The sequence below is a fragment of the Streptomyces sp. NPDC107546 genome (assembly GCF_055639175.1).
In genome coordinates this window covers 1-55,634 of the sequence record NZ_JBVKBA010000028.1, presented here as the reverse complement: position 1 = coordinate 55,634, position 55,634 = coordinate 1, and the positions used below count along the sequence as shown (strand labels likewise).

The 55,634-nt window shown below is 70.2% G+C and carries 52 protein-coding genes, 1 pseudogene and 1 riboswitch (1 of these 54 running past the window's edge); of the genes and pseudogenes, 30 read left to right on the top strand and 23 right to left on the bottom strand.

The annotated features are described in order from the left end of the window. Together lon and ACZ7L1_RS30630 are read right to left on the bottom strand one after the other, a co-directional pair. Positions 1-86, bottom strand: the 5' portion of a protein-coding gene (lon, locus tag ACZ7L1_RS30635) for an endopeptidase La (RefSeq protein WP_471441656.1). 2,332 nt of this gene lie to the left of the window's left edge; 86 of the gene's 2,418 nt are visible here — the first part of the coding sequence; its start codon is at positions 84-86; the stop codon falls past the left edge of the window. Between the two features lie 303 nt (positions 87-389). Then, the gene (locus ACZ7L1_RS30630; RefSeq protein ID WP_471441654.1) at positions 390-1,169 is read right to left on the bottom strand and encodes a rhomboid-like protein; all 780 of its coding nucleotides are present in this window, start codon (positions 1,167-1,169) and stop codon (positions 390-392) included. Positions 1,170-1,403: 234 nt separating this feature from the next. On the opposite strand from ACZ7L1_RS30630, the gene ACZ7L1_RS30625 reads away from it, so the two are divergent. From ACZ7L1_RS30625 to ACZ7L1_RS30610, 4 genes are all read left to right on the top strand, one after another. Next, entirely contained in the window at positions 1,404-2,090 is a 687-nt protein-coding gene (locus tag ACZ7L1_RS30625) for a spermine/spermidine synthase domain-containing protein (protein WP_471441652.1), read from the top strand. Positions 2,091-2,202: 112 nt separating this feature from the next. Then, complete coding sequence (locus tag ACZ7L1_RS30620; protein WP_103839275.1) at positions 2,203-2,940, top strand: response regulator transcription factor; 738 nt, start codon at positions 2,203-2,205, stop codon at positions 2,938-2,940. Then, complete coding sequence (locus ACZ7L1_RS30615; protein WP_471441650.1) at positions 2,937-4,046, top strand: HAMP domain-containing sensor histidine kinase; 1,110 nt, start codon at positions 2,937-2,939, stop codon at positions 4,044-4,046. The genes ACZ7L1_RS30620 and ACZ7L1_RS30615 overlap by 4 nt, the downstream gene beginning before the upstream one ends. Positions 4,047-4,328: 282 nt before the next feature. Next, a complete protein-coding gene (locus tag ACZ7L1_RS30610) occupies positions 4,329-8,162 on the top strand; it encodes a multifunctional oxoglutarate decarboxylase/oxoglutarate dehydrogenase thiamine pyrophosphate-binding subunit/dihydrolipoyllysine-residue succinyltransferase subunit (protein WP_471441709.1) in 3,834 nt (1,277 codons plus the stop codon). Between the two features lie 77 nt (positions 8,163-8,239). On the opposite strand, the gene ACZ7L1_RS30605 is transcribed toward ACZ7L1_RS30610, so the two are convergent. Next, a complete protein-coding gene (locus ACZ7L1_RS30605; protein ID WP_471441648.1) occupies positions 8,240-8,506 on the bottom strand; it encodes a hypothetical protein in 267 nt (88 codons plus the stop codon). Positions 8,507-8,622: 116 nt separating this feature from the next. Between ACZ7L1_RS30605 and ACZ7L1_RS30600 the strand changes: the two genes are divergently transcribed. The 4 genes from ACZ7L1_RS30600 (at position 8,623) to ACZ7L1_RS30585 (ending at position 14,611) form a co-directional block, all read left to right on the top strand. Next, positions 8,623-12,195 (top strand): NACHT domain-containing protein, encoded by a 3,573-nt coding sequence (locus tag ACZ7L1_RS30600; protein ID WP_471441646.1) that lies wholly within the window; start codon positions 8,623-8,625, stop codon positions 12,193-12,195. 47 nt (positions 12,196-12,242) lie between these two features. After that, on the top strand, positions 12,243-12,419 hold the full coding sequence (locus ACZ7L1_RS30595; RefSeq protein WP_471441644.1) for a DUF6104 family protein: 177 nt from the start codon (positions 12,243-12,245) through the stop codon (positions 12,417-12,419). Between the two features lie 217 nt (positions 12,420-12,636). Further along, positions 12,637-13,569 carry a DUF4097 family beta strand repeat-containing protein gene (locus ACZ7L1_RS30590; RefSeq protein WP_471441642.1) on the top strand — a complete coding sequence of 311 codons (933 nt, stop codon included), beginning with the start codon at positions 12,637-12,639 and terminating at the stop codon, positions 13,567-13,569. A gap of 1 nt (position 13,570) precedes the next feature. Next, complete coding sequence (locus ACZ7L1_RS30585; RefSeq protein ID WP_471441640.1) at positions 13,571-14,611, top strand: PadR family transcriptional regulator; 1,041 nt, start codon at positions 13,571-13,573, stop codon at positions 14,609-14,611. A gap of 44 nt (positions 14,612-14,655) precedes the next feature. Here the strand turns inward: ACZ7L1_RS30585 and ACZ7L1_RS30580 are convergent, their stop codons facing one another. From ACZ7L1_RS30580 to ACZ7L1_RS30565, 4 genes are all read right to left on the bottom strand, one after another. After that, positions 14,656-15,222 carry a Clp protease N-terminal domain-containing protein gene (locus tag ACZ7L1_RS30580; RefSeq protein ID WP_471441638.1) on the bottom strand — a complete coding sequence of 189 codons (567 nt, stop codon included), beginning with the start codon at positions 15,220-15,222 and terminating at the stop codon, positions 14,656-14,658. Continuing rightward, positions 15,222-15,431, bottom strand: coding sequence for an RNA polymerase sigma factor sigma-70 region 4 domain-containing protein (locus ACZ7L1_RS30575; protein ID WP_361450088.1), 210 nt, complete (start codon positions 15,429-15,431; stop codon positions 15,222-15,224). Before ACZ7L1_RS30575 ends, ACZ7L1_RS30580 begins: the two co-directional genes overlap by 1 nt. A 152-nt stretch (positions 15,432-15,583) precedes the next feature. Beyond that, entirely contained in the window at positions 15,584-16,549 is a 966-nt protein-coding gene (locus ACZ7L1_RS30570) for a zinc-binding dehydrogenase (RefSeq protein ID WP_471441636.1), read from the bottom strand. 350 nt (positions 16,550-16,899) lie between these two features. After that, positions 16,900-18,123, bottom strand: coding sequence for an NAD(P)-dependent malic enzyme (locus ACZ7L1_RS30565; protein WP_471441634.1), 1,224 nt, complete (start codon positions 18,121-18,123; stop codon positions 16,900-16,902). Positions 18,124-18,661: 538 nt separating this feature from the next. On the opposite strand from ACZ7L1_RS30565, the gene ACZ7L1_RS30560 reads away from it, so the two are divergent. The 3 genes from ACZ7L1_RS30560 to ACZ7L1_RS30550 are packed head-to-tail and all read left to right on the top strand — an operon-like array spanning position 18,662 to position 21,401. Next, on the top strand, positions 18,662-19,621 hold the full coding sequence (locus ACZ7L1_RS30560) for an ABC transporter substrate-binding protein (protein ID WP_471441632.1): 960 nt from the start codon (positions 18,662-18,664) through the stop codon (positions 19,619-19,621). 32 nt (positions 19,622-19,653) lie between these two features. Continuing rightward, positions 19,654-20,592: an amino acid ABC transporter permease gene (locus ACZ7L1_RS30555; protein WP_471441630.1), complete on the top strand. Its 939-nt coding sequence runs from the start codon at positions 19,654-19,656 to the stop codon at positions 20,590-20,592. Positions 20,593-20,648: 56 nt separating this feature from the next. Next, positions 20,649-21,401, top strand: a complete 753-nt coding sequence (locus tag ACZ7L1_RS30550; protein ID WP_471441707.1) for an amino acid ABC transporter ATP-binding protein — start codon at positions 20,649-20,651, stop codon at positions 21,399-21,401. Between the two features lie 63 nt (positions 21,402-21,464). On the opposite strand, the gene ACZ7L1_RS30545 is transcribed toward ACZ7L1_RS30550, so the two are convergent. Next, positions 21,465-21,914, bottom strand: coding sequence for a hypothetical protein (locus tag ACZ7L1_RS30545; protein WP_471441628.1), 450 nt, complete (start codon positions 21,912-21,914; stop codon positions 21,465-21,467). A gap of 148 nt (positions 21,915-22,062) precedes the next feature. Beyond that, complete coding sequence (locus ACZ7L1_RS30540; RefSeq protein ID WP_471441626.1) at positions 22,063-22,833, bottom strand: class I SAM-dependent methyltransferase; 771 nt, start codon at positions 22,831-22,833, stop codon at positions 22,063-22,065. Positions 22,834-22,934: 101 nt separating this feature from the next. Here ACZ7L1_RS30540 and ACZ7L1_RS30535 point away from each other — a divergent pair, with 101 nt between their 5' ends. Then, the gene (locus ACZ7L1_RS30535; RefSeq protein ID WP_471441624.1) at positions 22,935-23,564 is read left to right on the top strand and encodes a CGNR zinc finger domain-containing protein; all 630 of its coding nucleotides are present in this window, start codon (positions 22,935-22,937) and stop codon (positions 23,562-23,564) included. Here ACZ7L1_RS30535 and sodX read toward each other — a convergent pair. After that, a complete protein-coding gene (sodX, locus tag ACZ7L1_RS30530; RefSeq protein WP_471441705.1) occupies positions 23,468-23,902 on the bottom strand; it encodes a nickel-type superoxide dismutase maturation protease in 435 nt (144 codons plus the stop codon). The two genes, ACZ7L1_RS30535 and sodX, sit on opposite strands and share 97 nt — an antisense overlap. A 146-nt stretch (positions 23,903-24,048) precedes the next feature. Here sodX and sodN point away from each other — a divergent pair, with 146 nt between their 5' ends. The 4 genes and pseudogenes from sodN to ACZ7L1_RS30510 form a co-directional block, all read left to right on the top strand. Then, positions 24,049-24,444 (top strand): superoxide dismutase, Ni, encoded by a 396-nt coding sequence (gene sodN, locus ACZ7L1_RS30525; RefSeq protein WP_103839348.1) that lies wholly within the window; start codon positions 24,049-24,051, stop codon positions 24,442-24,444. A gap of 335 nt (positions 24,445-24,779) precedes the next feature. Next, complete coding sequence (locus ACZ7L1_RS30520; protein WP_403614298.1) at positions 24,780-25,211, top strand: helix-turn-helix transcriptional regulator; 432 nt, start codon at positions 24,780-24,782, stop codon at positions 25,209-25,211. Between the two features lie 9 nt (positions 25,212-25,220). After that, the gene (locus ACZ7L1_RS30515) at positions 25,221-25,640 is read left to right on the top strand and encodes a VOC family protein (protein WP_471441622.1); all 420 of its coding nucleotides are present in this window, start codon (positions 25,221-25,223) and stop codon (positions 25,638-25,640) included. Continuing rightward, a pseudogene (locus tag ACZ7L1_RS30510) lies at positions 25,637-26,023 on the top strand (VOC family protein); the annotation flags it as partial. The gene ACZ7L1_RS30515 and the pseudogene ACZ7L1_RS30510, both read left to right, overlap by 4 nt. Before the next feature lie 57 nt (positions 26,024-26,080). On the opposite strand, the gene ACZ7L1_RS30505 reads toward ACZ7L1_RS30510, so the two are convergent. The 4 genes from ACZ7L1_RS30505 to ACZ7L1_RS30490 form a co-directional block, all read right to left on the bottom strand. Next, positions 26,081-26,281 (bottom strand): hypothetical protein, encoded by a 201-nt coding sequence (locus tag ACZ7L1_RS30505; protein WP_471441620.1) that lies wholly within the window; start codon positions 26,279-26,281, stop codon positions 26,081-26,083. Positions 26,282-26,347: 66 nt separating this feature from the next. Then, positions 26,348-26,965: a GNAT family N-acetyltransferase gene (locus ACZ7L1_RS30500; protein ID WP_471441619.1), complete on the bottom strand. Its 618-nt coding sequence runs from the start codon at positions 26,963-26,965 to the stop codon at positions 26,348-26,350. 208 nt (positions 26,966-27,173) lie between these two features. Continuing rightward, positions 27,174-28,286: a family 2 encapsulin nanocompartment cargo protein polyprenyl transferase gene (locus ACZ7L1_RS30495; RefSeq protein WP_471441703.1), complete on the bottom strand. Its 1,113-nt coding sequence runs from the start codon at positions 28,284-28,286 to the stop codon at positions 27,174-27,176. 166 nt (positions 28,287-28,452) lie between these two features. Next, a complete protein-coding gene (locus tag ACZ7L1_RS30490) occupies positions 28,453-29,859 on the bottom strand; it encodes a family 2B encapsulin nanocompartment shell protein (RefSeq protein WP_471441618.1) in 1,407 nt (468 codons plus the stop codon). Positions 29,860-30,029: 170 nt separating this feature from the next. Between ACZ7L1_RS30490 and ACZ7L1_RS30485 the strand changes: the two genes are divergently transcribed. Continuing rightward, complete coding sequence (locus ACZ7L1_RS30485) at positions 30,030-30,959, top strand: 1-aminocyclopropane-1-carboxylate deaminase/D-cysteine desulfhydrase (protein ID WP_471441617.1); 930 nt, start codon at positions 30,030-30,032, stop codon at positions 30,957-30,959. Positions 30,960-30,986: 27 nt separating this feature from the next. On the opposite strand, the gene ACZ7L1_RS30480 is transcribed toward ACZ7L1_RS30485, so the two are convergent. Further along, positions 30,987-32,582: a Na+/H+ antiporter gene (locus ACZ7L1_RS30480; protein WP_471441616.1), complete on the bottom strand. Its 1,596-nt coding sequence runs from the start codon at positions 32,580-32,582 to the stop codon at positions 30,987-30,989. Positions 32,583-32,644: 62 nt separating this feature from the next. On the opposite strand from ACZ7L1_RS30480, the gene ACZ7L1_RS30475 reads away from it, so the two are divergent. The 3 genes from ACZ7L1_RS30475 to ACZ7L1_RS30465 all read left to right on the top strand — a co-directional run bounded on the left by ACZ7L1_RS30475 (position 32,645) and on the right by ACZ7L1_RS30465 (position 34,690). After that, on the top strand, positions 32,645-32,905 hold the full coding sequence (locus tag ACZ7L1_RS30475) for a UBP-type zinc finger domain-containing protein (protein ID WP_471441615.1): 261 nt from the start codon (positions 32,645-32,647) through the stop codon (positions 32,903-32,905). Positions 32,906-33,179: 274 nt separating this feature from the next. Then, positions 33,180-33,593 carry an ATP-binding protein gene (locus ACZ7L1_RS30470; RefSeq protein ID WP_103839295.1) on the top strand — a complete coding sequence of 138 codons (414 nt, stop codon included), beginning with the start codon at positions 33,180-33,182 and terminating at the stop codon, positions 33,591-33,593. Then, entirely contained in the window at positions 33,590-34,690 is a 1,101-nt protein-coding gene (locus ACZ7L1_RS30465) for an RNA polymerase sigma factor SigF (RefSeq protein ID WP_471441613.1), read from the top strand. The genes ACZ7L1_RS30470 and ACZ7L1_RS30465 overlap by 4 nt, the downstream gene beginning before the upstream one ends. A gap of 301 nt (positions 34,691-34,991) precedes the next feature. Here ACZ7L1_RS30465 and ACZ7L1_RS30460 read toward each other — a convergent pair whose 3' ends face one another. Then, positions 34,992-35,444 carry a hypothetical protein gene (locus ACZ7L1_RS30460; protein WP_471441611.1) on the bottom strand — a complete coding sequence of 151 codons (453 nt, stop codon included), beginning with the start codon at positions 35,442-35,444 and terminating at the stop codon, positions 34,992-34,994. A 137-nt stretch (positions 35,445-35,581) separates the two neighbouring features. Between ACZ7L1_RS30460 and ACZ7L1_RS30455 the strand changes: the two genes are divergently transcribed. Together ACZ7L1_RS30455 and ACZ7L1_RS30450 are read left to right on the top strand one after the other, a co-directional pair. Then, a complete protein-coding gene (locus ACZ7L1_RS30455; protein ID WP_471441609.1) occupies positions 35,582-36,550 on the top strand; it encodes a diacylglycerol/lipid kinase family protein in 969 nt (322 codons plus the stop codon). 321 nt (positions 36,551-36,871) lie between these two features. Next, positions 36,872-37,129 (top strand): WhiB family transcriptional regulator, encoded by a 258-nt coding sequence (locus tag ACZ7L1_RS30450; protein ID WP_003992873.1) that lies wholly within the window; start codon positions 36,872-36,874, stop codon positions 37,127-37,129. A gap of 211 nt (positions 37,130-37,340) precedes the next feature. Here the strand turns inward: ACZ7L1_RS30450 and ACZ7L1_RS30445 are convergent, their stop codons facing one another. After that, a complete protein-coding gene (locus ACZ7L1_RS30445; protein ID WP_471441701.1) occupies positions 37,341-38,807 on the bottom strand; it encodes a sensor histidine kinase in 1,467 nt (488 codons plus the stop codon). 423 nt (positions 38,808-39,230) lie between these two features. Then, complete coding sequence (locus ACZ7L1_RS30440; protein ID WP_471441699.1) at positions 39,231-39,929, bottom strand: TetR/AcrR family transcriptional regulator; 699 nt, start codon at positions 39,927-39,929, stop codon at positions 39,231-39,233. Positions 39,930-40,107: 178 nt separating this feature from the next. Between ACZ7L1_RS30440 and ACZ7L1_RS30435 the strand changes: the two genes are divergently transcribed. Further along, positions 40,108-40,860 (top strand): SDR family oxidoreductase, encoded by a 753-nt coding sequence (locus ACZ7L1_RS30435; protein WP_471441607.1) that lies wholly within the window; start codon positions 40,108-40,110, stop codon positions 40,858-40,860. 36 nt (positions 40,861-40,896) lie between these two features. Here the strand turns inward: ACZ7L1_RS30435 and ACZ7L1_RS30430 are convergent, their stop codons facing one another. Further along, a complete protein-coding gene (locus ACZ7L1_RS30430; RefSeq protein ID WP_471441605.1) occupies positions 40,897-41,967 on the bottom strand; it encodes an SIS domain-containing protein in 1,071 nt (356 codons plus the stop codon). A 351-nt stretch (positions 41,968-42,318) separates the two neighbouring features. On the opposite strand from ACZ7L1_RS30430, the gene nagB reads away from it, so the two are divergent. After that, positions 42,319-43,104 carry a glucosamine-6-phosphate deaminase gene (gene nagB, locus ACZ7L1_RS30425; protein ID WP_471441603.1) on the top strand — a complete coding sequence of 262 codons (786 nt, stop codon included), beginning with the start codon at positions 42,319-42,321 and terminating at the stop codon, positions 43,102-43,104. Between the two features lie 79 nt (positions 43,105-43,183). On the opposite strand, the gene ACZ7L1_RS30420 is transcribed toward nagB, so the two are convergent. The 4 genes from ACZ7L1_RS30420 to ACZ7L1_RS30405 form a co-directional block, all read right to left on the bottom strand. Continuing rightward, positions 43,184-44,677 (bottom strand): glycoside hydrolase family 3 protein, encoded by a 1,494-nt coding sequence (locus ACZ7L1_RS30420; protein ID WP_471441601.1) that lies wholly within the window; start codon positions 44,675-44,677, stop codon positions 43,184-43,186. Between the two features lie 9 nt (positions 44,678-44,686). Beyond that, entirely contained in the window at positions 44,687-45,547 is an 861-nt protein-coding gene (locus tag ACZ7L1_RS30415) for a carbohydrate ABC transporter permease (RefSeq protein WP_471441697.1), read from the bottom strand. 23 nt (positions 45,548-45,570) lie between these two features. Beyond that, positions 45,571-46,563, bottom strand: coding sequence for a carbohydrate ABC transporter permease (locus tag ACZ7L1_RS30410; RefSeq protein ID WP_471441599.1), 993 nt, complete (start codon positions 46,561-46,563; stop codon positions 45,571-45,573). Between the two features lie 144 nt (positions 46,564-46,707). Next, positions 46,708-47,991 (bottom strand): extracellular solute-binding protein, encoded by a 1,284-nt coding sequence (locus ACZ7L1_RS30405; RefSeq protein WP_471441597.1) that lies wholly within the window; start codon positions 47,989-47,991, stop codon positions 46,708-46,710. 423 nt (positions 47,992-48,414) lie between these two features. Between ACZ7L1_RS30405 and ACZ7L1_RS30400 the strand changes: the two genes are divergently transcribed. From ACZ7L1_RS30400 to ACZ7L1_RS30375, 6 genes are all read left to right on the top strand, one after another. Continuing rightward, on the top strand, positions 48,415-49,179 hold the full coding sequence (locus ACZ7L1_RS30400; RefSeq protein WP_200419239.1) for a GntR family transcriptional regulator: 765 nt from the start codon (positions 48,415-48,417) through the stop codon (positions 49,177-49,179). Between the two features lie 129 nt (positions 49,180-49,308). After that, positions 49,309-49,575, top strand: coding sequence for a DUF3311 domain-containing protein (locus ACZ7L1_RS30395; protein ID WP_471441595.1), 267 nt, complete (start codon positions 49,309-49,311; stop codon positions 49,573-49,575). Then, positions 49,572-51,200 carry a monocarboxylate uptake permease MctP gene (gene mctP / locus ACZ7L1_RS30390; RefSeq protein WP_471441593.1) on the top strand — a complete coding sequence of 543 codons (1,629 nt, stop codon included), beginning with the start codon at positions 49,572-49,574 and terminating at the stop codon, positions 51,198-51,200. Before ACZ7L1_RS30395 ends, mctP begins: the two co-directional genes overlap by 4 nt. An 80-nt stretch (positions 51,201-51,280) precedes the next feature. Continuing rightward, the gene (locus ACZ7L1_RS30385; protein ID WP_471441591.1) at positions 51,281-51,790 is read left to right on the top strand and encodes a GNAT family N-acetyltransferase; all 510 of its coding nucleotides are present in this window, start codon (positions 51,281-51,283) and stop codon (positions 51,788-51,790) included. 52 nt (positions 51,791-51,842) lie between these two features. Beyond that, positions 51,843-51,979: riboswitch (cobalamin riboswitch) on the top strand. Between the two features lie 121 nt (positions 51,980-52,100). Beyond that, positions 52,101-54,488, top strand: coding sequence for a ribonucleoside-diphosphate reductase subunit alpha (locus tag ACZ7L1_RS30380; protein ID WP_471441589.1), 2,388 nt, complete (start codon positions 52,101-52,103; stop codon positions 54,486-54,488). After that, the gene (locus tag ACZ7L1_RS30375) at positions 54,488-55,501 is read left to right on the top strand and encodes a ribonucleotide-diphosphate reductase subunit beta (RefSeq protein ID WP_471441587.1); all 1,014 of its coding nucleotides are present in this window, start codon (positions 54,488-54,490) and stop codon (positions 55,499-55,501) included. Before ACZ7L1_RS30380 ends, ACZ7L1_RS30375 begins: the two co-directional genes overlap by 1 nt. The last annotated feature ends 133 nt before the right edge of the window (positions 55,502-55,634 follow it).

The following is a 55,634-nucleotide window of genomic DNA, read 5'->3' as shown; positions in this document are numbered from 1 at the left end:
TCCAGCGGGACCACCATGCCGGGCAGCACAACCTCGCCGTCGAGCGGCAGCACAGGCAGGGTGAGCGGTGAGGACGTCGAAGCCATGATCTCCCCTTCGGCAGTCAAGTTGAGCTGTGCAGACTCAATGCACGAGAGGATTCGATTGTTCCCCGACCCTTGTTCGCTGTCAGCGATCAGTTGCAGCGGGTGCCGTGACCAGGCACGGAGCGGTGCGCGGGCAGACCACCGCCGGAGGCCGGGGCGGACCACCATCGGGTGCCGGAAGGCATCACCGTCAGAGGCCGGGACGCATCAGCGTGAGAGGCCGGAACGGCGTCCGCGGGTGGCACCTGGACGGCGCCGCACCAGCGGCGCACGGCAGCGGAACCGCGGGGGCGGAGGCCGCAGTTACCGAGCCGGCGCCACGGTGGCCCCGGCTCCGGTCCGGGCCCAGCGCCGTACCAGCGGCCAGGTCGCGGTGCCGACCGTCAGCGCCAGCAGATGGCCCCAGTTGCTCAGCGGGTCCGTGAACTCGGCCAGGTCCTGGAGGAGTAGCGCGGTGAACACGATCAGCACGGTCCAGCGCAGCCACGGCCGCAGCAGCCCCGTCAGCGCGCCCAGGCTCGCCGCCACGCCGAAGCTGATGCCGTAGTCGAGGCGGTGCAGTGAACTGTCCGGCAGATGGCCCGCCAGGACCGCGAGGCCGACCGGGACCTCGGTGCCCAGCGTCGCGAGAACGTGCCCGAGCAGGAAGACGACCGCCGTGCGCGCGCCGCCTATCCGCCGCTCCAGCGCCGTCAGCACGACCAGGAAGACCAGCGAGTAGTACGACGTCATCCCGCCCGCGATCCACAGCGCGCTGGCCAGCAGCACCACCGCCGGACTGCGCATCAGATGCGCGACGTCCGTGCTGGATCCCTGGTACAGGGCGTCCATCAGCGACGGGTCGGCGAACTGGGCGAACAGCGAGGTCACCAGCAACACGGCGGCGTAGCCGAAAGTGAACGGCGCCCGCCTGGGGCCCGGCAGCAGCGACGCCAGGCGCGGTGCCGTCCACGGCACCGGGAGCGCGGCCGGGGGCGCGACGGGCGGCGGCGCCGTGCGCTGGCGCGGCATGCCGTCCAGAAGCGGCGCGCCCGTCTCGGGGAGCGTGAGCGTGGCGTCAGCCGCCGAGACCGTACGTTCCAAGGTGCGGCGCTCCTTCCGTCACGCTCCACCCTTCGCGCCGCGCCGGTCGCTGTCTATGACCGACGCCACCCGAGACGCGATTCATAGCAACTTCCCAGCTGTTTCCGGCGTCCGGGGTGACCGCGCACGGCTGCCGGCGGCATCGGCGGTCCGACCGACCACTGCGGGAGAACCAGTTCGATCGCCGGGGAAATCCGGTCGCTCCCCGGACCGCCGGTTACCAGAATGTGGTCCATGCCTCATCTGTACGACACCGACGAGACCCCGGTGGTCCTGGACCGTCGCGAGGGACCCCACGGCGAGGTCGTGCTGCGGCGCCACGGTGAGCTGCTGCAGATCATCGCCAACGGCTGCTTCCTGATGGACACCTCCGACGGACGCTCGGAACGGCTGCTGGTGCAGGCCGCGTCGCACGCCCTGGACGGCCGCCCGGACCCGAGCGTGCTGATCGGCGGACTCGGCGTCGGTTTCTCGCTCGCGCACGCGGCGGCCGACCCCCGCTGGGGTCGCATCACCGTCGTCGAACGCGAACGCGCCGTCATCGACTGGCACCTCGACGGCCCCCTGTCCACGCTGTCCGCCGACGCGCTCGCCGATCCGCGCACCCGCATCGTGGAAGCCGACCTCCTCGCCCACGTCAATGAGACATCGGACACGTACGACGCACTGTGTCTGGACATCGACAACGGACCCGCGTGGACGGTCACGGACGACAACGGCAGCCTCTACTCGACGTCCGGACTCACAAGCTGCGCAAGGGTGTTGAAACCCGGCGGTGTGCTCGCGGTGTGGTCGGCAGAGCCCTCTCCGGAATTTGAAGGAACCCTTAGGAATGCCGGGTTCCGGCAGGTGCGTACCGAAGAGGTCGCCGTTGCCCGGGGCGTTCCCGACGTCGTGCACCTCGCGATCGGACCTGGATAGCCGACCGGCGGTAACTCCCCGTACGCTGCATCCCTGACGCGGATCATTCAAGCGTCAAACGCAGTCATGGGATCACCCCACGGATTCCGGAAAGCAACCCCAGGGGCGGGCGATGGAGCAGACACACACCTCCCACAACGGCACGACGGCGACCCCGGGCGCTCAGCGGCGCGTCCTGGTGGTCGAGGACGACCAGACGATCGTCGACGCCATCGCCACCCGTCTGCGCGCGGAGGGATTCCTCGTGCAAACGGCAGGTGACGGTCCGGCGGCGGTCGACACGGCAGAGGCCTGGCAGCCCGACCTGCTGATCCTCGACATCATGCTGCCGGGCTTCGACGGCCTGGAGGTCTGCCGGCGCGTGCAGGCCCAGCGCCCGGTGCCGGTGCTGATGCTCACCGCGCGCGACGACGAGACCGACATGCTGGTCGGGCTCGGTGTCGGCGCCGACGACTACATGACCAAGCCGTTCTCGATGCGGGAGCTGGCCGCACGCGTGCACGTGCTGCTTCGCCGGGTGGAGCGGGCGGCGCTGGCCGCCGCGACCCCGCGCACCGGCATACTGCGCCTCGGCGAACTGGAGATCGACCACGCACAGCGCCGGGTGCGGGTGCGCAGCGAGGACGTCCATCTGACGCCCACCGAGTTCGATCTGCTGGTGTGCCTGGCCAACACGCCACGCGCCGTGCTCTCCCGTGAGCAGTTGCTCGCCGAGGTGTGGGACTGGGCGGACGCCTCCGGCACCCGCACCGTGGACAGCCACATCAAGGCGCTGCGGCGGAAGATCGGCGCGGAGCGCATCCGGACGGTGCACGGTGTGGGCTACGCCCTGGAGACCCCGACGCCATGAGCGACGGGCGGTCGGCCGCGCGGAAGAGCCCCGAGCAGCCCTGGGGCGGCGTACGTCCGTTCTCGATCAAGACCAAGCTGGGCGCGCTGGTCGTCATCTCGGTGTTCATCACCACGGGCCTGCTGATGATCGCGGTGCGCACCGCCACCGAGCTGCGGTTCATCACGGTGTTCTCGATGATCGCCACCCTGCTGATCACGCAGTTCGTGGCGCACTCGCTCACCGCGCCGCTGGACGAGATGAACGCGGTGGCCCGGTCCATCTCGCACGGCGACTACAGCCGTCGTGTGCGCGACAACCGCCGGGACGAGCTGGGTGACCTGGCCCAGACGATCAACCTGATGGCCGACGAGCTGGAGGCCCAGGACAGCCAGCGCAAGGAGCTGGTGGCGAACGTCTCGCACGAGCTGCGCACCCCCATCGCGGGCCTGCGCGCGGTGCTGGAGAACATCGTCGACGGGGTCACCGAAGCCGACCCGGAGACCATGCGCACGGCGCTGAAGCAGACCGAGCGCCTCGGCCGCCTGGTGGAGACGCTGCTGGATCTCTCCCGCCTGGACAACGGCGTCGTTCCGCTGAAGAAACGTCGCTTCGAGGTGTGGCCGTACCTCTCGGGCGTCCTCAAGGAGGCCCAGATGGTGTCCTCCGCGCGGGCGGGCATCGCCTCGGGCTCCGGCAGTCACACCCGTACGGACGTCCATCTGCACCTCGACGTCTCCCCGCCGGAGCTGACCGCGCACGCGGACCCGGAGCGGATCCACCAGGTCGTCGCCAACCTGATCGACAACGCCGTCAAGCACAGCCCGCCGCACGGCCGCGTCACGGTGAAGGCCCGGCGCGGCCCCGCACCGGACTCCCTGGAGCTGGAGGTGCTGGACGAGGGCCCCGGCATCCCCCAGTCGGAGTGGCACCGGGTCTTCGAGCGCTTCAACCGCGGCGCCGTGAACCGGCCGCACGGACCCGGCAGCGACGGCGGCACGGGCCTCGGCCTGGCGATCGCCCGCTGGGCGGTGGATCTGCACGGTGGCCGGATCGGTGTGGCCGAATCCCCGCGCGGCTGCCGGATCCAGGTCACCCTTCCGGGAGAGCCATCTCTGCCAAGTTGACGTAAAGTTCGAAGCGGAGCCACAAGATCCACGTCTGTCGGCGCCGCCGGACACGTGTGATCAGGCAGAGGCCCGCGCACTCCCCGCGCCGGGCCCGGGTCGTCGCACCCGTCCACAACCGGAACCACGCTTGTTTCCCGCCATTTCAACCCCTGAAACGCACTTTCCGGTGTGACTTACGCGACGATGAACCGGCCCGACCTGACCTTCGCGGTCTTGGAGGCGTAGCCTTTATTCCCGCTGTCCAATCACCTTGTGAAGCGGAAGAGGGCGGTTGCCGCCGTGTCGCCACAGTCCCCCAGTAACCCGAGCGTCTCGACCGACGACCAAGCCGGGAAGAACCCCGCTGCTGCGTTCGGTCCCAACGAGTGGCTCGTCGACGAGATCTATCAGCAGTACCTCCAGGACCCGAATTCGGTAGACCGTGCCTGGTGGGACTTCTTCGCCGACTACAAGCCGGGGGCCGCCGCCGCTGCCTCCTCGGCTCCGTCGGGTACCGCGGCTGCGGGGGCCGCGGAGACCACCACGGCGCCCCAGGCGGCGCAGGCCGCGCCCGCGGCCCCCGCCGCACCGCAGGCCCCGGCCGCCGCTGCACCGCGGACCCCGGCCGCCGCGCCGGCCCCGGCGAAGCCCGCTCCGGCGGCCACCGCACCGGCTCCGGTCAAGCCCGCCGCACCCGCCGCCGCGAAGCCCGCCGCGGCCCCCGCCCAGCCCAAGAAGGACGAGCCCGTGTCCGAGGCCCCCGCCGGCCCCGAACTGGTGACGCTGCGCGGCCCCGCCGCCGCCGTCGCGAAGAACATGAACGCCTCCCTGGAGCTCCCCACGGCCACGTCCGTGCGCGCGGTCCCGGTGAAGCTGCTCTTCGACAACCGCATCGTCATCAACAACCACCTCAAGCGCGCCCGCGGCGGGAAGATCTCCTTCACGCACCTCATCGGCTACGCGATGGTCCAGGCCATCAAGGCGATGCCGTCGATGAACTGGTCGTTCGCGGAGAAGGACGGCAAGCCCACCCTGGTCAAGCCGGACCACGTCAACCTCGGCCTCGCCATCGACCTGGTCAAGCCCAACGGCGACCGCCAGCTCGTCGTCGCGGCGATCAAGAAGGCCGAGACGCTGAACTTCTTCGAGTTCTGGCAGGCCTACGAGGACATCGTCCGCCGCGCCCGCGACGGCAAGCTGACGATGGACGACTTCACCGGCGTCACCGTCTCCCTCACCAACCCCGGCGGCCTCGGCACGGTCCACTCGGTGCCGCGCCTGATGCCCGGCCAGTCGGTGATCATGGGCGTCGGCTCCATGGACTACCCGGCGGAGTTCCAGGGCACCTCCCAGGACACCCTGAACAAGCTCGGCATCTCCAAGGTCATGACGCTCACGTCGACCTACGACCACCGGGTGATCCAGGGCGCCGCCTCCGGCGAGTTCCTGCGCGTCGTCGCCAACCTCCTCCTCGGCGAGAACCGCTTCTACGACGAGATCTTCGAGGCCCTGCGCATCCCCTACGAGCCGGTCCGCTGGCTCAAGGACATCGACGCCAGCCACGACGACGACGTCACCAAGGCCGCCCGGGTCTTCGAGCTGATCCACTCCTACCGGGTCCGCGGCCACGTCATGGCCGACACCGACCCGCTGGAGTACCGCCAGCGCAAGCACCCCGACCTGGACATCGTCGAGCACGGCCTCACCCTGTGGGACCTGGAGCGCGAGTTCGCCGTCGGCGGCTTCGCCGGCAAGTCGATGATGAAGCTGCGCGACATCCTCGGCGTGCTGCGCGACTCGTACTGCCGCACCACCGGCATCGAGTACATGCACATCCAGGACCCCAAGCAGCGCAAGTGGATCCAGGACCGTGTGGAGCGCGCGCACTCCAAGCCGGAGCGCGAGGAGCAGCTGCGCATCCTGCGCCGCCTGAACGCGGCGGAGGCCTTCGAGACCTTCCTGCAGACGAAGTACGTCGGCCAGAAGCGCTTCTCCCTCGAGGGTGGCGAGTCCGTCATCCCGCTGCTCGACGCGGTGATCGACTCCGCTGCCGAGTCCCGCCTGGACGAGGTCGTCATCGGCATGGCCCACCGCGGCCGCCTGAACGTGCTGGCGAACATCGTCGGCAAGTCGTACGCGCAGATCTTCCGCGAGTTCGAGGGCAACCTCGACCCGAAGTCGATGCACGGCTCCGGCGACGTGAAGTACCACCTGGGCGCCGAGGGCACCTTCACGGGTCTGGACGGCGAGCAGATCAAGGTCTCGCTGGCCGCGAACCCGTCCCACCTGGAGACGGTCGACCCGGTCATCGAGGGCATCACCCGGGCCAAGCAGGACATCATCAACAAGGGCGGTACGGACTTCACGGTCCTGCCGGTGGCGATCCACGGCGACGCGGCCTTCGCGGGCCAGGGCGTGGTGGCCGAGACCCTGAACATGTCGCAGCTGCGCGGCTACCGCACCGGCGGCACGGTCCACATCGTCATCAACAACCAGGTCGGCTTCACCGCGGCCCCCGAGTCCTCGCGTTCCTCGATGTACGCGACGGACGTGGCCCGCATGATCGAGGCCCCGATCTTCCACGTGAACGGCGACGACCCCGAGGCCGTCGTGCGCGTGGCGCGACTCGCCTTCGAGTTCCGCCAGGCGTTCAACAAGGACGTGGTGATCGACCTCATCTGCTACCGCCGCCGCGGTCACAACGAGTCGGACAACCCGGCCTTCACCCAGCCGCTGATGTACGACCTGATCGACAAGAAGCGCTCGGTGCGCAAGCTCTACACCGAGTCCCTGATCGGTCGCGGCGACATCACTCTGGAGGAGGCCGAGCAGGCGCTGCAGGACTACCAGGGCCAGCTGGAGAAGGTCTTCACGGAGGTCCGCGAGGCCACCACGGCCCAGCCGAGCGCCGGCCCGGTGTCGGACCCGCAGGCGGAGTTCCCGGTCGCCGTGAACACCGCGATCTCCACGGAGGTCGTGAAGCGGATCGCCGAGTCCCAGGTCAACATCCCCGACTCCTTCCACGTGCACCCGCGTCTGCTGCCGCAGCTGCAGCGCCGGGCGGCGATGGTCGAGGACGGCACGATCGACTGGGGCATGGGCGAGACCCTCGCGGTCGGCTCCCTCCTCCTGGAGGGCACCCCGGTCCGCCTGTCCGGCCAGGACTCCCAGCGGGGCACCTTCGGCCAGCGCCACGCGGTCCTCATCGACCGCCGGACGGGCGAGGAGTACACCCCGCTCCAGTACCTCGCCGAGGACCAGGCGCGCTACAACGTCTACAACTCCCTGCTGTCCGAGTACGCGGTCATGGGCTTCGAGTACGGCTACTCACTGGCCCGCCCCGACGCGCTCGTGATGTGGGAGGCGCAGTTCGGCGACTTCGTCAACGGCGCGCAGACGGTGGTCGACGAGTACATCTCGGCGGCCGAGCAGAAGTGGGGCCAGACGAGCGGTGTCGTCCTGCTGCTCCCCCACGGCTACGAGGGTCAGGGCCCGGACCACTCGTCGGCCCGCGTCGAGCGGTTCCTCCAGCTCTGCGCCCAGAACAACATGACGGTCGCCATGCCGACCCTCCCGTCGAACTACTTCCACCTCCTGCGCTGGCAGGTGCACAACCCGCACCACAAGCCGCTGGTGGTCTTCACCCCGAAGTCGATGCTGCGTCTCAAGGCCGCCGCATCGAAGACGGAGGAGTTCACGTCGGGTCAGTTCCGCCCGGTCATCGGCGACGCGACGGCGGACCCGGCCGCCGTCCGCAAGGTCGTCTTCGTGGCCGGCAAGCTGTACTACGACCTGGAGGCCGAGCGCACCAAGCGCGGCATCACGGACACCGCGATCATCCGCCTGGAGCGCCTGTACCCGCTGCCGGGTGCGGAGCTCCAGGCCGAAATCAAGAAGTACCCGAACGCCGAGAAGTACCTGTGGGCCCAGGAGGAGCCGGCGAACCAGGGCGCCTGGCCGTTCATCGCGCTGAACCTGATCGACCACCTGGACCTGGCGGTCGGCGCGGACATCCCGGCCGGCGAGCGCCTGCGCCGCATCTCCCGCCCGCACTCGTCGTCCCCGGCGGTGGGCTCGGCGAAGCGGCACCAGGCGGAGCAGGAGCAGCTGGTGCGTGAGGTGTTCGAGGCGTAGGCCTCACGGCAGCACCGCGAGGGGCCCGGCCCGAGTTCACGTGACTCGGGCCGGGCCCTTTCCGCGTCTGGGACGGCTCACGGGCTGCGTGGCCCGCGCCGCTTGACGGCCGCCTGCTGCGCCGCCGGCTGCTGGGCCGCCGCCGCCAACTCGGCGCAGGCCCTCACCACGGCGGCCCGGTGCTCGCTCGCGGACCCGCCCACGGCGATACGTGTCCGCTCGGTGTGCTCCTGCTCCCTGCGTACGGCCGTGCGGTGGGCGAGCCAGGCGCGGACCAGCGTGGTCAGCGCACTCACCAGGACGACGGCGATGGTCAGAACGTGGTCGGTGGCGGTCGTCGGCACGGAGGTCTCCCTCGGACGGGCGGCTGGCGGGTGGCTGCCTCAACTCTGGGACCGGGCAAGGGTTTCCCTCTACGCTGGGGAAACTGCGGGAAACTCGGAAATCGGCGAGGGGGGCCATGGCCGGGGGACGACCACCGAAAGGCGACCAGCAACGGCACCCGGAGCTGGAGGAGTTGGCGGAGTGGTTCGACCGGGCCATCGAGGAGGCGGGGCATCCGAGCCACAACGCGGTCGTACGGGCCGAACTCGCGCACAAGAACGTGGTGTACGGCATCAGCAACGCGGCCAGGCTGTTCCCGTTGCTGCAGGTCAAGTCGTACGCGGTGGCGCTCGGGCGGGAACCCGCGGAGGTCGAGCCGATCTGGATCCGCGCCAAGGAGGCCATGGACAGGGCCGCCGACACCGCCCGCGAAGCGCATACGCCGAAGCTCACCTCGTGGTCCGAACTCCCGCAACCGAGCCTGTCGTTGAAGACCCTCCTTCAGGCCCAGGCACGAGCTGTGGAGCGACTGCCGTACGACATGCTGGGCGTGGCGGAGCCGCCGTTGTCCGCCGTGTACGTACGGCAGCGGGTGCGGGCGCCACGCGAGGCCACGCCGGGGCCTGAGGCGCGCCGGGGCGGCGAGACGCGAAAAGGGCCGGACCAGAGCGCCGGGACGCTGCGCACCGAGGCCAGGCTGCCGGTCCAGGACGCACTCGCCCGCCACGAGCATCTGCTGATCACCGGCGAACCCGGCGCCGGGAAGTCGACGCTGACCAGCCACCTGGCCTGGACGCTGGCGCGGATCTGGCTGCGTCAGGAAACCAGCCTGTCGGCACCGCTCGCCGAGCCGGTGCTGCCGGTGCGTGTCGCGGCGCACGCGCTCGTCGGCGAGTCGGACTCGTGGAGCGCCGCACTGGAGCACGCCGTACGCCGCACCATGCGGCTGAACCTGGTCGCGGACCCCGCTTCCTGGCTGTTCCAGTCCCGGGTGCAGGGGGCCCGATGGCTGGTGCTTCTCGACGGCCTGGACGAGATCACCGACCCCGACGCGCGCCGGACCGTCGTCAAGGCGATCGCACAGCACGCACGGGCCGGCAGTGACTACCGGTTCGTCATCACCAGCAGGCCGCTCCCGGACGCCGAGTTGTCGCCGCTTCGCACCGCGGTGCTCGGCGAGTACACCCTGGAGCCGTTCGGTCCCGAGGAACTGCGCGAGTTCGCCGCCAAGTGGTTCGCCGCGCAGTTCGAGGACGACGAGCAGGCACAAGCCGCCACGGACCGGTTCCTCGGCGAGACCGAGGACAGCCGCCTGCGGGATCTCGTGCGCAATCCACTGCTGGCCACGATCGCCGCGGTGAACGCGACGGTGAGCCCCAGCCGACCGCTGCCCACCCACCGCGTCAGCCTCTACCAGCGTTTCTTCGCCCGTCTACTCTCCCAGGGAACCTCGGGCGGCAGGCAGAGCGCACTGCGCCACCGCCTCCGGGACGATCCGGACCGTCTGGAGCTCCACCTCTGGCTCGAACGGAACAAGCGCGCCCTGCTCCGGGCCCTGGGCCGGCACAGGCTGGAGCACGAGGGGTCCCTTCTGGAAGCCGCCCGGGACTGGGTACGCGAGGCGGGCCCGGCCTGTCTGCAGGGAGTGCCCGACTGGGAGGAGGACCTTCCAGGCGTCCTCGCCGGCACGGGACTGCTCGTCAACGAAGAGGACGGTTTCCGGTTCCTGCACCACTCCTTCGCCGAGTACTTCGCCGCGGAGGCGTACGCCGACGAGATCCCGGCCGGCTTCCCCGATGCGGAGTCCTGGTTCTGGCGGGCGTTCCAGAGCGACGACCACACCCTGCCGCTGTTCGTGATGTGTCTGTGGGCGAGCCGGCCCGGGTGTGCCCCCGATCTGCTCGCGGAGCGCCTGTCCGCGGGGACGGCGGGCGGCCACTCGCGCTCGCTGCTGGCCGGGCTGCTCCTGGCCGAGGGCGTCCGGTTCGGCGAGTCGCACACCCGTCGGCTGATCGAGCGTCTGGTGCGTATCGGTTGCTGCACCTGGGACCTCGAGGTCCAGAACGAAGTGTTCGAAGCCCTTGGCAGCTTCGGGGACGTTCCCACGGTCGCCGACCGCCTGGAGGCCGTCGCCCGATCGGTACGCATGCCGGTCGAGCCACGCATGCTGGCCATACGGGCGCTCGGCCGGCTGGGGGTGGCCGATGTCGCCGAGGAACTGCTGAACGACGTCATGGGCGCCGTCCACGGCTGGCTGGACAAGGCGGCCGAGATCGCCTCGGCCCTCGGGCCCCGGGCCAAGGAGTCGGTGCGCGCCCGCGCCCTGGAACTCGCGGACGACCCGAGTACCGCTCCGTCGTTCACCGAAAAGGTACTGAAGGCACTGGCCCGCCTGGGCATGACGGACGACGTGAACCGCCTCGCGGGCCCGGCGCTGAGCAACCGCGCCGTCCGGTCCGACGGTGTCCGGCAGATCACGGAGTCCTGGCTCACCGGCACGGCTCCGGAGAACCGACGGCAGGTGGCGGAGTCGATCGCGGCCCTGATCCTCGAACGCCCGGTCGGCGACGGTCAGAGCCACATGGCGGCCGGCGAGGTGTTGGAGAAGTTCGGCGAGAGCGAGGCCGCGGTCGCCGTCGCCCGGCGCCTGCTCGCTCCGGGACCGGTGCATCCGGAATCGGTGATGTGGGCGGCCTCGACCATGGCCAAGGCGTACGGGCAGCAGGCCATTGCCGAGATCCAGAGCGCGCTGGACGGCAGCACCCCGGACGCGGGCCAGTACCTCGGAGTCCCGGCCCAGCTGCACATCGCCCTGGCGGGACTCGGCGCACGCGACAAGGCGGCCGCGTGGGCGCGGGAGCTGCTCAGTGGCTCGCACTGGTCCGTCGCCTCCGCGGAGCATCCCGTCGCCGTCCTGCTGGCGGCCGAAGGTCCCGCGGCCGTCGCCGCCGTCATGCGGTACACCTCACGCGGCCGGGGCGTCCTGGCGGAGGACCGGCCGGACGTGGCCGAGGCCCTCTCCGACGCCGGAGCCCGTGACGAGGCCGACGAAATCGCCGAACTCGCGCTGCGGACCCCGAACGGCTACCAGCGGGGGTACGAGAAATCGGCAGCCATCCTCATCAAGGACCGGGGCATCGCCGGCGCCCGGCAGCTTCTGGAGATCTGGCGGTCGACACCCGCGCTGGCCCTGGACAGCCGGTGGCTCCGCGGCGTGATCGCCGCACTGCCCACATGTCGGGAAGACGGGGAAGACCTCCTGCCGGTCGCCCGCGAGCTGGGGCGGGCGCTTGTCGCGCTGCCCACGGCGGACAGCGCATCGATCGCCGTCGGGCTCCGGCTCCTGTTCGGCATCGAGGGCGCCGACGCGGTGCCCGTGGCGGTCGCCTCCGCCCTGCGGCCGTCGTGGCTGTCGTGGGAGGGCGTTCGTGAGGTCGCGAGCGAGTGCGTGGCCTTCGGCAGGCTCGACGACGCCGTCACGCTGTGGCGGCACATCCTGCGCCAGCCGCACACAGGGCTGGGCCTCGACCTCGGCGTCCTCGAGGACATCGAGGCGGCCGGCGCCACCTCGCAGGCGGCGGCCTGGATCGAGGCGCTCCTCGACGACAAGACGCTTCACGCCCCTCGCCGACTGCGTCTGCGTCAGCTCCTGGCCTGGCTCGAGGAGGGCGAGCGGTGCGCCCCCATGGCGCTCCCGGCCGGTCCGTAGGCTGGTTCCGGCACCATCGCACCTTAGGAACGCAGGAGAGCAGCCCCATGTACTTCACCGACCGCGGCATCGAGGAACTGGAACAGCGGCGCGGCCAGGAGGAGATCACCTTCGAGTGGCTCGCCGAGCACCTCCGCACGTTCGTCGACCTCAACCCGGACTTCGAGGTACCGGTGGAGCGGCTGGCGACCTGGCTGGCACGGCTGGACGACGAGGACGAGTAGGCAGCCGACAGGGCGGGGCGCCCGGTCCATGGGCCCCTGCCCCACCTGTCGGTGGGTGATCACCGGATCGGGTGGCTTGACTTCCCACGGCCGCGATATATCGTGAATAGCGAAGACGCGATATGCCGCGTTCATCGACGTGCGCCGAGCGTGCCGAGCGTGTTGAGGCGCCCGCCCGTCGCTCGCCCCGCCCGCACCGGCCGAGGAGGTCAGCACCATGTCCGAGTGGTCCGTCGCAGAGCCGAGGAAGCTCACCTTCGATGACCCGGTGACGGCACTCCATGTGCGCATCGTCAACGGAACGGTGAACGTGGTGGGCACCGAGGAGGGTTCCGCCCGGCTGGAGGTCTCGCAGGTCGAGGGCCCCGCCCTGACGGTGACGCAGAAGGACGGCGCCCTCACCGTGGCCTACGACGACCTGCCCTGGAAGGGCTTCCTCAAGTGGCTCGATCCCAAGGGCTGGCGTCGCAGCGCGGTGGTCTCCCTCGCCGTCCCGGCGTCCACCCGCGTGGAGGTGGGCGTGGTCGGGGCCGACGCCCTGGTCTCCGGGATCGACGGCGGCGCCGACGTCAAGAGCGTCACGGGGGCGACGACCCTGGTCGGGCTCTCCGGCCCGGTCCGCGCCACCACGGTGTCGGGAAGCGTGGAGGCCCAGGGCGTCACCGGCGCGTTGCGGCTCAACTCCGTGTCCGGCGACCTGACCGTCATCGAGGGCGCGTGCCCGTCCGTGAAGGCCGACTCCGTCAGCGGCTCGATCATCCTGGACCTCGATCCCACGAGTGGTCCCACCGACGCCCAGCTGACGAACGTCTCGGGCGAGATCGCCATCCGTCTCCCCCACCCGGCGGACGCGGAGGTGGAGGCGAACACCGCGAGCGGCACCGTGTCCAACGCCTTCGACGACCTGCGCGTCACCGGGCAGTGGGGCGCGAAGAAGATCACAGGCCGCCTGGGCGGGGGCAGCGGCCGGCTGAAGGCGACCACCGTCTCCGGCTCCATCGCCCTGCTGCGCCGCCCACCCGCCGAGGACGACCCATGGGACATGCCGCCCGCCGACGCGTCCGGCACCGGCGGCGACGACACCGCCATCGCGGCAGACCGTTCCGCCCACGGCACGACCGGCGGCCCTACCGAGCGGAAGGGGCTCTGACATGCCTCCCGTCTTCGCCCACGGACGCCTGCGGCTGTACCTGCTGAAACTCCTCGACGAGGCACCACGCCACGGATACGAGGTGATCCGGCTGCTGGAGGAGCGCTTCCAGGGGCTGTACGCACCGTCCGCCGGCACCGTCTACCCCCGGCTGGCCAAGCTGGAGGCCGAGGGCCTGGTCACGCACACCACCGAGGGCGGCCGCAAGGTGTACGCGATCACGGACGCGGGCCGTGCCGAACTGGCCGACCGCAGCGGTGAACTGGCCGACCTGGAGTTGGAGATCCGCGAGTCGGTCGCCGAGCTGGCCGCCGAGATCCAGGCGGACGTGCGGGGGGCGGCGGGCGACCTGCGCCGCGAGATGCGGGCCGCGGTCTCCGAGGCGCGCCGGGGCACCAAGGAGCACGAGGGCGCCTACGGGACGTACGGCGACCAGGCGGAGAAGGAGGCGTGGCGCGCCGCCCGGGAGGAGATGCGCCGCGTCAAGCAGGAATGGAAGGAGCAGGCCCGGCGCGCCAAGGACGAGAGCCGGCGGGCCCGTGAGGAGGCCCAGCGGGCACGCCGCCAGGCCAAGGAGGCGCAGGAGCGGGCGCGCGCCCAGGCGCAGGAGGAGCTGCAGCGCATGGCGCGACGGGTGCAGGAGCAGGTCCAGGACCACTTCGCGCGGGGCGACTGGCCGACGGGCGTCCGGGATGGTCTGGCCGAACTGGCCAAGGAGTTCGGCGAGTTCGGCAAGGACTTCGGCAAGGACTTCGGCTTCGGGCGTCCGGGGGCCACGGATGCGCGCAAGACGGCGGAGCAGCCCGAGTACGCGACGACGCCCGAGGACTTCCCGGGTGCGTACGAGCCGTCCTGGGCGCACGAGGACTTCCCGGGCGACCCGGCCCGCGCCCTCGACCGGCTTCTGGACCGCTTCCGTGACGACATCCGCGACGCGGCCCGGGATCACGGGGTGACGGAGGATCAGTTGCGCGACGCCCGCCGGCATCTGTCGACGGCGGCGGCGCACATCGGGGCGACGCTGCGGTCACGGAAGGGGTAGGGCTCCTCACCTCACGACCGGCCGAGCGTCACCCGGCGGGGGGCTCACCCCGCCTTCGCCCGGCCGCTGCCGCCCCACAGCACGTGCTCCACGCCCGCGTAGGTCGCTCCATGGTCTGCGAGGACCTCGGACGGGACGCCGGGGCGGGCGGTCAGGGCGAGGAGCAGGTGCTCGTCGCCGATGTGCCGGTCGCCGTGCGCGAGGGCGGCGCGCAGGGACCGGGTGAGTACGTCCTTGGCTCCGCGGGTGAACGGGCGGCGCCCGGACCGCCGGACGGCACCGGCGTGGGTCGCGGCCAGCGCGCCCTGTCCGTGGGCCTCCTCGACCCGGGAGACGATCTGGGTGAGGTCGATGCCGAGCCCGGCGAGAGCGTCCGCGTCGGCGCGGGTGAGCCCGCCGCGACGGCGGGCCTCGGCGAGGTCCCGTTCGACCGCGTCCCGCCGCCCGGTCAGCCCCAGCGCCGCCAGGGCGGACGCTGCACGGCCATCCTCCCTCTCGAGCAGGGCGAGCAGCAGGTGGGCCTCGTCGACGCGTTGCTCACCGGCACGTTCGCAGCGCGCGACAGCGCCGGTGACCACAGCGCGGGCGTCCTGGGTGAACCGCTCGAACATCACTGCCTCCCGTACTTCTTGTGCACAGCCTGCCTGCTGACTCCGAGTTCCACGGCGATCTCCTGCCACGACCAGCCCTGGTTGCGCGCGCTGCGCACCTGCACCGCTTCCAGCTGCTCCAGCAGCCTGCGCAGCGCGGCGACGGCTCGCAGCCCGACTCGCGGATCGCGGTCGCCTGCACGTTCGGCGAGATCCGTTGCTTCGGTCATGGCGTCAACATAGGTTGACATACCCGGTGTTGTCAACCCGGGTTGACATACCGGTCGCGAAGACGCCCATGGCGGGCCCGGGACGAATCCCGAGCCCGCCATGGGGGGGTGGAGGAGGCGCAGTCAGCCGGCCGTCAGTTGGCGGTCGGCGGTCAGTTGGCCGTCAGCACGATCTTCCCGAACTGGTCTCCGGCTTCGAGGCGTTCGAAGCCCTCGCGGGCCCGGTCGAGAGGAAGAACCTCGTCGATGACGGGGCGTACGCCGGTTGCGGCGCAGAAGGAGAGCAGGTCCTCCAGTTCGTCCTTGGAGCCCATGGTGGAGCCGACGACCTTGAGTTCGAGGAAGAAGATTCGGGTGAGTTCGGCGTGGGAGGGCCGGTCACCGCTGGTGGCGCCCGAGATGACGAGGGTGCCTCCGGGACGCAGGGACTTGACCGAGTGGGACCAGGTGGCGGCACCGACGGTCTCGATGACGGCGTCCACGCGCTGCGGCAGCCGGGCCCCGGACTCCAGGGCCTCCACGGCGCCCAGTTCGACGGCCCGCTTGCGCTTGGCCTCGTCCCGGCTGGTGGCGAAGACCCTGAGGCCGGCCGCCTTGCCGAGCACGATCGCGGCGGTCGCGACACCGCCGCCTGCGCCCTGGACGAGGACGGAGTCACCGGGGCGGACGCCGGCGTTGGTGAACAGCATGCGGTAGGCCGTCAGCCAGGCGGTGGGGAGGCAGGCGGCCTCCTCGAAGGAGAGTTCCCTGGGCTTGGGGAGGAGGTTCCAGGTGGGGACGGAGACCTGTTCGGCGAACGTGCCCTGGTAGCGCTCGGTGAGGATGGAGCGGGGCTCGTCGGGGCCGACACCGTGGCCGGTCTGTCCGATGACGGAGTGGAGGACGACCTCGTTGCCGTCCTCGGCGACGCCGGCCGCGTCGCAGCCGAGGATCATGGGGAGCTTGTCCTCCGAGAGCCCGACGCCCCTGAGGGACCAGAGGTCGTGGTGGTTGAGGGAGGCGGCCTTGACGGTCACGGTCGTCCAGCCGGGCTTCCGCTCGGGGGCCGGGCGTTCTCCCAGCTCAAGGCCGGAGAGGGGGTTGTCGCGGTCGATACGGGCGGCGTAGGCAGCGAACATGACCTTGAGATTAGGCTCCGCCAGGGTGTCACGGAACCAGTGCCGACTGTGACACGCATCCCGCCGGGCGCGCGCACGTGGCTCTGGTCAGTCGTGCCTCCCCAGTGCCTCAACGGCCGCGACGGACCCCCGGGGCGGCCGTTGAGGCACTGGGGGCGCCCCCTCTGGGGGAGCCCCTCTGCGGGAGCCCCTCTGCGGGAGCCCCTCGGGAGAACCCTGTCGGCGCCGAAAAGCACAGCCGACGCCCGGCCCGCACCAACGTCGGGTGCCTTGCGAACACCGGGTGTGAAGCCGCGCTTCACACCCGCGGGCGGGCGGGAGGGAAAGCCTCCCGCCCACCCAGCGCACCGTTACCGGCGAGCCACGCCCTCCGCCCGAGCCGCCGCGGCCACCGCCGCCGTCACCGCGGGGGCGACCCGCTCGTCGAACGGCGAGGGAATCACATAGTCGGCAGCGAGATCGTCCCCGACGACCCCCGCCAGCGCCTCCGCCGCCGCGATCTTCATCCCCTCCGTGATGCGGGACGCCCGCACCTGGAGGGCTCCGGCGAAGATGCCGGGGAATGCCAGCACGTTGTTGATCTGGTTCGGGAAGTCGGAGCGGCCCGTCGCCACCACAGACGCGTACTTGTGTGCGACGTCCGGATGCACCTCCGGGTTCGGGTTGGCCATCGCGAAGACGTAGGCACCCTCCGCCATCGACGCCACCGCCTCCTCCGACACGGTGCCGCCGGAGACTCCGATGAAGACGTCGGCGCCCTCCAGGGCGTGCTCGAGAGACCCCGAAAGCCCCGCCTTGTTGGTGAACTCGGCGAGCTCCCGCTTGACCGGCGTCAGATCCTCCCGCTCCCGCGAGACGACTCCCTTGCGGTCGGCGACCGCAACGTCGCCGATCCCCGCCTCGATCAGCATCTTCGCGATGGCGAAGCCCGCCGCGCCGGCGCCGGAGATGACAGCCCGCAGATCGCCGAGCCCCTTCCCGGTCAGCCGCGCCGCGTTCCGCAGGGCGGCCAGCGTCACCACGGCCGTGCCGTGCTGGTCGTCGTGGAAGACCGGGATGTCCAGCCGCTCCTGGAGCCGGCGCTCGATCTCGAAGCACCGCGGCGCCGAGATGTCCTCCAGGTTGACGCCTCCGAAGGAGGGCGCGAGCCGGGCCACGGTGTCGATGATCTCGTCCACGTCCGTGCAGTCCAGCGCGATCGGCACCGCGTCCACGCCGCCGAACTGCTTGAACAGGATCGCCTTGCCCTCCATCACCGGGAGGGAGGCCTCGGGGCCGATGTCACCGAGCCCCAGCACCGCCGTGCCGTCGGTCACCACGGCGACGACCGACGACTTCCATGTGTAGTCGTGGACCAGCTCCGGCTGCTCCGCGATGGCCGTGCACACCCGGGCGACGCCGGGCGTGTAGGCGAGGGACAGGTCGTCCTTGTCGCGGACCGGCACGGTGGCCTGCACGGCCATCTTGCCGCCGCGGTGCAGCGCGAACGCCGGATCGAAGGAATCGTGGGGCTCCGCCCCGCCGTCCTGATCCGCATGGCTGTCGCTGCGCGAGTTGACGATCTCCGCTGCCACTGTCTTGTACCCCTTAGATCTGCATGGGTTTGAGGGTGACCACTCCTGGTTGAGGGGTGGGCGGGCACCGCGTACGGCCCATGTGACTGGTGCGTAAGGGCACATACGCGACGGGCGCGCCGCACACGCGCCCTGAGCCCCGGATGAGGGGTGTAACGCACCTTCTTACCGGACGGATGGTGTCCGGGACGAGTCCATAACGCGAAGGTCACACGCCGGTGAGATGACTCATGGCCGAAAATGTGGACAAGTCCACTGCACGCCCTCACACGATCACGCGTGCGAGCGTGAGGCCGACCGCATGGTGAGATGCACCGAAGATCTTCCGGCCGGAAGGAAGGATTCCCGCACAAGGTGCGGCCGAAATCGGCCGTCCGAGGCGGTTCGGGGGTCACCCGTTATCCGATTTTGACATAGCGAGTCACCTGAATGCCGCGGTGCGACTGGCAAGATGCCTCAATCACACGAGGTCGCGACACCCGAAGGTGTGTGTACTCGTCGACCCGTCGGCACAACCCATTCCGCCGGAGGAACCACCATGACCGCACGCTCCACCCGCCGCACGACCGCCACGCGCTCCCGAATAGCCGCGGTCGGAGCCATCGCGGTCGCGGGCACCCTGGTGCTGGCCGGTTGCGGCGACCAGACGAAGAGCCAGAACGGCAACGGCTCGAGCAGCGCCTCGGCCTCGGCTCCGCTGGCCGGCAAGCTCCCCGCCCAGATCCGCCAGGCCGGCGTCATCAAGGTCGGCTCGGACATCGCGTACGCGCCGGTGGAGTTCAAGGACAGCTCCGGCAAGACGGTCGGTCTTGACCCTGATCTCGCGGACGCGATGGGCAAGCAGCTCGGGGTGAAGTTCGAGTTCCAGAACGGCACGTTCGACGCCCTGCTCACGGGCATCCGCTCGAAGCGCTACGACATCGCCATGTCCGCGATGACCGACAACAAGAGCCGCCAGGACGGTGTCGACCCGGGCACCGGCAAGAAGGTCGGCGAAGGCGTCGACTTCGTCGACTACCTGACCGCGGGTGTCTCCATCTACACCCGCAAGGGCGACACCGGTGGCATCTCGACGTGGTCGGACCTGTGTGGCAAGAAACTGGCGGTCGAGCGCGGCACCGTCTCGGAAGACCTCGCCAAGAGCGAGACGAAGAAGTGTCCGAGCGGCAAGAAGATCACCATCGAGGCCTTCGACGACGACCAGCAGGCCCAGACGAGGCTGCGCTCGGGCGGCGCGGACGCGGCGTCCTCCGACTTCCCGGTGGCGGCGTACGCGGTGAAGACCTCGGGTGGCGGCAAGGACTTCCAGATCGTCGGCGACCAGGTCGAAGCGGCTCCGTACGGCATAGCGGTCTCCAAGGAGAACACGCAGCTGCGCGACGCACTGCAGGCCGCGATGAACGCGGTCATCAAGAGCGGCGAGTACGAGAAGATCCTCGAGAAGTGGGGCGCCCAGGACGGTGCCGTGAAGGAGTCCGCCGTCAACGGCGGAAAGTGACCGCGCCGCAGCGGCACTGAAAGGCATCATCCGTGACTGTTGACATCGACAAGACGGCGGACCCCCAGAACACGCCCCCGGCCGGAGCGGAGGCCATCAAGGCCATCCCGGTCCGGCACTACGGGCGCTACCTCTCCGCCCTCATCGCGATCGCGCTCCTCGTGGCGATCATCTATGCGTTCGGCCAGGGCAGGATCAACTGGCACGCGGTACCGGACTACTTCTTCGACCACCGCATCATGACGGGCGTGGGCAAGACCCTCTTGCTGACCGTCCTGTCCATGCTGATCGGCATCGTGGGCGGCATCATCCTCGCGGTGATGCGCCTGTCGAAGAACCCGGTGACCTCGTCCGTCGCCTGGTTCTACATCTGGTTCTTCCGCGGCACCCCGGTCCTGGTCCAGCTGTTCCTCTGGTTCAACCTGGGCCTGGTCTTCGAGTACATCAACCTCATGCCGTTCTACAAGGACTACTGGTCGAACTTCATGACGCCGCTGCTGACGGCGCTGCTCGGCCTCGGTCTGAACGAGGCGGCGTACATGGCGGAGATCTGCCGGGCCGGCCTGCTCGCCGTCGACGAGGGGCAGACCGAGGCGGCGCACGCGCTGGGCATGAGCCACGGCAAGACGCTGCGCCGGATCATCATCCCGCAGGCGATGCGTGTGATCGTGCCGCCGACGGGCAACGAAGTGATCAACATGCTGAAGACGACCTCGCTCGTAGCGGCCGTCCAGTTCCCCGAGCTCTTCCGCTATGCCCAGGACATCGGCCAGACGTCCGGCGCCCCGGTGGAGATGTACTTCCTCGCTGCCGCCTGGTACCTGATCATGACCTCGGTCCTGAGCGTCGGGCAGTACTACATCGAGCGGTACTACGCCCGCGGCTCCAGCCGCCAGCTGCCGCCGACGCCGTGGCAGAAGGTGAAGGCCAACATGCTGTCCATCGGCCGCCCGAAGGGAGGCATGGCATGACCGAGAAGCTCACCAGGGCCGACGCCGTCCCCGCCGACGGGAAGCCGTCCGTGCCGATGGTCAAGGCCGAGGGTGTCCACAAGTCGTTCGGCCAGGTGGAGGTCCTCAGGGGCATCGACCTCGAGGTGAAGGCCGGCGAGGTGTTCTGCCTCATCGGTCCCTCCGGTTCCGGCAAGTCGACCTTCCTGCGGTGCATCAACCACCTGGAGAAGATCAACGCCGGGCGGCTGTACGTGGACGGCGAGCTGGTCGGCTACCGGCAGCAGGGCGACAAGCTGTACGAGCTGCGCGACCGCGAGGTGGCGATGAAGCGCCGGGACATCGGCATGGTCTTCCAGCGCTTCAACCTGTTCCCGCACATGACCGCCTTGGAGAACGTCATCGAGGCGCCGGTCCAGGTCAAGGGCGTGAACAAGGCGGAGGCCAGGGAGCGCGCCGTGCAGCTCCTGGACCGGGTGGGGCTGGCCGACCGGGCCGGGCACTACCCCTCGCAGCTCTCCGGCGGCCAGCAGCAGCGCGTGGCGATCGCCCGCGCGCTCGCGATGGACCCCAAGCTGATGCTGTTCGACGAGCCGACCTCGGCCCTCGACCCGGAGCTGGTCGGCGACGTCCTGGACGTCATGCGGGACCTCGCCGAGTCCGGTATGACGATGGTCGTCGTCACCCACGAGATGGGCTTCGCCCGCGAGGTGGGCGACTCGCTCGTCTTCATGGACGACGGCGTGGTGGTCGAGTCCGGCGACCCCCGGGAGGTGCTGACGAACCCGCAGCACGAGCGGACGCAGGCATTCCTGTCGAAGGTCCTCTGAGGGATTCCCCGCCGGTCGATGCCGCCCACCCGGGAAGGGGTGGGCGGCATCGACCGTTCCCGATCAGTGCAGGTTCAGCCAAGGGCTGCGCGGCGACAGGTTGCCCTCCGTGTTCAGGCCCTTCATCTGCACGAAGGTCGTGAACTGTCCCTTGCCCTTGAAGTCATTGCCCAGGTAGCGCTTGTTGACCACCTTCCCCTTCGGGCAGGGGTAGGACTTCTGGGACACGACCTTCTCGCCCGTGGTGAGGACCCTGATCAGGATCGTGCAATTCGCGTGCTTCTTGCCCATGGAGACGATCGCGCTCGGCTGCCCCACGCCCTGGGACTTCTTGCTGATGCACGACTTCCAGATGACCACGGTGTCGTCGTTGGGGTAGGTGTCCACGTTCGAATAGGAGTAGCACCCCCCGTTACCGGACTCGGCGTACGCCGACGGAGCCGTGGTCAGCCCGGCGAACGCGACGATCGCGCACGTCGCCGCAGCCAGACCGGTCGTCTTCTTGAGTTGCATGACAAACCTTCCACCCGTTTTTGGAGGCGGTGCGGGGGCCGCCCCTTCGGGTGAAGATCATTCAGGTCCCTCAGTCATCTGCGCAAGTGAGAAAGTGAACGCGGGTTCTCCGGAGGGAGGGTGACTCCACCGGGCCAGGCGTGCCCGCTTACTTGAGCGCCAGCAGCACCGTGTCCGACGGTGAGCACCACACCGGGCGGGCCTCGGCGAAGCCCTTCTCGCGCAGTACGCGCGCGTGCCAGGCGGCGGAGGGCATGTCGCCGTCGGCGTGGGCGCCGTAGATCTCGAAGCGGCGGGCGGTGGGCGCGGCCAGGACGGGGTCCTTGGCGGCCAGCGCCCACCACTCGGCCCAGTCGAGGGCGCCGTCGCGCATGGCCTGGTCCATGCGGGCGTGCCGCTGGGCGCTTTCGGCCGCGTTGATCCGGGGCGTGGTGTCGTCGATCATGTGGTCGGCGTTCATGAAGACGCCGCCGTAGCGGACGAGTTCCGCGATCCGACCGTAGAGGGCCTCCAGGGGCTCGTCGCGCAGCCAGTGGAGGGCCGTGGCGGTGAGGACGGCGTCGTACGCGTCGTACGGCAGGCGCGCCGGCCAGTCGGGGTCCTTGAGGTCGGCCTCGACGAACGTGACGCGGTCGTCGCCCTCGAACGTGCCGCGTGCGATGGTGAGCAGGGCCGGGTCGAGGTCGACGCCGGTGCTGGTGGCCTTCGGGAAGCGGGCGAGGAGCCGGGCGGTGATGCTGCCGGTGCCGCACGCGAGGTCGAGCACGCGGGGTTCGGTGCCCACGAACGCCTCGACCATGTCCAGCATGATCCGGAAGCGTTCCTCGCGGTCGGGCATGTACCACTCCTGCTGGCGGTCCCAGCTCTCCTGCCATGCCCACCAGTCGGTGCCCCTCCTGGATCCGGTCGTTGTGTCCATCGGAAGCCCCCTTCTTCACAGAACTGCGTAATACCCTGGATGCAGGGTCATCTGTTACGCATCGCACCCACGACGATAGAGCGCCTTCGTAAGGACTACAAGTGGAACTGGCCTATTACTCGGACTACGCCGTACGCCTCGTGAACAGCGAGGAACCGGCCCGGGGCAAGGACTCGCTGACCTCGGTGGAGGCCGTCCGCGACCTCTTCGGGGGCAACCAGTCGGCGGCCCGCCGTGCCACCGACGCCGACGTGACCCGCTTCCGCTCGGTCCGGGCCCGGCTGCGCTCGGTCTTCGAGGCGGCGGACCGGGGCGACGAGACGCTCGCCGTGGACCTGCTGAACTCCCTGCTCCTCGAATTCCCGGTGAGCCCGCAGATCTCCGGGCACGACCACCGGGACGACGACGGCCGACCCCTGTGGCACATGCACCTCGCGGACCACCCGTCGAACGCGACCGCGGGCTACGCGGCCATCGCCACGATGGGGCTCGCCTTCCACCTCACCGAGTACGGCGTGGACCGCCTGGGCCTGTGCGAGGCGGCCCCCTGCCGCAACGCCTACCTCGACACCTCGACGAACCGTTCCCGGCGCTACTGCTCGGACCGCTGCGCGACGCGCGCGAACGTGGCCGCCTACCGGGCCCGCAAGCGCCTGGAGGCGGACCGGTCGGAGAGCACGGGCCGGGCGGCGGAGAGCGCCCAGCGCAGCAGCGCGAAGGCCGAGCGCTGACCGTCCCTGAGCGGGCGGTACCGGAACCACACCTTCCCGAGGACCAACTCCTCGGGAACGGTGCCGTAGTCGGTGCTGTCCCCACCCGCGTACGGATTGTCGCCGAGCACCCACCAGCCGCCCTCGCGCAGCTCCACGGCACGCTTGACGACCAGCAGGTCCTGCTGGAAGGGGTGGCGCAGCACGATGACGTCACCGGGCCGAACCCGCGCCCCGTACTGCAGGAGCAGCCGGTCCCCGTGCTGGAGCGTGGGCACCATGGACGGCCCCGTGACCTCCGCCACCCCCAGCGGCAGCAACGCCCTCGTGCGCTCGGTCTCCTGTGACAGCTCCGGCATCATCCGGCACCTCCCCGGTCCGTTCCTCCACCAGTCCCAGTCTCACCCTGGACTTTTGGCGTAAGCCCCTGGGGGCACTCGCCAAAACCGGTCCCCTACGGAGTAATGTCCCACCTGAGATGACGATCACGAGGAAGGACAGCTTCATGCTCTCCCGCCTGTTTGCCCCGAAGGTCAAGGTCAGCGCCCACTGCGACCTCCCCTGTGGTGTGTACGACCCGGCCCAGGCCCGCATCGAGGCGGAGTCGGTGAAGGCCATCCAGGAGAAGATGGCCGCCAACGACGACCCGCACTTCCAGGCGCGCGCCACCACCATCAAGGAGCAGCGTGCCGAGCTCGCCAAGCACCACGTGTCGGTGCTCTGGAGCGACTACTTCAAGGCCCCGCACTTCGAGAAGTACCCGGAGCTGCACCAGCTGGTCAACGACACCCTGAAGGCGCTCTCGGCCGCCAAGGGCTCGACGGACCCGGCGACGGGCCAGAAGGCACTGGACTACATCGCCCAGATCGACAAGATCTTCTGGGAGACCAAGAAGGCCTGACCGGGTCTTTCGCCCACGACCGACCGGCGAGCGGTGCACCCTCGCAGGTCCGCTCCCACCCGACGGGGCCCGGCCGCAACAACCGGCCGGGTCCCGTCGCGTTGTCGCCGGCCCAGCTTGAACGCGGCTCATTCCCCGTTCTTCCCACGCTCGGCCCACAGACTCGAGCAGCCCTCCCGCAGGGGCCGCCCACGAGGTCGAGGATCTCCTGCGCGATCGCCGTCAGTGGGGCTGGGTCGGCGTGTTCGGCGAGCCTGAAGTGTGCCCTCGGGCCGCCCGCACGTCCAGGTCCTGCTCAGGGGTCCGTTGTCAGTGGACCGTGCGATGCTGACGGCGTGGATGTGGAGGACCTGGTCCGGCTGCGACGGGCACGCGACCGGATGGACCGTGAGTACGCCGAGCCGCTGGACATACCGGCGCTGGCGCGTACCGCGCTGATGTCGCCCGGGCACTTCCAGCGCAGCTTCCGCGAGGCGTACGGGGAGACGCCGTACAGCTACCTCATGACCCGCCGTATCGAGCGGGCCAAGGCGCTGCTGCGGCGCGGCGACCTGACCGTGACGGAGGTCTGCATCGCCGTGGGCTGCACCTCGCTGGGGTCCTTCAGCTCACGGTTCACGGAACTGGTCGGCGAGACGCCGAGCGCGTACCGGGCACGGTCGCACGAGCAGGGGGCGGCGATACCGCCATGTGTGGCGAAGGGGCTGACACGGCCACGCCGTGGGCGGCCGGGCGACACGCGCACAGATCCCCGGGAGCAGCTCTAGCCTGACCTCATGGACCTGAAACTCGCCCAGTGCTTCATCGCCGTCGACGACCACGACAAGGCGATCGCCTTCTACCGGGACGTCCTCGGCCTGGAGGTGCACAATGACGTCGGCTTCGAGGGGATGCGCTGGGTGACGGTCGGCTCACCGCTCCAGCCGGACGTGGAGATCGTTCTGGAACCCCCGGCGGCGAACCCCGACGCCTCCCCCGCCGATCGCCAGGCGATGGCGGAGCTGCTCGCCAAGGGCGTCCTGCGCGGCGTCATCTTCTCCACCGAGGACTGCGACGCCCTCTTCGCCCGGGTCCAGGCGTCCGGCGCGGAGGTGCTCCAGGAGCCCATGGACCAGCCGTACGGTGTACGGGACTGCGCCTTCCGCGACCCGGCGGGCAACCTGCTGCGCTTCCTGGAGCGCCAGAGCGCCCGATGAGCGAACCGGTCCGCCGGACGTACGCCTTCGTCGACCGGCCCGCCCAGGAATTCGGTCGTGCCTGCGACTTCTGGGCCGCCGTCACGGACACCAAGCCGTCCGAAGCCCGAGGTGAGGACGGCGAGTTCCTGACCCTGCTGCCAGGGTCGGGCGCCGCCTGCGTGAAGGCGCAGGCGGTACGCATGGGCGGCGGCGCCCATCTCGACCTCGTGGTGGAGGACGTGCCCGTGCTGGCGGCGGCGCGTCGGCTCGGCGCGGACGTCGTCGCCGACCATTCCGGCTGGGCGGTACTGCGCTCCCCCGGCGGGGTGCTGTTCTGCGCGGTGCCCTGGCACGGCGAGTCCGTTCGGCCGTACATCCAGTACGCGCGCGACGCACCGCCTTGCGATGCACCGCACCGGACGCCGCGAGCTTTCCGGCAAACCTTTCCGGCCACAGCACTAGCGGTCTTTCCTGGTGCGTTCGCCGTACCGCTTCGGCTGCGTCTCCTCGGGTTGCCGGCCCGCGTAGGCCGGGCACTGCGGATTCCGGCAGGGGCCGGGGCGCCATACGGGAACCACGGCGCCCAGCGTCTTGTGGCGCCGTACGACGGTGGCGACGGGCTGCCCGCAGGACGGGCAGACGGGGTCCTGGCTGCCCATGCCTCCAGCCTAGGCCGGATCCGGGGGCCTGCGCCCGCCGTCGACCGCGTCGTCAGGGTCCGTGGTTCAGCGCGGCTCCCGCCACATCGGCCACATCCGCGGGCCGTCCGGGAGGTCCACGGTGCGTCCGGTGAAGGCGAAACCGAGACGTTCGTACAGCCGGGTGCTGCGGGCGCTGCTCGCCTCCAGATAGGCGGGCAGGCCCTCGCTGTCGCAGCGGTCGAGGACATGCTGGATGAGCGCGGTGCCCAGTCCCTGGCCCTGGTGTCCGGGGGCAACGCCGATCATCCACAGGTACTCGTGGGCGCGGTCCGCGGGGTGCGCCTCGGCCGTCAGCCGGGCGATCCGCTCCACGCGCTCGTTCTCCGGGTCGACGGCCTCCCGCAGCCGCACCCCGTCGTCCCCCTCCTCGCCCTCCGCCCCGTCCGTGCCGACGCCCGCAGAGTGGCCCGGGGGTATGGACAGCCACAGCGCGCACGCCGTGCCGTCCTCGGTCACGTCGATGCGTCCCTCGGCGAGCACGACGTCGGTGAAAACGGCCATCAGCCGGTGGTGCGTCCTGCGGCGGTACTCCTCGCCCGGGAAGACCCAGCTGCTGACCGGGTCGTCCTGGAACGCCTCGTCCAACAGCCGGACGACCAGCTCCCGGTCGCTCTGGCCGGCCGCCCGAATGGCCACGCCCATCAGCCCACCCCTTCACGTCAACTCGCCCGTTCCGTAGGGCGGTTGCAGCCTAACCGGAACTCGACCCGCCGGGGCGGCGCGGGCACAAAGGGGCGGGCCCCGCACATCCTGGGGAGGTGCGGAGGACCGCCCCGGCCGGAGTCTGCGGGGCCGTGCGGGGTCAGGAGCCGCGCGGGCCCGGGTCTCCGGGGTCCAGCGGTGGTGCCGGTCAGGTGCTGCGCCGGGTGACGAACTCGGCCAGCGCCAGCAGACCGCCCGCCGCGTCCGGGTCGGCAACCGCGCGGGACAGCTCCTGCATCGCCCGACCCATCCGGTCGGCCGCCTGCGACTGCGCCCAGTCACGACCGCCAGCCCGCTCGACGGCGAGTACGGTTCGCTCCAACTCCCCTTCCTGGTACGGCCCCTCGTACAGCTCCGCGAGCTCGGCCGCGGCCGGTGTACCGGAGGCGAGCGCGGCGACCACCGGCAGCGACTTCTTGCGGGCCATGAGGTCCGCACCGGCCGGCTTGCCGGTGCGCCTCGGGTCGCCCCAGATGCCGATCACGTCGTCGATGAGCTGGAAAGCGAGACCCGCCTCACGGCCGAACGCGTCCAGCGCCGCCACGTCCGCCGCGTCCGCTCCCGCGTACAGCGCGCCGAGCGCGCAGGCACAGCCGAGCAGAGCGCCCGTCTTCGCCTCGGCCATGGCCAGCACCTCCGCGAGAGTGACCTCGTGGGGGCCGCGTCGCTCCATGGCCGTGTCGGCGTGCTGTCCGGCGCACAGCTCGACGACGCAGGCCGCGAGCCGGGCGGCGGCCGCGGCCGACGCCGGGTGCGGGTCCTCGGCGAGCAGCTGCAGGGCCAGCGCCTGCAGGGCGTCTCCCGCGAGGATCGCGTCGGCGTCGCCGAACACGGTCCACGCGGTGGGGCGGTGCCTGCGGGTGGTGTCCCGATCCATCACATCGTCGTGCAGCAGCGTGAAGTTGTGGACGAGTTCCACTGCGGCGGCGGCCCCTACGGCGGCCGACTCCTGCCCGCCGAGCGCCCGGACGGCGGTCAGCACGAGGGCGGGTCGTATCGCCTTGCCCGCGTTGCCGGTCGCGGGGGTGCCGTCCGCGTGCTCCCAGCCGAAGTGGTAGCGCGCGATCCGGCGCATCGAGCCGGGCAGCGAGTCGACGGCCCGGCGCAGCTCGGGGTCGACCGCGGCGCGGGCACGCTCCAGGATCGCCGCGGCCTCCTGTCCGTCGGGCGGTGCCGGCCGGCCGGGGAGCGGGTCACGCCGCCTCGGGATACCGGCCGGGCCTCGCCGTGCGAGGGACGGGCCCCGCTTGGGCTCCGTCATGAACTCACTCATGGAACCGCCTCGTAGAGTCTGCGGACGGTGACGCCCTCCGCTGCTGCTGAGCACATACCCGGAGGATCTACCCACGGTGACGGACGGAACACCGAGTGCCGCTTCCGGGCCGCGATCGAACGCGTCTCGTAGGCGGACGAGCCGAGGGGGAGCCTCACCTCCAGCGGCCGATCTCGACGTTCTCCAGGACTCCCAGCGCGTCCGGGACCAGGACGGCGGCCGAGTAGTACGCCGTCACCAGATAGCTGATGATCGCCTGCTCGTTGATGCCCATGAACCGCACCGACAGACTCGGTTCGATCTCGTCGGGGATACCGGACTGGCGGAGTCCGATGACGCCCTGGTCCTCCTCCCCGGTACGCATGGCGATGATCGAGGTCGTACGGGCCTCGGTGACCGGGATCTTGTTGCACGGGTAGATCGGCACTCCCCGCCAGGTGGGGATGCGGTTGCCTCCGATGTCGATGGTCTCCGGGACGAGTCCGCGCTTGTTGAGTTCGCGGCCGAACGCGGAGATCGCACGCGGATGGGCGAGGAACAGCTTGGTGCCGCGCCGCCTGCTGAGCAGCTCGTCCATGTCGTCGGGGCTCGGCACGCCGTCGTGCGGCTGCAGCCGCTGGTCGTACTCGCAGTTGCTGAGGAGCCCGAAGTCGGGGTTGTTGATGAGCTCGTGCTCCTGGCGCTCCTTGAGGGCCTCGACCGTCAATCGGAGCTGGTGCTCGGTCTGGTTCATCGGCTGGTTGTAGAGGTCGGCCACGCGCGTGTGGATGCGCAGGACGGTCTGGGCGATGCTCAGCTCGTACTCGCGGGGCGATGCCTCGTAGTCGACGAAGGTGTGCGGGATGTTCGGCTCACCGGTGTGGCCGGCGGCGAGGTCGATCGTCTTCTCGCCGTACTTGTTGGTGCGCTGGGCGGGGATCGAGCGCTGCCGCTGGAGGTGGTCGCGCAGCGACTGGGCCCGTTCCGCGACCTGGTCGACGTCCCGGCGGGGCAGGGCGAGCACCGTGCAGGCGGTGACAGCGCGGGCCGTGTACTCCCAGATGGCGTCCGGGTCGAGCAGCGCCTGCTCGCCGAAGTAGGCGCCGTCGGCGAGGACGCCGAGCACCGCGTCGTCCCCGTAGGGGCCCGTGCCGATCTTCTCGACCTTGCCGTGCGCGAGCAGGAACACCTCGTCGGCCTGACTGCCGAACTCTGCGAGCACGTCCCCCGGTGCGAACCTGCGCTGCTGGCAGCGCTGGGCGAGTTCGCCGAGCACGTCCAGGTCGTCGTACGCGCGCAGTGCGGGCAGCTCGCCCAGCTCCGCGGGGATGACCGCGACCTGGTCACCGGTCTTCACGAAGGTCACACGACCGTCGCCCACCGCGTAGGTCAGGCGACGGTTGACCCGGTACGTGCCACCCTGCACGTTCACCCACGGCAGTGTGCGCAGCAGCCACCGTGAGCTGATCTCCTGCATCTGGGGTGCGGACTTGGTGGTGGTGGCCAGGTTCCGCGCCGCCGCGGTGCCGAGGCTCTGCTGCGGCCTGTTCTCCTCGGCGCGGACCTCTTCGCCTACCGACATTGGTAATGCCCCTCCCGGTCATGCATCCGATCTGCGAGAACCAGCCTTCCATCACGCAAAGTGGTCGCACCATTACACGAAAGAGCGGGAATGGATCACGGCTGCGCTGGGCACTTGAGCGGGCGTTGCCGAGCGCCCCCGGCCGGTGGCCGGTGTTCGACAATGGCGGGGTGACCAGCCCTGACGCGCGGGACGACCGCGAAACGCCCGACCCGGCGACCGCGCTGCGCCCGCGCCTGCCGTCGCCGCTGCGGGAGGTCGAGGACGAGCGGTTCGCACGGTTCGGCGTACGGCTGCTGCTCAAACGCGACGACCTGATCCACCCGGACCTGGTCGGCAACAAGTGGCGCAAGCTCGCCCCCAACCTGCGGGCCGCGGCAGGCCGCCCTCTGCTCACTTTCGGGGGCGCCTACTCCAACCATCTGCGGGCCACGGCCGCGGCGGGCCGGCTGCTGGGACTTGAGACGATCGGAGTGGTGCGCGGCGAGGAGCTGGCCGACCGCCCGCTCAACCCCTCGCTGGCCCGGTGCACGGCCGACGGCATGCGACTGCACTTCGTCGACAGGTCGACCTATCGCCACAAGGCGGAGCCGGAGACGCTGACCGGCATCCTGCGGGCGGCGCACGCCGAGGAGGCGTACGTGGTTCCGGAGGGCGGCAGCAACTCCCTCGCCGTGCGCGGCTGCCGCGCGCTCGGTGAGGAGCTGCGCGGCCGGGCGGACGTGGTCGCGGTGGCCTGCGGCACCGGCGGCACGCTGGCGGGCCTCGCGGCCGGCCTGCCCCCCGGCCAGCGGGCGCTGGGCATCCCCGTCCTGAAGGGCGGCTTCCTGACCGCCGAGGTGACCGCCCTGCAGACCCGCGCCTTCGGCGCCCGCCGCGGCACCTGGTCCCTCGACGACCGCTTCCACTTCGGCGGGTACGCCCGCACCACCCCCGAACTCGAAGCGTTCGCGACCGACTTCGCCTCCCGCCACGACCTTCCTGTGGAACATCTCTATGTCGCCAAGCTGCTGTACGGACTGGTCGCGCTGACCCGGGAGGGGGCGTTCCCGAGGGGGACGACCGTGGCGGCCGTGATCACGGGTCGGCCCTTTCCCTAGGGGAGCGCCTGGCCCGGGCCCAGGGGCTCATGCCGTCTCCCGGTACGCGGCGGCCTCCTCCAGGTCCAGGCGGCGCAGCAGGGTGCGGAGCATCTCGTCGTCGATGTAGCGGTGGTTGCGGAGCTTGACGAAGACCTCCCGCTCCGCACCGATCATCTCCCGCGACAGCCGCCGGTAGATGTCGTCGACCGTTTCGCCCGTCACCGGGTTCACCGAGCCCAGCCGCTCCCAGACAGCGTTGCGGCGGCGCTCCAGGACGGTGCTGAGGCGGTCGGCCAGTGGCGGTGGCAGTGCGTTGCGCTCGTCCTGCAGGAGTTCCTCGAGGTGTTGCTCGGCGGCCCGGGACGCCTGCGCCTGTGCGTTCGCCTCCGCAAGCGTCTCCGCCTGGACGTCACGCCCCGGCAGGCGCAGCAGCCGGATGATCGGGGGAAGGCTCAGCCCCTGCACCACCAGCGTGCCGATCACCGTCGTGAAGGTCAGGAAGAGGATCAGGTTGCGGTCGGGGAACGGGCCGCCGCCGTGCACGGTCCGCGGGATCGAGAAGGCGATCGCGAGTGACACGACCCCCCTCATCCCCGCCCAGCCGATGATGAACGGCCCCTTCCACGTGGGGTCGTCCTCGCGTTCCCGGATGCGCCCGAAGAGGGCGCGCGGCAGGAAGGCCGCCGGGTACACCCAGACGAACCGGGACACGACGACCACCAGGAACACGGCCACCGCGTACCAGGCAGCGCGCCTGCCCTCGTACGGACCGAGCCCCCTGAGGACGACCGGCAGCTGCAGCCCGATGAGCGCGAACACCGCCGACTCCAGCACGAAAGCGACCATCTTCCACACCGCCTCCTCCTGGAGCCGGGTCGCGAAGTCGACCTGCCAGTTGTGGTAGCCGAGGTAGAGGGCGACGACGACCACGGCGAGCACTCCGGAGGCGTGCACCCATTCCGCGGCGCCGTAGGCGACGAACGGGATCAACAAGGACAGCGTGTTCTGCAGCAGCGCCTCCTTCAGGTGGGTGCGCAGCCAGTGGATCGGCATCATCAGCAGCAGGCCGATCACGACCCCGCCGACCGCCGCGAGCAGGAACTCCCGCACGCCACCCGACCAGGTCGCGCCTTCGCCGACCGCCGCGGCCAGCGCCACCTTGTACGCGGTGATCGCGGTCGCGTCGTTCACCAGCGATTCCCCCTGCAGGATCGTGGTGATCCGCGAGGGCAGGCCCACCCGCCTTGCGACCGCCGTCGCCGCGACCGCGTCCGGCGGCGCGACCACCGCACCCAGGACCAGCGCCGCCGTCAGCGGCAGGCCCGGCACGATCAGGTACGTCGCCCAGCCCACGGCCAGGGTCGCGAAGAGCACGTATCCGACGGACAGCAGGGCCACCGGCCGCATCTGCGCCCTGAGGTCCAGGTAGGAGCTGTCGGTGGCCGCGGTGTACAGCAACGGGGGCAGCACCAGCGGCAGGACGATCTCGGGGTCGAGGGTGTACTCGGGCACCCCGGGCAGGTACGAAACGGCCAGACCCACGGCGACGAGCAGCAGTGGCGCGGGCACCGGGGTACGGCGCGCCGCCCCGGCGACGGCCGCGCTGCCGGCGACCAGCAACAGCAGTGGCACCACGTTCATCGTCTTCCGCCCGCCCTCTTTTTCCGCGCCGCTTCCCGCGGACCCGTCGTAACCTGGCCATCATGAAACAGTGCAGGCACGGCGACGCGCTGCCGGACCCCGAGCCCAAGCCTCAGAGCGAGACCTGCCTGGAGTGCCTCGCCGCCGGTACGCACCCGGTGCAACTGCGTCTGTGCCTGGAGTGCGGGCACGTCGGCTGCTGCGACTCCTCGCCCCTTCGGCACGCCACGGCGCACCACGAGGCCAGCGGCCACCCGGTGATGCGCACTTTCGAACCGGGTGAGAACTGGCGTTGGTGCTTCGTCGACCATGTACTCGTGTGACCACGGACCGGCGCCCGTGTGACCCTGGATCCGGACGGTTGGCCGGTCCGACGTCCGGGTACGTCAAACCGGCGCGCGCTCTTCCCGATTGGTTCCGCCGGACCCCTAGCCACTGTGCGTATACGTAGGTTTACTATGAGTGACAGCAAGGGGCCGGGGTTCCGGGGACAGGTACGTTGAGAGCGCGATAGCGTCACCGCTGAACCACGAGGGGCGTTACCCCGGGGGGTGACCCTCGGCCCCCGAAACAGCTTGTACCACCTTGGAGGTGAGGGTGTCCCAGATCGCAGGCGAGCCCGCGACCCAGGACTTCGTGGAAGTCCGGCTGCCGGCTGCGGGTGCCTACCTGTCGGTGCTGCGCACGGCCACGGCCGGTCTCGCGGCCCGTTTGGACTTCACCCTCGACGAGATCGAGGACCTGCGCATCGCGGTCGACGAGGCCTGCGCGATCCTGCTGCAGCAGGCCGTGCCCGGCTCGGTGCTCAGCTGTGTCTTCCGGCTCATCGACGACTCGCTGGAGGTCACGGTCGCGGCCCCGACCACGGACGGCCATGCCCCCTCGCGGGACACCTTCGCCTGGACGGTCCTGTCGGCCCTGGCCGGCAAGGTCTCCTCCGCGGTCTCCGACGACAAGACCGTGTCCATCAGCCTCTACAAACAGCGCGGCGCGGGACCCGGGCCGGCGTGACGAACGGGGACGGGCCGGTGCGGGACGAAGAGCGCGGCACACGGAAGTTCTCCGCCGGGAGCGCGGGCGGCCCGGGCGGGGTGCCGCGCATGGCGGAAGGCGTGGACGGCATCCCCGAGCAGGCCCGTCCGCATCCGGAGGGCCAGGCGTCGGCGGTCATGGCACCCGTGCAGACGGGTCCGGCCGGGGCGGACGAGGCTCTCTCCGTCCGGGGCGGCGCACGACGGGATGCAGGCGGAGCCACGGGCACGTCCTCCGGAGGGCGGCGGACGACGGGCGGGACGATGAGCGAGCACGAGCGAAACGCTGAGCAGGGTGTGCCGGTCGGCGCACAGCACGACCCACAGGACCGCAGCGGCGCGCGGGCGATGTTCGTCGAACTGCGCAAGCTGAAGCAGGGCAGCCCGGAGTACGCGAAGCTGCGCAACCAGCTGGTTCGTATGCACCTGCCGCTCGTCGAGCACCTCGCGCGCCGCTTCCGCAACCGCGGCGAGCCGCTGGACGATCTGACCCAGGTCGCCACCATCGGTCTGATCAAGTCGGTGGACCGCTTCGACCCGGAGCGGGGCGTCGAGTTCTCGACCTACGCGACCCCGACGGTCGTCGGTGAGATCAAGCGGCACTTCCGCGACAAGGGCTGGGCGGTGCGGGTGCCGCGGCGCCTGCAGGAGCTGCGCCTGGCCCTGACGACGGCCACGGCCGAGCTGTCCCAGCAGCATGGCCGCTCTCCGACGGTCCACGAGCTGGCCGAGAAGCTGGCCATCTCGGAGGAGGAGGTCCTGGAGGGCCTGGAGTCCGCCAACGCGTACTCGACGCTGTCCCTGGACGTCCCCGACACGGACGACGAGTCCCCGGCGGTCGCGGACACGCTCGGCGCGGAGGACGAGGCGCTGGAAGGCGTCGAGTACCGCGAGTCGCTGAAGCCGCTACTGGAGGACCTTCCGCCGCGGGAGAAGCGGATCCTGCTGCTGCGCTTCTTCGGCAACATGACGCAGTCGCAGATCGCGCAGGAGGTCGGCATCTCGCAGATGCACGTCTCGCGTCTGCTGGCGCGGACGCTGGCGCAGTTGCGGGACAAACTGCTGGTGGAGGAGTAGGACGGCGGCACGCGGGGCTGACGGTCAGCGCGCCCCACGACGGCCGGGCGGCGTCCCGCCTTCGCGTCGGTTCGGGATGCGGAAGGCCGGCGACGGCGGCGGTGCCGGTGGGGTCGCCGCTGCCGGTTGGCGTCGTCAGGCAGGGAAAGTCGTCAGGCAGGGAAATCATCGCGCGCGGTCACGTACCCGGCGTCGCGACGCCAAGTCGGCGCGGCCGGACGTCGGCCACTCTCCGGTTGCTCCACGCGGCCGGGTGCCGGTCAACCACCTCTTCGGCTCCTCCCGCGGAGCCGGGCGCCGTCTACTGCTTCGGATCCTCCGCGCGACCGGGCCCGCGGATTCCGAGTGCCTGCGTCGTCGCCGGGTTCACCAGGAGCACCAGGGCCGTCACCGCGACGATCGCGAGCACGATGCCGACCGGGATCGCGACACTGTCGGCGCGGAGCAGGTTGTACGCCACCGGCAGCGCCATGATCTGGGTGATGACGGCGGGCCCCCGGCTCCAGCCGCGCCGCAGCAGCAGACCCCGCGCGGCCAGCAGCGGAAGCAGCGCGAGCACGATCAGGGTGATGCCGAGGGTGACGGCCTGCTGACGGTCGTCCGGCGCGCCCGTGAGGCCGAGGACGAGCGTCCAGACGCCGCCCGCGACCAGGGCCAGCCCCTCCAGGCCGGCCAGCGCCGCCGCGGCGGTCAGCCGCGTGGGGCGGGGCCCGGCTTGGCGGGTCTCAGGGGTGGGGTTCTGCTCAGCGCTCACCCCTGAAGGGTAGCCCTCGGCCCGGTCACCGCCGCCGACGCCTGCCGCCCCGCTGTGCTCAAGACCACTCCCGGTCCTCTTACCGGATCCCTACCCGGACTAGGGCCGAGTACCGCCCAGTAGGTACGCTGCACACCATGCGTGCACTTCTCGTGGTCAATCCGGCGGCAACCACCACAAGCGCACGTACCCGTGATGTGCTCATCCACGCGCTGGCGAGCGAGATGAAGCTCGAGGCGGTGACCACCGAGTACCGGGGGCACGCCCGGGACCTCGGCCGGCAGGCCGCGGAGAGCGAGGACATAGACCTGGTCGTGGCGCTCGGCGGCGACGGCACGGTCAACGAGGTCGTCAACGGTCTGCTGCACCACGGCCCCGACCCCGACCGCCTCCCCCTGCTCGCCGTGGTGCCCGGCGGCTCGACCAACGTCTTCGCCCGCGCCCTGGGCTTGCCCAACGACGTCGTGGAGGCCACCGGCGCCATCCTCGACGGCCTGCGCGAGCGCCGTGAGCGTGTGGTCGGCCTCGGTCTCGCGGAGGGCACCCCGGGCACCGAGGACGAGGCCGTGCCCTCCCGCTGGTTCACCTTCAACGCGGGCTTCGGCTTCGACGCGGGAGTGGTGGGCCGGGTGGAGCAGCAGCGGGAGCAGGGCAAGCGGTCCACCCATGCGCTCTACCTGCGCCAGGTGGTCCGTCAGTTCCTGGACGAACCGCATCGCAGGCACGGCACGATCACCCTGGAACGGGCGGGTGAGGAGCCGGTGACCGATCTGGTCATGTCCATAATCTGCAACACCGCGCCCTGGACGTTTCTCGGCAATCGTCCCGTGTACGCCTCACCTAAGGCCTCGTTCGATACCGGCCTCGACGTGCTGGCTCTCAGCCGCCTTTCGACGGCCTCGGCTGCCCGGTATGCAACCCAGTTGCTCACTTCGTCCCCCGAGCGCGGACCCCGGGGCAGGCACGTGGTCTCGCTGCACGACCTGAGCGGCTTCACCTTGCATTCGAAGGCGCCCCTCCCCCTACAGATGGACGGCGACCACCTTGGGGTGCGTACGAGCGTGACGTTCACAGGCGTACGCCGTGCACTGCGTGTGATTGTGTGAGCAGAAGGGGCGAAAGTCCTTTCACTCGAACGTTTAGGCCAGGATCCACCCCTTGGAAGTACGGCTGTGACCTAGTCGACACCAAGGAATCAAAAAAAACTTTCCGGAAGGGGTTGTATCCGCCGCTGAGGTTTGCGAGTCTCTACGTGGCGCTCGGGACAGCCCGCAACACCGGCTTCCATCGAGAGTGCTCGAACCCCTCCTCAATCCACAGGACCACGTCAGTGAGTCTGACGATCGGCCCTTCACTTGTTGAGGGATTCGTGAAAGCGTTCACATTCACAAGCAATCTGCATGTAATACCAAGGAGAGGTAGCAGCCATGGACTGGCGTCACAACGCCGTTTGCCGCGAGGAAGACCCCGAGCTCTTCTTCCCCATCGGCAACACTGGTCCTGCGCTGCTGCAGATCGAGGAAGCCAAGGCCGTCTGCCGTCGCTGCCCGGTTATCGAGCAGTGCCTGCAGTGGGCGCTCGAGTCCGGCCAGGACTCCGGCGTCTGGGGTGGTCTCAGCGAGGACGAGCGCCGCGCCATGAAGCGCCGCGCCGCCCGCAACCGGGCCCGTCAGGCCTCCGCCTGACACACCCGCCCCGACGAGCCTGAGCTTGGCGGCGCGTACAGCGAGTACGCTTCTCCCGCCCCCGAGCCGCAGCGCGCAGTCGCTAGCAGCAGCTGGCACCAACGAGCTTTAGCCCCGGACCACTTGGTGGTCCGGGGCTCATTGCTGTGGGGACGATGCCGTGCGGGGCCGGGGGACGGCGACGTCCGTACTGGCTCGCCGCCGCCCGGGCTCACTTCTGCGCACGGACCGGGATGTCCAGGATCACGCGTGTGCCTCGCCCCGGGGCCGGGACCATGTCGAACGTCCCGCCCAACTCGCCCTCCACCAGCGTCCGTACGATCTGCAGCCCGAGGTTGCCTGCGGTCTGGGGATCGAAGCCCTCGGGCAGGCCCACCCCGTCGTCCTGGACGGTGACCAGGAGGCGCGCCTCCTTCGTCGTACCGCCGCGGACGGCCGAGACCTCGACCGTGCCGGTCTCGCCCTGACGGAAACCGTGCTCCAGCGCGTTCTGCAGGACCTCGGTGAGCACCATGGCCAACGGGGTGGCGACCTCCGCGTCGAGGATGCCGAAGCGGCCGCTGCGCCGGCCGGTGACCGTGCCGGGCGAGATCTCCGCGACCATGGCGAGCACCCGGTCGGCGATCTCGTCGAACTCCACGCGCTCGTCCAGGTTCTGGGACAGCGTCTCATGAACGATGGCGATCGAGCCGACCCGCCGCACGGCCTCCTCGAGGGCCTCCCTGCCGCGGTCGGACTCGATGCGGCGGGCCTGCAGTCGGAGCAGGGCGGCGACCGTCTGGAGGTTGTTCTTCACCCGGTGGTGGATCTCCCGGATGGTCGCGTCCTTGGTGATCAACTCGCGCTCGCGGCGCCGCAGTTCGGTGACGTCCCGGAGCAGGACCAGCGAGCCGATGCGCGTGCCCTTGGGCTTGAGGGGGATCGCGCGGAACTGGATCACCCCGTCGTTGGCCTCGATCTCGAACTCGCGCGGCGCCCATCCGCTGGCCAGCTTGACCAGTGCCTCATCGACGGGCCCCTTGGTCGGGGCGAGTTCCGCGGTGGTCTTGCCGAGGTGGTGGCCGACGAGGTCGGCGGCGAGGCCGAGCCGGTGGTACGCCGACAAAGCGTTCGGTGACGCGTACTGGACGATGCCGTCCGCATCGAGACGGATCAGGCCGTCACCGACGCGCGGTGAGGCGTCCATGTCGACCTGCTGGTCGGGGAACGGGAAGGCGCCGGCCGCGATCATCTGGGCGAGGTCGGAGGCGCTCTGGAGGTAGGTGAGCTCCAGGCGGCTCGGGGTGCGCACGGTCAGCAGGTTGGTGTTGCGGGCGATGACGCCGAGGACGCGCCCCCCGCAGCGTACGGGGATGGACTCGACCCGGACCGGGACCTCCTCGCGCCACTCCGGGTCGCCCTCACGCACGATCCGGCCCTCGTCCAGGGCCGCGTCCAGCATGGGGCGGCGGCCGCGGGGGACGAGGTGGCCGACCATGTCGTCCTGGTAGGACGTGGGGCCGGTGTTGGGGCGCATCTGCGCCACCGACACATACCGGGTGCCGTCGAGAGTGGGCACCCACAGGACCAGGTCGGCGAAGGAGAGGTCGGACAGCAGCTGCCACTCCGACACCAGCAGATGCAGCCACTCCAGGTCGGAGTCGCTGAGGGCGGTGTGCTGGCGGACCAGTTCGTTCATGGAGGGCACGTGTGCGAGGGTACCCGGGCGTTCGGACATCGATCGAAATCGGCCGGTGCAGGCGTCCTGGTACGACCCGGCGGGCAGGCGGTTCCGGGTGCGGCACTCGTACGGCCCCCGAAAGCACCCGCGGGCCGCGGCGCCTGGGAGGGACCCTCAACCCTCCCGGCACCGCAGCCCGGAGCATCAACGGCCGCGGGGTGTGCGGTCCCGGTCGGCCGAAGGTCGAGGAGCCGGAGCAGTCAGGGCAGAGAGCGCCGGTTCCTCGGTCCGCCTTCCTGTGCGGGGAAGGCGGGGCTTGTGGCTTTACTTACTTTACCTAGTATTGGCGGCCTGGTGGACTAGACCACGCCGACGAGGCCATGGTGCCTGGGTCTGAGGTGTGTGTCCATGCGTTGGAGGATGTTTGTTGTTGTCTCTTTATCAGACATCCACGCCTTCACGCATCCGTCCCGGCCGCCCCGACGGCCCACCTGGAGCGTAGTCCCCGTCAGTTCGCGCGTGGGGCCAGACGGCGAGGGCGACCTCGGCGAGTGCTTCCAGTTCCTCCCGGGTGGCCCCGTCGCGCGCCTGCTGGGACATGCCCTGAATGATCGCGCCGACGTACCGGGCGAGTGCGCGGGCGTCGGTACCGGCGGGCAGCTCACCGGTGGCGGCTGCGGCCCGGATACGGCTCTCGAAGGCGTCGATGTTGGCGTTGCGCCGCGCCCGCAGGGACTCCTCGATCTCCGGCGTCGTGCAGTTGGCGGCGGCGTGGATGACGAGGCAGCCGTGCGGGTGCCCGGCGGCGGTGTAGATCTCGGCGGCCTCGCGGAGCATCCGCTCGATCGCGGCACGAGCGGTGGGCTCCTCGGCGAGGGCGCGGTCACCGAAGGATCCGTACCGCTCGCCGTAGACGCCGACGACCTCCTCGAAGAGCGACCGCTTGTCACCGAACGCCGCGTACAGGCTCGGCGCGCCGATACCCATGACCCGGGTCAGGTCGGAGACGGAGGTGGCCTCGTAACCGTGCTCCCAGAACGCGAGGAGGGCCTTTTCGAGCGCGGTCCCACGGTCGAAGGAACGGGGGCGTCCGCGAGGGCGGGAGGACCCGGAACCGCCACGCGCCGACGTCGACCGCATCGCGGGCTCGCCCTCGGTCGCGGCCCGCGTCGATCCACCGGGTAGCGGTTCTGCCTGTCGGTCGCTGTCCTGGCTCTCCACCATGGGGTGGATTTTATAGCGGATGCTAGAGAAATTGCCCCGCCCTGCAGTACGGTCTTTTCTGTATCGACCGCTAGGGAATGGGAGGGGTGTCGGCATGGGCGTGCTCGCGGGGAGGACCGCGCTCGTCACAGGGGCGAGCAGGGGCATCGGCCGGGGAATCGCCGAGCGGCTGGCGCGTGACGGTGCGCGGGTGGCCGTGCACTACGGCCGGAACGAGGCGGCGGCGAAGGAGACGGTCGCAGCGATCGAGGCGGCCGGCGGTTCCGCGTTCGCGATCGGCGTCGAGCTGGGGCTGCCGGGCGACGCCCAGGCCCTGTGGGAGGCCTTCGACCGCCATGCGGACGGCGTGGACATCCTGGTCAACAACGCGGGCATCGGCGGTGCACGCCCGCTGTCGGAGATCGAGGAGGAGGAGTACGACAAGGTCTTCGCGGTGAATGTGAAGGCGCCGTTCTTCATCGTGCGCCGCGGCCTGGACCGGTTGAGGGACGGCGGTCGTGTCATCAACATCTCCTCCGGTCTGTCCAGGACCGCGGCGATGCCGCAGCAGATCGCCTACGCGATGACGAAGGGCGCCCTGGACGTCTTCACCCGCGACCTGTCCAAGGTGCTGGGCCGTCGCGGCATCACCGTGAACTCGGTGGCCCCCGGGATCATCGACACCGACAACACCGCCGAGTTGCTGCACGACACGCAGGACGGCGCGGCCTGGGCCGCCTCCATATCGGCACTGGGCCGCGTGGGCACCACGGCGGACGTCGCCGACGTGGTGGCGTTCCTGGCCTCCGACTCCGGCCGGTGGGTCACGGGCAGCTGGGTGGACGCGACGGGAGGTTCCCTGGCCTAGGGCCTCCCGCGGACGTCCGGCACACCCAGCCGCTTCTCAGTGCGTCTGCGTCACCTTGGCCAGGGCGCGCGGGGCGTCCGGGTCCTGGCCGCGGGCGATGGTGACCTCGTACGCGAGGAGTTGGAGCGGGATGATCTCCAGGATCGGCTGGACCTCCTCGGCCACGCCCTCGGTCGGCAGGACGAACCCCGCCGACGCCTGCTCGACCTGGCTCGGCGGCCCGATGACGACGAGGTCGGCGCCGCGGCCGCGCAGCCGGTCGAGTACGGGCTGGAGCGCGGCGCCGCCCTTGCCGTCCGTCACGACGGCGATGACCGGCGAGACGTTGTCGACCATGGCGAGTGGGCCGTGCAGGAGGTCGGCGCCGGAGTAGGAGAGCGCGGGGATGTAGCTGGTCTCCATCAGCTTCAGGGCGGCTTCCTTGGCGGTGGGGTAGCCGTAGCCGCGCGAGGTGATGACCATGCGCTCGGCGAAGCGGTAGCGGGCGGCCAGGGTGCGGACCTCGTCCTGGCGGGCGAGGAGTTGCTCGGCGAGGCCGGGCAGTGCCTTCGCGGACCCGCCGTCGCCCCCGCGCAGTCCTTCGACGAAGAGATAGAGGGCGAGAAGGGAGGCGGTGTAGGTCTTGGTCGCGGGGAGGGCCTTCTCCTCACCGGCCATGACGTCGATGTGGTATTCGGAGACGGCGGCCAGCGGTGAGTCCGGGTTGTTGGTCACGGCGAGCGTGAGGGCGCCGGCCTCGCGGGCGGCCCTTGTCGAGGCGACGAGGTCCGGGGAGCCGCCGGACTGACTGACGGTGATGACCAGGACGTCGGTGAGGTCGGGACGGGCGCCGTAGGCCGTGGTCGTGGACATCGAGGTGAGACCGCAGGGCAGGCCGAGGCGGATCTCCAGGAGGTACTTGGCGTAGAGCGCGGCGTTGTCCGAGGTGCCGCGGGCCGTCAGCAGCACGAACCGGGGCTTGCGGGCGGCGACCTCGCGGGCCACCTCCCGGATGCGCGGTGCCCCCTCGTCGAGGATGCGGCGCAGCACGGCGGGCTGTTCGGCCATCTCCCGGGCCATGATCCGTCCCGGGAGGTCTCGCTGAGGGTCCGGTGTCGTCGGCGTCATGGGGGTTCCTCCCGGGGTGGGCAGTGCCTCTCGCTCTGGCCTGACGGCTCCTATTCCACCCCCTCGGACCCGGCGACGCCTCGGCGGGGAGGCGGTGCCGGATCTACGCCGGGCGGTACCGGGCAGAGCGGAGCACATCAGTAAGCCCGTCGGCCCGAATCCGCCAGGCAGGCGGCCTTGGCCGGGCCCCGCGTTCGGGGCGCCGCCGACCCACGCCGGACCGCCCCCTCGCCTCCGCCAACACCCCCGTCCACAGCCCCTCCGAAGGCCCCGGCTCTGTTAGATTGGTCTAAACCACATGGTCCACTCCCCCGGTTCCCAGTCCACTCTCCTCAGATCGGCAGGCCCAGCGTGGAAGTTGTCATCGTTCCGGACGCCCAGGCGGGTGGCGAGCTCATCGCCGAGGCCATGACGCAGCTGCTCCGGCGCAGGCCCGACGCCCTGCTCGGTGTGGCCACCGGGTCGACACCGTTGCCCGTGTACGAGGCCCTGGCGGCCAGGGCGCGTTCCGGGGCCGTGGACGTTTCGCGGGCGCGTGTCGCCCAACTCGACGAGTACGTCGGACTGCCCGCGGACCACCCGGAGTCGTACCGTTCCGTCCTCCGGCGGGAGGTGCTGGAGCCGCTCGGGATGGGCATGGACGCCTTCCTGGGACCCGACGGCACCGCACAGGACGTTCAGGCCGCGTGCGAGGAGTACGACAGGGCACTCGCGGAGGCCGGTGGCGTGGATCTGCAGTTGCTCGGGATCGGGACCGACGGGCACATCGGGTTCAACGAGCCGTGCTCCTCGCTCGCCTCCCGCACCCGTATCAAGACGCTCACCGAGCAGACCCGTATCGACAACGCCCGCTTCTTCGACGGCGACATCGACCGGGTTCCGCACCATGTGATCACCCAGGGCATAGGCACCATCCTCGAGGCGCGGCACCTGGTGCTGCTGGCGACCGGCGAGGGCAAGGCGGACGCGGTCGCCGCGACCGTCGAGGGCCCGGTCGCCGCAGTCTGCCCGGCCTCCGCGCTCCAACTCCACCCGCACGCGACCGTCGTCGTGGACGAGGCCGCCGCGTCCAAGCTGAAGCTCGCCGACTACTTCCGCCACACCTACGCCAACAAGCCCGACTGGCAGGGTATCTAGTGCCTTGACAGGAAGACGCCCCAGAAGGAGGACGCCGGGTCCGGACGGCACCCGGACCCGGCGTCCTCCCCGCCACGGCTCAACGGCCCGCGATGACCTCCGCCGCCGCCCGGCCGCACACCCGTGCCGCCCCGTGGGTGGCGATGTGCAGGGCGCCGCGAGGAGCCGCCTGGGGCACGCCCATCTCGACCACGATCGTGTCGGGACGCTGCTCGAGGAGCGTGTCCAGAGCGGAGGCCATCCAGGGGTGACGGTGCTCGTCGCGGACCACCGTCACGATCCGCCGGGGCCCGGCGGCTGCCAGCGCCGCGCGCCCCGCCGCCTCCCCGGCGAAGCTGCCGGTCTCCGTGCCGGGGAGCAGGCGGAGCAGTTCGGCGGCCACGCCCCACGGGGTCTCGTCGCCCACCGCGATGTTGGCCACGGGGGTGAGGGCGGCGACGTAGGGCGGCTCGGTGAGCGGGGTGAAGCCCTCTTCGCCGGTGACCTTCAGCGCGCGGCGGGCCGCGAGCAGGCCGATGTCGGCGACGGGCGGCCGGTGTGGGCCGACGCCGTCCGCTGCCGCCGACGCCGTCCACCGCGCCAGCGCCCGTACGCGTTCCGCGGCCTCGGCGAGCCGTTCCTCGGCCAGCTCGCCGGAGCGGACCGCCGCCACCAGGGCGTCCCGCAGACGTCGTACCGTCTCGTCGTCCGCGAGACCGCCGCCCACGCAGATGGCGTCCGCACCGGCCGCGATGGCGAGGACGCTGCCGCGCTCGATGCCGTACGTCCCGGCGATCGCCCGCATCTCCATGCCGTCGGTGACGATCAGGCCGTCGTAGGCGAGCTCGTCGCGCAGAAGGTCGGTCAGGATGCGCCGGGACAACGTTGCCGGGCGGTCCGGGTCCAGGGCCGGGACCAGGATGTGCGCGCTCATCACTGCGCGCGTGCCGGCGGTGATCGCCGCGCGGAACGGGGCGAGGTCGCGGTCCTGGAGCACCGCTGGTTCCGCGTCGATGCGCGGGAGGGCGAGGTGGGAGTCGACCTCCGTGTCTCCGTGCCCGGGGAAGTGCTTGGTGCAGGCGGCCACACCGGCGGACTGCAGGCCGGTGACGTAGGCGGCGGTGTGGCGGGCGACCGACTCGGGGTCGGCGCCGAAGGACCGGACGCCGATCACCGGGTTGGCGGGGTTGGAGTTCACATCGGCCGAGGGCGCCCAGTTGAGGTTGACCCCGCACTCGGCGAGCCGTCGGCCGAGTGCGTACGCCACCTCGCGGGTCAGGCCCGCGTCGTCGACCGCGCCCAGCGCGTGGTTGCCCGGGAAGGAGGAGCCGGTCCGCGCCTCCAGGCGAGTGACGTCTCCTCCCTCCTCGTCGATCGCGACGAGCACGTCGTCGCGTTCGGCGCGCAACTGAGCGGTCAGGGCGGCGAGTTGCCCGGGCGAGGTGATGTTGCGACCGAACAGGCCCACGGAGGCCAGACCCTCGCCGAGGCGCCGCAGCAGCCAGTCGGGGGCGGTGGTGCCGATGAAGCCGGGTTGGAGGACCGTCAGCGCATCGCGCGTCAGAGTGTCCGTGCCGCTGGCGAATGTCGTCATCGGGGGGCGTTATCCCTTCACGGCGCCCGCGGTGAGGCCCGCGGCCATCTTGCGCTGGACTAGGAGGAAGAGCACGACCATCGGCACCGCCATCATCGTGGCGCCGGCCATCATGGGGGCGTACTCGGTGCCGTGCTTGGTGGTGAAGTTGCCGAGCCAGACGGTCGCGGTCTGGTGCTGCTGGCTCATCAGCATCAGGGCGTACAGGTACTCGTTCCAGGCCTGGATGAAGCCGTAGACCGAGGTGGCGACCAGGCCGGGGGCCAGCAGCGGGAAGACCACACGCAGGAAGGCGCCGGTGCGCGAGCACCCGTCCACCATCGCCGCCTCCTCCAGTTCGCGCGGGATGTTGACGATGAAGCCGCGCAGCGTCCACACCGTGAACGGCAGGATGAAGGTCAGGTAGGTGATGATCAGACCGGACAGCTTGTCGTACTGCCCGAGGTCGTTGAGCAGGAGGAACACCGGGATGATCATGGCGATGAGCGGCACCATCTGGACCGCCAGGATGCCCACGATCACGATCTTCCGGCCGCGGAAGGCGAACCGGGAGATGGCGAGCGCCGCCAGCATGCCGACGACGATGCCGATCGCGACCACCGACAGCGACACGACGAGGCTGCGGCCGACCGGTCCCCAGAAGTCGGCGATGGCCAGCGCCCGGCGGAAGTTGTCCAGTGTGAGGCCCGTGGGCAGCAGGCTCGGGTCCGGGTCGATGGCGTCCTTCGCCGGCTTGAACGCCGTGTCGATCATCCAGTAGACAGGGAAGCCCGCGGTGAGGAAGACCAGCAGGCCGAGGAGGTTCCAGCCGAGCCGGGACCTGGTCCGGCGGCGGGCCACGGCGCGCCCGGTGAGCGTCGTCGCACTCATGCCGCTCATGCCGCTCATGCCGCTCATTCGACTTCTCCGATCTTCAGCATCTGACGCATGTAGACGGCGACGACACCGAGCAGCAACAGCACGGTGATCAGCGCGATCGCGGAGCCCTGGCCGTAGTCGTCGACCACGAACGCCCGGTCGTACGAGTACGTGGTGAGCAGCTGGAACTCGGCCTCGGGGTGGCCGCCGCGCATCACGAAGACCTGCGGGAAGACGCCCATGTCCCAGATGACGGAGAGGGTCGTGAGCATCACGATGATCGGCTTCAGGATCGGGAGGGTGACGTGGCGGAACACGCCCCAGGAGCCGGCGCCGTCGAGCCGGGCCGCCTCCTGAAGCTCGATGGGCACCTGGGTGAGGCCCGCGCCGAGCGTGATGACGACGAACGGAACGGCGCCCCAGACCACGAGCAGCATGATCACGGCCAGGCCCTGCGGTCCGCTCGCGAACCAGTTGTGGCCGATCAGATGCACGCCGGGCAGCTTGCTCAGCAGGGCGTTGAGGATGCCGTAGTCCGAGTCGAAGAGCCATTTGAAGACGGTGGTGGCCGCGATGACCGGCATACCCCAGCTGGCCACCAGCACGATGTTGATCAGCGTCTTCATCCAGCCGGAGACCCGCTGGAGCAGCAGCGCGATCAGCATGCCGAGGACCATGGTGAAGATCACCGAGCCCGCCGCGAAAACGACCGTGCGCACGACGACCGCCCAGAACTCGCCGTCCTGAAGCACGTTGGTGAAGTTGGCGAACCCGGCCGACTGGGCCGGCTGGAACCCCCACAGCTGGGACTGGCCGAACTTCTGGAAGGACAGGGTCACCAGGCGGACCAGCGGATAGCCCATCACCAGGGCGAGGACCAGCAGACAGGGGGCGAGCAGCGCCCAGGGGACGGCGCCCCCGCCCGGCGCCCGCCCTCTGCGTGGCCTTGCGGCGGCGATGCCCGGTGGTGGAGGCACCGGCCGCGGCGGCGGCACCTTGGCAGGGGTGGTCGTGTCTGCGGCACTCATCGCGCGCTCCTCAGCGGTCCTTCAGGTCGTACGAAGGCGAAACCCGCACGGTCGCAGGAGGACGGCAGCCCCGCCCCCACGGTCGTACGAGACGCAGGGCCCCTCCCCGAACACCCCCCGGGTCCACGGGGCCCTGCCGTCGGCTCACTTGGTGTTGATGACCTTGTCGATCGCGGCGTCCGCGTCCTTCGCGGCGGCCTCGACCGACTTCTTGCCGGTGCCGATGTCCTGCAGCATCGTCTGCAGGACTTGCGCCTTCTCGACCTGGCCCCAGCCGGGTGCCATGGGGACGAACCAGTTGGACTCGGCCGCGGTGGCCGGGACCGCCGTCGCCGGGTCGTTCTTCAGGGTCGCGAGGTCGGTCTTGTCGTTGGGCAGGTTGCCCTTGGCGATGAGGCCCTTCTGGCCCTGCGATCCGGTGAACGCGTTGATCCACTCGGCGGCCAGCGACTGCGCCTTGGACTTCACCGGGATCGCCAGGTCGGAACCGCCCAGGAAGACGGGCATGTTCTTGCCGGACGGGCCGGGCATCACGAAGTTCTCGAGGCCGGTCTTCAGCTTGCCGCCGGTCTTGTCGGCCTTCGGGTCGGCCGCGGCCGCGCCCTCCCAGGCGGCGCCGAAGATCATGGCGGACTTGCCCTGGCCGTAGACGATGTACCGGTCGGATTCGTCCTTGGTCTTGTCGCCATGCATGTACTTGTCGATGACCGTCTTGAACTCGCTGAGGCCCTTGAGGGACTCCGGCGAGGAGAGGCTGGCCTTCCACTGGCCGCCCTCCTGCCTGGCGATGGAGCCGCCGGCGTCGTAGACGAAGGACATGGCCGCGTACCAGTCGCGCGTGGGCTGGTACCAGGCGCTGAACCCGCTGCCCTCCTTCTGCTGGATCTTGTCCAGGTCGGCGGTGAGCTCCTGGTACGTCTTCGGCGGCGCCTTCACACCGACCGAAGCGGCGATGTCCTTGCGCCAGTTGGCGACGCGGCCGCCGGCGTAGTAAGGGACGCCGTAGGTCTTGCCGTCGTACGTGACGGACGACTTGAGGCCGTCCAGCCACTGGGCGGAGTTGTCGAACTTGGCCGGGTCCACCGGGGCGAAGGCGCCCTTGACCATGTAGCCGAGCATCTCGGTGTTGCCCATCTCGACCACGTCGGGGGCCTTGTCGGTGGCGAGGACGGCGTCGAGCTTGGTGTTCTTGTCCGGCCAGCCGTAGTACTCGTGGTTGATCTTCAGGCCCGGGTGCTTCTTCAGCACCGCGTCGTCGGCGGCCTTCACCAGCGCCGGCCAGTTGTTCTGGGCGTCGACCGTCAGCCAGACGGTGAGCTCCTTGGCGTCCGCCCCCGTGCTCGACCCGCCGGACTTCCCGCCCCCGCACGCCGCGATGGAGACCATCATGCCCGCGATACCGATCGCGACTGTCAGTTTGCGCTTCACGCCATCCTCCTCAGGGATGCCACAAACCCCCCTTGTCCCCGCGGCGTGACGACGCGCACCGCCCGTGGGGCCGGGACCTGGACCAATGGTGTAGACCAGTAGGGGGGAGCTTGGCTCAGACCAATAGGCGCGTCAAGGGTGTTCGAGCCGCTCAGGGCGTTCGTTATGCGACCTACATATGAAAGGACCTTTAAGTAGGAACCCAGCGAAAACGGGCACACGGATTCCCATGGCCGCGACTGGACCACTTCCACGGTGTGGACTAGACCAGCGAGGGTGCCGACGGTATACAGAGGGGATCCCCGTCCGTGGAACGGGGATCACGGAGCGTGGGGCTCTGCTCCCCATGAAGCCGTGCCACGATGTGAGCCGTGACCGACGGCCTGTCGGTCGCTTCGGCATCCGGAGCCGGGAAGGCAGAGCATGAGCACCGACGTCAGCAGTGCGGAGAGCGAGGGCGGGACGACCGTCCGCACCGCGCGCGTGCCCAAGTACTACCGTCTGAAGAAGCATCTGCTCGACATGACGGAGACGCTGGCGCCGGGCACGCCGGTGCCGCCCGAGCGCACGCTGGCCGCGGAGTTCGACACCTCCCGCACGACGGTGCGCCAGGCGTTGCAGGAGCTGGTCGTCGAGGGGCGGCTCGAACGCATCCAGGGCAAGGGCACGTTCGTCGCCAAGCCGAAGGTGTCCCAGGCGCTGCAACTGACCTCGTACACGGAGGACATGCGCGCGCAGGGACTGGAGCCCACCTCGCAACTGCTGGACATCGGCTACATCACGGCCGACGACACGCTCGCCGGGCTGCTCGACATCTCGCCCGGCGGCCGGGTGCTGCGCATCGAGCGGCTGCGCCTGGCGAGCGGCGAGCCGATGGCGATCGAGACGACGCACCTGTCCGCCAAGCGCTTCCCGGCGCTGCGCCGCTCGCTGGTGAAGTACACCTCCCTCTACACGGCGCTCGCGGAGGTCTACGACGTCCATCTCGCGGAGGCGGAGGAGACCATCGAGACCTCGCTGGCCACCCCGCGCGAGGCGGGTCTGCTCGGCACGGACGTGGGCCTGCCGATGCTGATGCTCTCCCGACACTCGCTGGACCGCGAGGGCAAGCCGGTGGAGTGGGTGCGGTCCGTCTACCGAGGGGACCGCTACAAGTTCGTAGCCCGGCTGAAGCGGCCCGCGGAGTAGAACCGCAGCGCCTTCCGGGCCTGGTCACGACCGATATGCGGACGAGGGCTTCCGCTTTCATGACGTGGTCACCTACATTGCCTGCGCATTACACAGGTGCACAGGTGACCAGTGAGGGGACGGAGCCGCATGTCCGATCAGCCAGATGCAGCCAGAGCGGCGGTGGTGACGCCGGTGCGCGTCGTCATCGCCCTCTGCCTTGTAGCACCCTTCGTCGCGATGCTGTGGGTCGGCTCGTACGCCGAGACGGACCCCGCGTTCATCGGCATTCCGTTCTTCTACTGGTACCAGATGCTGTGGGTGCTCATCTCCACGGCGCTGACGATGTTCGCGTACAAGCTGTGGCAGCGTGACCAGCGCTCCCGCGCCGGCCAGAAGGGGGGTGCGTCGCAGTGAAGGACGGCGTGAACGGCGTCGCGCTCGGCGTCTTCATCTTCTTCTTCCTGGCCGTCACCGTCATCGGCTTCCTGGCGGCGCGCTGGCGCAGGGCCGACAACGAGCACAGCCTCGACGAGTGGGGCCTCGGCGGCCGCTCGTTCGGAACCTGGATCACCTGGTTCCTGCTCGGCGGCGACCTGTACACCGCGTACACGTTCGTGGCCGTGCCGGCGGCGATCTACGCGGCGGGCGCCTCGGGTTTCTTCGCGGTGCCCTACACCATCCTGGTGTACCCGCTGATCTTCACCTTCCTGCCGCGCCTTTGGTCGGTTTCGCACCGGCACGGATACGTCACGACCTCGGACTTCGTGCGCGGCCGGTTCGGTTCGAAGGGCCTGTCGCTGGCGGTGGCGCTCACCGGCATCCTGGCGACCATGCCGTACATCGCGCTCCAACTGGTGGGCATCCAGGCCGTCCTTGACGTGATGGGCGTGGGCGGCGGCGAGAACACCAACTGGTTCGTGAAGGACCTGCCGCTGCTGATCGCCTTCGGTGTGCTGGCCGCGTACACGTACTCGTCGGGCCTCAGGGCTCCCGCGCTGATCGCGTTCGTGAAGGACGCGCTGATCTACATCGTCATCGCGGTGGCGATCATCTACATCCCGATCAAGCTCGGCGGCTTCGATGACGTCTTCGCGAAGGCGGGCCATGCGTTCGCGCAGGTCAACCCGGCAACTGGCAAGCCGCGCGGGGCCCTCGCGCCCTCGGAGGCGACTCAGTGGACGTACGCCACGCTGGCGCTGGGCTCGGCGCTCGCGCTGTTCATGTACCCGCACTCGATCACCGCGACGCTGTCCTCGCGCAGCCGTGAGGTGATCCGCCGCAACACCACGATCCTGCCGCTGTACTCGCTGATGCTGGGCCTGCTGGCGCTGCTGGGCTTCATGGCGATCGCCGCGGGTGTGAAGGTCAAGAACGGGCAGCTGGCGATTCCGCAGCTGTTCGAGAACATGTTCCCGGACTGGTTCGCCGGTGTGGCCTTCGCGGCGATCGGCATCGGCGCGCTGGTGCCCGCGGCGATCATGTCGATCGCGGCCGCGAACCTCTTCACCCGCAACATCTACAAGGACTTCATCAAGCCGGACGCCACGGCAGCAGAGGAGACCAGGGTCTCCAAGATCGTCTCGCTGCTGGTGAAGGTGGGCGCCCTGGTCTTCGTCCTGACCATGGACAAGACGGTCGCCATCAACTTCCAGCTGCTCGGCGGCATCTGGATCCTGCAGACCTTCCCGGCCCTGGTCGGCGGTCTGTTCACCCGCTGGTTCCACCGCTGGGCGCTGCTGGCGGGCTGGGCGGTCGGCATGGTCTACGGCACGCTGGCGGCGTACGGTGTCGCGTCCCCGACCCAGCCGCACTTCGGCGGCTCCGCCAAGGAGATCCCCGGCATCGGGGAGATCGGCTACATCGGCCTGACGGCGTTCGTGCTGAACGTGGTGGTCACGGTGGTGCTGACGTTCGTCCTGAAGGCGCTGAAGGCTCCGGAGGGCATCGACGAGACCAGGCCGGAGGACTACACGGCGGACGCGGGCGACCCGGGGGTGCAGGTGGAGCTGCCGCCGGCCACGGCCGGCGCCTCGCACTGAGTCCCCGTCGTACGCGGGTCAGCGGGCCGACGGAGAAATCCGGCGGCCCGTTGTCGTACCCGTCCGGCACACTCGGCCCCATGGACCTCATCATCCGGCAGGCGACCCCCGACGAGTACGACAGGCTCGGCGAGATCACGGCGCAGGCCTACCTCCAGGACGGCCTCCTCGACTTCGGCGAGAGCGACGCCTACCTCGACGAACTGAAGGACGTGGCGGGGCGGGCCGCCGCGGCAGAGGTGCTGGTGGCCGTGGCGGACGGGCATGTGCTCGGCGGCGTCACCTTCGTACCGACCGGCGGCGGTCCCATGGCCGACATCGCGGGACCGAAGGAGGCCGAGATACGGATGCTCGCGGTCGCGCACGCCGCCCGCGGCCGCGGCGCTGGAGAGGCTCTCGTCCGGGCCTGCGTCGACCGCGCACGGGCCACTGACGGCTGCGTACGCCTCGTCCTGTCGACCCAGCGCACGATGCGCACCGCCCACCGCATCTATGAACGCCTGGGCTTCGTTCGCACACCCGAGCGGGACTGGAACCCCCTCCCCCATCTCGACGACATCACTCTCCTCACCTACGAGTTGACGCTCTGAGGCAGCAGCGACACAACATCTGGTGGTGACACCGCAGCCCAGCACAAGATGTATGCTCATGCTCGCTGTCGCCGCAGGGGAATCCGGTGCGAATCCGGAACTGTCCCGCAACGGTGTACTCGTACACGTATGCCCGCATGCCGTCGTACGAGCGTCAGTCCGAGGACCTGCCGACAGCGCGCCCGGCCGTCCGGTCCGGGTGCCCTGACGTCCGGGCCTCGTGGAATGGGCCGGTGGACGCGACGCCGCGTGCGCTCGTGAGCTGCCCTGCCCTCCGCCAGGCCCCGTGCCGAGCGAGGGAGAGCCCCACGTGACCATCGCGCCAGCCGATCCGGCTTCAGCCGCAGGCCTGGAAACCGACGGTCCCGGTGCCGCGCTGCTGCGGACCCTGACCGAGCTGACCGCCGACCTTCCCGACGCCGACCCCGGCCGGGTCGCCGCGGCCGCGTTGCGCGGCCGGTCCGCCCGCGCCGACGAGGCCGAGCTGCGCGAGCTGGCCACGGAGGCGGCCGCGGGCCTCATCTCCGAGGACCCCGCCTACTCGAAGCTGGCCGCCCGCCTGCTGACCATCGGCATTCGCGCCGAGGCCGCCTCCCAGGGCGTCACGTCGTTCACCGAGTCCATCGCCGTGGGCCACCGGGAAGGCCTCATCGCGGACCGCACCGCCGCGTTCGTGCGCCTGCACGCCGACCGTCTCGACGCCCTGGTGGACGAGCGGGCCGACGACCGCTTCGGCTACTTCGGCCTGCGTACCCTGCACAGCCGCTACCTGCTGCGGCACCCGATCACCCGCAAGGTCGTCGAGACGCCCCAGCACTTCATGCTCCGCGTCGCCTCCGGGCTCGCCGAGGACACTGCGCTCGATCCACAGACGGACAGCCGGTCGGTGGACGACGTCGCCGCGCTCTACGGGCTCATGAGCCGCCTCGACTACCTCCCGTCCTCCCCCACCCTCTTCAACTCCGGCACCCGGCACCCCCAGATGTCGTCCTGCTACCTCCTCGACTCCCCGAAGGACGAGCTGGACTCCCTCTACGAGCGCTACCACCAGGTCGCCCGCCTCTCCAAGCACGCCGGCGGCATCGGCATCGCCTTCTCCCGCATCCGCTCCCGCGGCTCCCTGATCCGCGGCACCAACGGGCACTCCAACGGCATCGTCCCGTTCCTGAAGACCCTCGACGCCTCGGTCGCCGCCGTGAACCAGGGCGGCCGGCGCAAGGGTGCCGCCGCCGTCTACCTGGAGACCTGGCACTCCGACATCGAGGAGTTCCTGGAGCTGCGGGACAACACCGGCGAGGACGCCCGCCGCACCCACAACCTCAACCTGGCGCACTGGATCCCGGACGAGTTCATGCGCCGCGTCGACGCCGACGAGCAGTGGTCGCTGTTCTCCCCCTCGGACGTGCCCGAGCTGGTCGACCTGTGGGGCGAGGAGTTCGACGCCGCCTACCGCAGGGCCGAGGCGGCAGGGCTGGCGAAGAAGACGATCCCCGCCCGGGACCTGTACGGCCGCATGATGCGCACCCTCGCGCAGACCGGCAACGGCTGGATGACGTTCAAGGACGCCGCCAACCGCACGGCCAACCAGACGGCCGAGCCGGGCCACGTGATCCACTCCTCCAACCTCTGCACGGAGATCCTGGAGGTCACGGACGACGGGGAGACGGCGGTCTGCAACCTCGGGTCGGTCAACCTGGGCGCGTTCGTGGCCGACGGCGACATGGACTGGGAGCGGCTGGACGCCACCGTCCGCACCGCCGTCACCTTCCTCGACCGCGTCGTCGACATCAACTTCTACCCCACCGAGCAGGCGGCCCGCTCCAACGCCAGGTGGCGTCCTGTCGGCCTCGGTGTGATGGGCCTGCAGGACGTCTTCTTCAAGCTGCGGCTGCCCTTCGACTCCCCCGAGGCCAAGGCCTTGTCCACGCGGATCGCCGAGCGCATCATGCTCGCCGCGTTCGAGACCTCCGCCGACCTCGCCGAACGCCACGGCCCGCTCCCGGCCTGGGAGAAGACCCGTACCGCCCGGGGCGTGCTGCACCCCGACCACTACGACGTCGAGCCGGCCTGGCCGGAGCGCTGGGCGATCCTGCGGGAACGCATCGCCGCTGTCGGGATGCGCAACTCGCTGCTGCTCGCCATCGCGCCCACCGCGACCATCGCGTCCATCGCGGGCGCCTACGAATGCATCGAGCCCCAGGTCTCCAACCTGTTCAAGCGCGAGACGCTTTCCGGCGAGTTCCTCCAGGTCAACTCGTACCTGGTGCAGGACCTCAAGGCGCTCGGCGTCTGGGACGCGCGCACCCGCGAGGCGCTGCGTGACGCGAACGGCTCGGTGCAGTCCTTCTCCTGGATCCCCGAGGACGTCCGGAAGCTCTACCGCACGGCCTGGGAGATCCCGCAGCGAGGTCTGATCGACATGGCCGCCGCGCGCACCCCGTTCCTGGACCAGGCCCAGTCACTGAACCTGTTCATGGAGACGCCGACCATCGGCAAGCTCTCCTCGATGTACGCGTACGCCTGGAAGCAGGGCCTGAAGACGACGTACTACCTGCGTTCCCGCCCGGCGACCCGTATCGCGCGCGCCGCCCAGGGCCGGGCCCAGTCCCAGAAGCCCATCCCCGTCCAGCAGGCCGCCGACCCCGAAGCGGTCGCCTGCTCCCTGGAAAACCCCGAGTCCTGCGAGGCCTGCCAGTAATGACCACCCGACCCCAGAACCTGCTCGACCCGGGCTTCGAGCTGACCCTGCGCCCCATGCGCTACCCCGACTTCTACGAGCGCTACCGGGACGCCATCAAGAACACCTGGACCGTGGAGGAGGTCGACCTCCACTCGGACGTCGCCGACCTCGCCAAGCTCACCCCGGGCGAGCAGCACCTGATCGGCCGCCTGGTGGCCTTCTTCGCGACCGGCGACTCGATCGTGGCCAACAACCTGGTGCTGACCCTCTACAAGCACATCAACTCCCCCGAGGCGCGCCTGTACCTGTCGAGGCAGCTCTTCGAGGAGGCCGTCCACGTCCAGTTCTACCTGACGCTCCTGGACACCTACCTTCCTGACCCGGACGACCGGGCGGCGGCCTTCGCGGCCGTGGAGAACATCCCGTCCATCCGCGAGAAGGCCGAGTTCTGCTTCACGTGGATGGACTCGGTCGACAAGATCGAGCGCCTGGAGACCGAGGCGGACCGCCGTCGGTTCCTCCTCAACCTCATCTGCTTCGCCGCGTGCATCGAGGGCCTGTTCTTCTATGGCGCCTTCGCGTACGTCTACTGGTTCCGCAGCCGGGGCCTGCTGCACGGCCTGGCCACCGGCACCAACTGGGTGTTCCGCGACGAGACGATGCACATGTCGTTCGCGTTCGACGTCGTGGACACCGTCCGCAAGGAGGAGCCGGACCTCTTCGACGACGAGCTCCAGCAGCAGGTCACCGACATGCTCCGGGAGGCTGTCGAGGCCGAGCTGCAGTTCGCCCGCGACCTGTGCGGTGACGGCCTGCCGGGCATGAACACCGACTCGATGCGGCAGTACCTGGAGTGCGTCGCCGACCAGCGCCTCACGCGACTCGGGTTCGCCCCGGTGTACGGCTCGGAGAACCCCTTCTCCTTCATGGAGCTGCAGGGCGTTCAGGAGCTGACCAACTTCTTCGAGCGGCGTTCGTCGGCGTACCAGGTCGCGGTGGAGGGCACCGTCGACCTGGACGAGGACTTCTGAACGCCTGCCGGCGCAGGTTCGGGGGGGCCGCGGGGCGCCCGAACCCCTGCCCCATGCGAGGGGGCAACGGGGGAGGGGCCACCACAAAAACCCAGACGGGGGGAAAGTGGCGTCAACAGGGGGTGTGGGTTCT

Excerpts from the sequence above, each read along its gene's own strand:
- ACZ7L1_RS30625 (WP_471441652.1), top strand. The coding sequence starts at position 1,404 with ATGCCTCATCTGTACGACACCGACGAGACCCCGGTGGTCCTGGACCGT.
- ACZ7L1_RS30620 (WP_103839275.1), top strand. The coding sequence starts at position 2,203 with ATGGAGCAGACACACACCTCCCACAACGGCACGACGGCGACCCCGGGC.
- ACZ7L1_RS30615 (WP_471441650.1), top strand. The coding sequence starts at position 2,937 with ATGAGCGACGGGCGGTCGGCCGCGCGGAAGAGCCCCGAGCAGCCCTGG.
- ACZ7L1_RS30600 (WP_471441646.1), top strand. The coding sequence starts at position 8,623 with ATGGCCGGGGGACGACCACCGAAAGGCGACCAGCAACGGCACCCGGAG.
- ACZ7L1_RS30595 (WP_471441644.1), top strand. The coding sequence starts at position 12,243 with ATGTACTTCACCGACCGCGGCATCGAGGAACTGGAACAGCGGCGCGGC.
- ACZ7L1_RS30590 (WP_471441642.1), top strand. The coding sequence starts at position 12,637 with ATGTCCGAGTGGTCCGTCGCAGAGCCGAGGAAGCTCACCTTCGATGAC.
- ACZ7L1_RS30585 (WP_471441640.1), top strand. The coding sequence starts at position 13,571 with ATGCCTCCCGTCTTCGCCCACGGACGCCTGCGGCTGTACCTGCTGAAA.
- ACZ7L1_RS30580 (WP_471441638.1), bottom strand. The coding sequence starts at position 15,222 with ATGTTCGAGCGGTTCACCCAGGACGCCCGCGCTGTGGTCACCGGCGCT.
- ACZ7L1_RS30575 (WP_361450088.1), bottom strand. The coding sequence starts at position 15,431 with ATGACCGAAGCAACGGATCTCGCCGAACGTGCAGGCGACCGCGATCCG.
- ACZ7L1_RS30570 (WP_471441636.1), bottom strand. The coding sequence starts at position 16,549 with ATGTTCGCTGCCTACGCCGCCCGTATCGACCGCGACAACCCCCTCTCC.
- ACZ7L1_RS30560 (WP_471441632.1), top strand. The coding sequence starts at position 18,662 with ATGACCGCACGCTCCACCCGCCGCACGACCGCCACGCGCTCCCGAATA.
- ACZ7L1_RS30550 (WP_471441707.1), top strand. The coding sequence starts at position 20,649 with ATGGTCAAGGCCGAGGGTGTCCACAAGTCGTTCGGCCAGGTGGAGGTC.
- ACZ7L1_RS30545 (WP_471441628.1), bottom strand. The coding sequence starts at position 21,914 with ATGCAACTCAAGAAGACGACCGGTCTGGCTGCGGCGACGTGCGCGATC.
- ACZ7L1_RS30540 (WP_471441626.1), bottom strand. The coding sequence starts at position 22,833 with ATGGACACAACGACCGGATCCAGGAGGGGCACCGACTGGTGGGCATGG.
- sodX (WP_471441705.1), bottom strand. The coding sequence starts at position 23,902 with ATGCCGGAGCTGTCACAGGAGACCGAGCGCACGAGGGCGTTGCTGCCG.
- sodN (WP_103839348.1), top strand. The coding sequence starts at position 24,049 with ATGCTCTCCCGCCTGTTTGCCCCGAAGGTCAAGGTCAGCGCCCACTGC.
- ACZ7L1_RS30515 (WP_471441622.1), top strand. The coding sequence starts at position 25,221 with ATGGACCTGAAACTCGCCCAGTGCTTCATCGCCGTCGACGACCACGAC.
- ACZ7L1_RS30505 (WP_471441620.1), bottom strand. The coding sequence starts at position 26,281 with ATGGGCAGCCAGGACCCCGTCTGCCCGTCCTGCGGGCAGCCCGTCGCC.
- ACZ7L1_RS30500 (WP_471441619.1), bottom strand. The coding sequence starts at position 26,965 with ATGGGCGTGGCCATTCGGGCGGCCGGCCAGAGCGACCGGGAGCTGGTC.
- ACZ7L1_RS30495 (WP_471441703.1), bottom strand. The coding sequence starts at position 28,286 with ATGACGGAGCCCAAGCGGGGCCCGTCCCTCGCACGGCGAGGCCCGGCC.
- ACZ7L1_RS30490 (WP_471441618.1), bottom strand. The coding sequence starts at position 29,859 with ATGTCGGTAGGCGAAGAGGTCCGCGCCGAGGAGAACAGGCCGCAGCAG.
- ACZ7L1_RS30480 (WP_471441616.1), bottom strand. The coding sequence starts at position 32,582 with ATGAACGTGGTGCCACTGCTGTTGCTGGTCGCCGGCAGCGCGGCCGTC.
- ACZ7L1_RS30475 (WP_471441615.1), top strand. The coding sequence starts at position 32,645 with ATGAAACAGTGCAGGCACGGCGACGCGCTGCCGGACCCCGAGCCCAAG.
- ACZ7L1_RS30455 (WP_471441609.1), top strand. The coding sequence starts at position 35,582 with ATGCGTGCACTTCTCGTGGTCAATCCGGCGGCAACCACCACAAGCGCA.
- ACZ7L1_RS30450 (WP_003992873.1), top strand. The coding sequence starts at position 36,872 with ATGGACTGGCGTCACAACGCCGTTTGCCGCGAGGAAGACCCCGAGCTC.
- ACZ7L1_RS30445 (WP_471441701.1), bottom strand. The coding sequence starts at position 38,807 with ATGAACGAACTGGTCCGCCAGCACACCGCCCTCAGCGACTCCGACCTG.
- ACZ7L1_RS30440 (WP_471441699.1), bottom strand. The coding sequence starts at position 39,929 with ATGCGGTCGACGTCGGCGCGTGGCGGTTCCGGGTCCTCCCGCCCTCGC.
- ACZ7L1_RS30435 (WP_471441607.1), top strand. The coding sequence starts at position 40,108 with ATGGGCGTGCTCGCGGGGAGGACCGCGCTCGTCACAGGGGCGAGCAGG.
- ACZ7L1_RS30430 (WP_471441605.1), bottom strand. The coding sequence starts at position 41,967 with ATGACGCCGACGACACCGGACCCTCAGCGAGACCTCCCGGGACGGATC.
- ACZ7L1_RS30420 (WP_471441601.1), bottom strand. The coding sequence starts at position 44,677 with ATGACGACATTCGCCAGCGGCACGGACACTCTGACGCGCGATGCGCTG.
- ACZ7L1_RS30415 (WP_471441697.1), bottom strand. The coding sequence starts at position 45,547 with ATGAGTGCGACGACGCTCACCGGGCGCGCCGTGGCCCGCCGCCGGACC.
- ACZ7L1_RS30410 (WP_471441599.1), bottom strand. The coding sequence starts at position 46,563 with ATGAGTGCCGCAGACACGACCACCCCTGCCAAGGTGCCGCCGCCGCGG.
- ACZ7L1_RS30400 (WP_200419239.1), top strand. The coding sequence starts at position 48,415 with ATGAGCACCGACGTCAGCAGTGCGGAGAGCGAGGGCGGGACGACCGTC.
- ACZ7L1_RS30395 (WP_471441595.1), top strand. The coding sequence starts at position 49,309 with ATGTCCGATCAGCCAGATGCAGCCAGAGCGGCGGTGGTGACGCCGGTG.
- ACZ7L1_RS30385 (WP_471441591.1), top strand. The coding sequence starts at position 51,281 with ATGGACCTCATCATCCGGCAGGCGACCCCCGACGAGTACGACAGGCTC.
- ACZ7L1_RS30375 (WP_471441587.1), top strand. The coding sequence starts at position 54,488 with ATGACCACCCGACCCCAGAACCTGCTCGACCCGGGCTTCGAGCTGACC.